34 protein-coding genes (2 of these 34 running past the window's edge) are annotated in these 57671 nt (G+C 70.3%); 17 read left to right on the forward strand and 17 right to left on the reverse strand.

All coding sequences use genetic code 11. The features are described from left to right. Positions 1-352 carry the 5' portion of a DUF3224 domain-containing protein gene (locus AN216_RS10400; RefSeq protein WP_070196360.1) on the reverse strand. 74 nt of this gene lie to the left of the window's left edge, so 352 of the gene's 426 nt are visible here — the first part of the coding sequence; it begins with the start codon at positions 350-352; its stop codon lies off the left edge, out of view. Positions 353-508: 156 nt separating this feature from the next. On the opposite strand from AN216_RS10400, the gene AN216_RS10405 reads away from it, so the two are divergent. Together AN216_RS10405 and hutH are read left to right on the forward strand one after the other, a co-directional pair. Beyond that, positions 509-1516 carry a helix-turn-helix transcriptional regulator gene (locus AN216_RS10405; RefSeq protein WP_070196361.1) on the forward strand — a complete coding sequence of 336 codons (1008 nt, stop codon included), beginning with the start codon at positions 509-511 and terminating at the stop codon, positions 1514-1516. 136 nt (positions 1517-1652) lie between these two features. After that, positions 1653-3197 carry a histidine ammonia-lyase gene (gene hutH / locus AN216_RS10410; protein WP_070196362.1) on the forward strand — a complete coding sequence of 515 codons (1545 nt, stop codon included), beginning with the start codon at positions 1653-1655 and terminating at the stop codon, positions 3195-3197. Between the two features lie 138 nt (positions 3198-3335). Here hutH and AN216_RS10415 read toward each other — a convergent pair whose 3' ends face one another. Further along, a complete protein-coding gene (locus AN216_RS10415) occupies positions 3336-3668 on the reverse strand; it encodes a hypothetical protein (RefSeq protein WP_070196363.1) in 333 nt (110 codons plus the stop codon). A 104-nt stretch (positions 3669-3772) separates the two neighbouring features. On the opposite strand from AN216_RS10415, the gene AN216_RS10420 reads away from it, so the two are divergent. After that, positions 3773-4108, forward strand: coding sequence for a hypothetical protein (locus tag AN216_RS10420; protein ID WP_244502403.1), 336 nt, complete (start codon positions 3773-3775; stop codon positions 4106-4108). A 358-nt stretch (positions 4109-4466) separates the two neighbouring features. Then, positions 4467-5738 (forward strand): L,D-transpeptidase, encoded by a 1272-nt coding sequence (locus tag AN216_RS10425; RefSeq protein ID WP_070196364.1) that lies wholly within the window; start codon positions 4467-4469, stop codon positions 5736-5738. Between the two features lie 263 nt (positions 5739-6001). On the opposite strand, the gene AN216_RS10430 is transcribed toward AN216_RS10425, so the two are convergent. The 5 genes from AN216_RS10430 to AN216_RS10450 all read right to left on the reverse strand — a co-directional run bounded on the left by AN216_RS10430 (position 6002) and on the right by AN216_RS10450 (position 9883). Further along, on the reverse strand, positions 6002-6559 hold the full coding sequence (locus AN216_RS10430) for a type 1 glutamine amidotransferase domain-containing protein (RefSeq protein WP_070196418.1): 558 nt from the start codon (positions 6557-6559) through the stop codon (positions 6002-6004). 85 nt (positions 6560-6644) lie between these two features. Then, a complete protein-coding gene (locus AN216_RS10435; RefSeq protein ID WP_070196365.1) occupies positions 6645-7412 on the reverse strand; it encodes an MBL fold metallo-hydrolase in 768 nt (255 codons plus the stop codon). 105 nt (positions 7413-7517) lie between these two features. Then, a complete protein-coding gene (locus AN216_RS10440) occupies positions 7518-8834 on the reverse strand; it encodes an MFS transporter (protein WP_079166453.1) in 1317 nt (438 codons plus the stop codon). Beyond that, entirely contained in the window at positions 8831-9451 is a 621-nt protein-coding gene (locus AN216_RS10445; protein ID WP_070196366.1) for a MarR family winged helix-turn-helix transcriptional regulator, read from the reverse strand. Before AN216_RS10445 ends, AN216_RS10440 begins: the two co-directional genes overlap by 4 nt. 63 nt (positions 9452-9514) lie before the next feature. Then, positions 9515-9883: a VOC family protein gene (locus tag AN216_RS10450; RefSeq protein WP_070196367.1), complete on the reverse strand. Its 369-nt coding sequence runs from the start codon at positions 9881-9883 to the stop codon at positions 9515-9517. 272 nt (positions 9884-10155) lie between these two features. Between AN216_RS10450 and AN216_RS10455 the strand changes: the two genes are divergently transcribed. Then, the gene (locus AN216_RS10455; RefSeq protein WP_139140892.1) at positions 10156-10734 is read left to right on the forward strand and encodes a hypothetical protein; all 579 of its coding nucleotides are present in this window, start codon (positions 10156-10158) and stop codon (positions 10732-10734) included. Positions 10735-10846: 112 nt separating this feature from the next. On the opposite strand, the gene AN216_RS10460 is transcribed toward AN216_RS10455, so the two are convergent. Further along, on the reverse strand, positions 10847-11293 hold the full coding sequence (locus tag AN216_RS10460) for a DoxX family protein (RefSeq protein ID WP_070196369.1): 447 nt from the start codon (positions 11291-11293) through the stop codon (positions 10847-10849). A 517-nt stretch (positions 11294-11810) separates the two neighbouring features. Between AN216_RS10460 and AN216_RS10465 the strand changes: the two genes are divergently transcribed. After that, complete coding sequence (locus tag AN216_RS10465; RefSeq protein ID WP_070196370.1) at positions 11811-13505, forward strand: glycoside hydrolase family 13 protein; 1695 nt, start codon at positions 11811-11813, stop codon at positions 13503-13505. A gap of 96 nt (positions 13506-13601) precedes the next feature. On the opposite strand, the gene AN216_RS10470 is transcribed toward AN216_RS10465, so the two are convergent. From AN216_RS10470 to mca, 5 genes are all read right to left on the reverse strand, one after another. After that, positions 13602-15014, reverse strand: a complete 1413-nt coding sequence (locus AN216_RS10470; protein ID WP_338059244.1) for a caspase, EACC1-associated type — start codon at positions 15012-15014, stop codon at positions 13602-13604. Beyond that, the gene (locus AN216_RS10475; protein ID WP_476755928.1) at positions 14989-15507 is read right to left on the reverse strand and encodes an effector-associated constant component EACC1; all 519 of its coding nucleotides are present in this window, start codon (positions 15505-15507) and stop codon (positions 14989-14991) included. Before AN216_RS10475 ends, AN216_RS10470 begins: the two co-directional genes overlap by 26 nt. A 56-nt stretch (positions 15508-15563) precedes the next feature. Then, a complete protein-coding gene (gene msrA, locus AN216_RS10480; RefSeq protein ID WP_070196373.1) occupies positions 15564-16229 on the reverse strand; it encodes a peptide-methionine (S)-S-oxide reductase MsrA in 666 nt (221 codons plus the stop codon). Between the two features lie 429 nt (positions 16230-16658). Beyond that, positions 16659-16928 carry a hypothetical protein gene (locus tag AN216_RS10485; RefSeq protein WP_070196374.1) on the reverse strand — a complete coding sequence of 90 codons (270 nt, stop codon included), beginning with the start codon at positions 16926-16928 and terminating at the stop codon, positions 16659-16661. Positions 16929-16931: 3 nt separating this feature from the next. Next, positions 16932-17804, reverse strand: a complete 873-nt coding sequence (mca, locus tag AN216_RS10490; protein WP_070196375.1) for a mycothiol conjugate amidase Mca — start codon at positions 17802-17804, stop codon at positions 16932-16934. A gap of 95 nt (positions 17805-17899) precedes the next feature. On the opposite strand from mca, the gene AN216_RS10495 reads away from it, so the two are divergent. After that, positions 17900-18304: a DUF4307 domain-containing protein gene (locus tag AN216_RS10495; RefSeq protein WP_070196376.1), complete on the forward strand. Its 405-nt coding sequence runs from the start codon at positions 17900-17902 to the stop codon at positions 18302-18304. 159 nt (positions 18305-18463) lie between these two features. After that, a complete protein-coding gene (greA, locus tag AN216_RS10500) occupies positions 18464-18961 on the forward strand; it encodes a transcription elongation factor GreA (RefSeq protein ID WP_070196377.1) in 498 nt (165 codons plus the stop codon). A gap of 139 nt (positions 18962-19100) precedes the next feature. Here greA and AN216_RS10505 read toward each other — a convergent pair whose 3' ends face one another. The 3 genes from AN216_RS10505 to ilvA form a co-directional block, all read right to left on the reverse strand. Continuing rightward, positions 19101-19961: an ABC transporter permease gene (locus AN216_RS10505; protein ID WP_070196378.1), complete on the reverse strand. Its 861-nt coding sequence runs from the start codon at positions 19959-19961 to the stop codon at positions 19101-19103. Next, positions 19958-20995, reverse strand: coding sequence for an ATP-binding cassette domain-containing protein (locus tag AN216_RS10510; RefSeq protein ID WP_070196379.1), 1038 nt, complete (start codon positions 20993-20995; stop codon positions 19958-19960). The genes AN216_RS10505 and AN216_RS10510 overlap by 4 nt, the downstream gene beginning before the upstream one ends. Before the next feature lie 376 nt (positions 20996-21371). After that, positions 21372-22625, reverse strand: a complete 1254-nt coding sequence (gene ilvA, locus AN216_RS10515) for a threonine ammonia-lyase (protein ID WP_070196380.1) — start codon at positions 22623-22625, stop codon at positions 21372-21374. Between the two features lie 207 nt (positions 22626-22832). Between ilvA and AN216_RS10520 the strand changes: the two genes are divergently transcribed. From AN216_RS10520 to AN216_RS10535, 4 genes are all read left to right on the forward strand, one after another. Next, the gene (locus tag AN216_RS10520) at positions 22833-23345 is read left to right on the forward strand and encodes a MarR family winged helix-turn-helix transcriptional regulator (protein ID WP_070196381.1); all 513 of its coding nucleotides are present in this window, start codon (positions 22833-22835) and stop codon (positions 23343-23345) included. A 95-nt stretch (positions 23346-23440) separates the two neighbouring features. Next, positions 23441-23914 carry a sigma factor-like helix-turn-helix DNA-binding protein gene (locus AN216_RS10525; RefSeq protein WP_070196382.1) on the forward strand — a complete coding sequence of 158 codons (474 nt, stop codon included), beginning with the start codon at positions 23441-23443 and terminating at the stop codon, positions 23912-23914. Further along, entirely contained in the window at positions 23911-24159 is a 249-nt protein-coding gene (locus AN216_RS28105) for a hypothetical protein (RefSeq protein ID WP_070196383.1), read from the forward strand. The genes AN216_RS10525 and AN216_RS28105 overlap by 4 nt, the downstream gene beginning before the upstream one ends. Positions 24160-24368: 209 nt before the next feature. Further along, entirely contained in the window at positions 24369-25145 is a 777-nt protein-coding gene (locus AN216_RS10535; RefSeq protein WP_070196384.1) for an FkbM family methyltransferase, read from the forward strand. 85 nt (positions 25146-25230) lie between these two features. Here the strand turns inward: AN216_RS10535 and AN216_RS10540 are convergent, their stop codons facing one another. Beyond that, the gene (locus tag AN216_RS10540) at positions 25231-26373 is read right to left on the reverse strand and encodes a cystathionine gamma-synthase (protein WP_070196385.1); all 1143 of its coding nucleotides are present in this window, start codon (positions 26371-26373) and stop codon (positions 25231-25233) included. A 108-nt stretch (positions 26374-26481) separates the two neighbouring features. Between AN216_RS10540 and AN216_RS10545 the strand changes: the two genes are divergently transcribed. The 5 genes from AN216_RS10545 to AN216_RS30665 all read left to right on the forward strand — a co-directional run. Beyond that, positions 26482-27657 carry a hypothetical protein gene (locus AN216_RS10545; protein WP_070196386.1) on the forward strand — a complete coding sequence of 392 codons (1176 nt, stop codon included), beginning with the start codon at positions 26482-26484 and terminating at the stop codon, positions 27655-27657. Positions 27658-28709: 1052 nt separating this feature from the next. Then, positions 28710-29300 carry a helix-turn-helix transcriptional regulator gene (locus AN216_RS10550; protein WP_070196387.1) on the forward strand — a complete coding sequence of 197 codons (591 nt, stop codon included), beginning with the start codon at positions 28710-28712 and terminating at the stop codon, positions 29298-29300. A gap of 520 nt (positions 29301-29820) precedes the next feature. After that, positions 29821-30594, forward strand: coding sequence for a VC0807 family protein (locus AN216_RS10555; RefSeq protein ID WP_107401955.1), 774 nt, complete (start codon positions 29821-29823; stop codon positions 30592-30594). A 407-nt stretch (positions 30595-31001) separates the two neighbouring features. Then, on the forward strand, positions 31002-43760 hold the full coding sequence (locus tag AN216_RS10560; protein ID WP_079166455.1) for a type I polyketide synthase: 12759 nt from the start codon (positions 31002-31004) through the stop codon (positions 43758-43760). A 48-nt stretch (positions 43761-43808) separates the two neighbouring features. After that, positions 43809-57671 carry the 5' portion of a type I polyketide synthase gene (locus AN216_RS30665; protein ID WP_070196388.1) on the forward strand. The gene runs 2850 nt beyond the window's last position, so only the first 13863 of its 16713 coding nucleotides appear in the window; the start codon lies at positions 43809-43811; its stop codon lies off the right edge, out of view.

Below are 57671 nucleotides of genomic sequence, written 5' to 3' on the forward strand. Positions count from 1 at the left end.
CGCTGCCGCGCACCCCCGTCAACTCCCCGGTGCCCGTCCCAGCCACCACCTCGAAGGTGCAGCGCACCGTGCCGTGCTCGTCGAACGAGCCGCGTTCCTCCAGGACGAGGCTGCCCGCCAGCCCGTCGAGCCGGCCGACCAACAGTTGCATGCCGGTGAACGTGCCGGTCGTACCGGTGCGGTAGACGATGGTGTACTCGCACGTCGTCTCGGCGGCCTCCAGACCGCCGGAGAAGGAGTTCGTGACCGAGGCGTGGGCCAGACTCGGGTTCGTCTCCCGCGACTCCCGGGGTCCGACCGGGTGTTCCCGCCAGTCGGCGTAGGTGAAGTGGCCGGTGATGCGCGTGGGCATGTGTGTTCCTTCCGTTCGGCGCGCCGGGCGTACGCCGGGCATGCGCTGGTTTCTCCCGCAGGGGTTACGGCGCCGGTGACCGCGTGCTTTTCGGGGCGCCGGTCAGCCTGATGGCCGTACCTGCCGCCTTCTGTCAGGTACGCGAAACTGTTCGTCATGCGTGCCGACCGGCTTCTCTCCCTGCTCCTGCTGCTCCAGAACCGCGGCCGGATGACCGCTCCGCAACTGGCCGCGGAGTTGGAGGTGTCGGTCCGTACGGTCTACCGGGACGTCGAGGCGCTCGGCGCGTCCGGAGTCCCCGTCCGTGCGGAGCGCGGGCCGGCCGGCGGCTACCGCCTGATGGCGGGCTACCGCACCCGGCTGACCGGCCTGACCGAGGACGAGGCCAGCTCGCTCTTCCTCGTCGGCGCCCCCGGCCCGGCACGGGACCTGGGGCTGGACGCGGTGCTGGCGACCGCTCAGCTGAAGCTGCGGGCCGCGTTGCCGGCGGAGTTGGGTGAGCAGGCCGCGCGGGTACGGGACCGGTTCCACCTGGACGCGCCGGCGTGGTTCCGGGACGCCGACCCGGTCCCGTATCTGGCGGAGGTCGCGCGGGCCGTGTGGGAGCAGCGGGTGTTGCGTACGCACTACCGGCGCTGGGGCGGCGAGGCGCGTCGGGAGTTGTGGCCACTGGGCATCGTGCTCAAGGGCGGCATCTGGTATCTGGTGGCGCGTAGGGCTGGAGCACAGCCGGCTGCGGGTACGACGGACACCGAGGCCGTGCGCACCTACCGGATGTCCCGCTTCCTGGAGGTGCTGACGACCGACGAGCGCTTCGAGCGGCCAGCGGCCTTCGACCTGGCCGGCTACTGGGAGGCGGCCTCGCGGCACCTGGAGTCCGTGCTGTACCAGGAGACCGCGTGGCTGCGCGTCTCGCCGCGGGCGCGACGGCTACTGCCCACGCAGTTCGGTGCGGCGGGCGAGCGGGCGCTGGAGAGCGCGGGGCCGCCGGACGACGCGGGCTGGGTGCGGGTGGAACTGCCCGTCGAGGCACGGGCTGTCGCGGTCGGCGACCTGCTCCGGCTCGGCACCGAGGCGGAGGTGCTCGGTCCGCCGGGGCTGCGGGCGGCCGTGGCCGAGGCGGTGACGGTTCTGGCGAGCCGTTACGAGATCGCCGGCCGGTGACCTCGTGGTGGATGTCCTCGGGGAGCGGCCGTCGACGTCGGCCGATACGTCGAACAGACGCGGGCCGGTCGGAGGGTGGCCGCGCGACCACTCGTGACAGATTGCGATTCACTCTCTAGGGTTACTGAATATGAATATGCACACCGTGGTGTTGGAGACCTCGGGCACCACAGCCGAGGAAGTCCTCGCCGTCGCCCGGGGCACGGCCCGGGTCGAACTCTCCCCGGCCGCCCTGGAGGCGGTCGCCGCCGCTCGTGGCTTCGTCGACGACCTCGCCGCCAAGCCGGAGCCGGTCTACGGCGTCTCCACCGGCTTCGGCGCCCTCGCCGTCCGGCACATCAGCCCCGAGCTGCGTGCCCAGTTGCAGCGCAACATCGTGCGCTCGCACGCCGCCGGCATGGGCCCGCGGGTGGAGCGGGAGGTCGTACGCGCCCTGCTGTTCCTGCGGCTGAAGACCGTCGCCTCCGGACGCACCGGCGTACGCCCCGAGGTCGCGCGCACCATGGCCGAGGTGCTGAACGCCGGCATCACCCCCGTGGTGCACGAGTACGGCTCGCTCGGTTGCTCCGGCGACCTCGCCCCGCTCTCGCACTGCGCGCTCACGCTGCTGGGTGAGGGGGAGGCCAGCGGCCCGGACGGCACCGTGCGGCCGGCCGCCGAACTGCTCGCCGAACACGCCATCACACCGGTCGAGCTGCGGGAGAAGGAAGGGCTCGCGCTGCTGAACGGCACGGACGGCATGCTCGGCATGCTCCTGATGGCCTGCGCCGACCTGGCGCGGCTGATCACCAGCGCGGACGTCGCCGCGGCCCTCACCCTTGAGGCGCTGCTCGGCACCGACTCGGTGCTCGCCGCCGAACTGCACGCCATCCGTCCACATCCGGGCCAGGCGGCCAGCGCGGCCAACATGCGCGCGGTGCTGGACGGTTCCGGTCTCACCGGGCACCACCAGGACGACGCCCCGCGGGTACAGGACGCCTACTCGGTGCGCTGTGCGCCACAGGTCGCGGGCGCCGTACGCGACACCCTGGACCACGCCCGCACGGTCGCGGACCGTGAGCTGGCCGCGGCGGTCGACAATCCGGTGGTGCTGCCGGACGGGCGGGTGGAGTCCAACGGTAACTTCCACGGGGCGCCCGTCGGCTACGTCCTGGACTTCCTGGCGATCGCCGCGGCCGATCTCGGCTCCATCGCGGAGCGCCGCACCGACCGGCTGCTGGACAAGAACCGGTCCCACGGGCTGCCGCCGTTCCTCGCCCGGGACGCGGGTGTCGACTCGGGGCTGATGATCGCTCAGTACACCCAGGCCGCGCTGGTCAGCGAGCTGAAGCGGCTGGCCGTGCCCGCCTCGGCGGACTCGATCCCCTCCTCGGCGATGCAGGAGGACCACGTGTCGATGGGCTGGTCGGCGGCACGCAAGCTGCGTACGGCGGTGGACAACCTGTCCCGGATCGTCGCGGTCGAGTCGTACGCCGCCCTGCGCGCCGTGGAGTTGCGCGCGGCGGAGGGGCCCGTGCCGGCGCCGGCGAGCCGCGCCGTGCTGGCCGCGGCCCGGGAAGCCGGCGTGGGTGGCGCGGGTGGAGACCGCTTCCTGTCGCCGGACCTGGCCGCGGCGGAGGCGTTCGTACGGGACGGGCGGCTGGTCGCCGCGGCGGAGTCAGTGACCGGTCCGCTGGCGTGAGCCGGCCCCCAGAGGGGCGCGGCTGAGCGGGGGGCGTACGGGTGCGCACCTGGGTGGTGCGGGCGTGGGGTGCGGTACAAAGACGGACGAATCGCACCTTTTCGTTTCAATGTGCCCCAATGCGCCCCTAATCTCCCGTCAGCTGAGCGCTTCGGGTGTCCCGGTGCTGCCGGTCGTGCCGAACTCGCAGCGCTGTGCGCGGGCGGTCAACAGGCCACCGAGGCCGGCGGCGCCGATCCCGCACAACACATAGGGCGTGCTGTCGAAGCTGTCGGATTCCCCGGCGGAGTTCTGCGACGCGGTTCCGCTTTCCATCCGGTGGCTGGCGGTGTGCGAGCTCGTACCGTCGCCGGCGTCGTTCGGAGTGGCGTTCGCCGAGGGGAGGAACCCGACGGCGAGCAGCGCGCCGGCGGCGACGGCGGCCGTGGCGAGCGGCCGGCGGTGCTTGGCGAGCGACGACTGGACGGGCACGGGGAGCCCCCTTGTGCTGCGAATTGGCAGTGCGCGACTTGATGTTACTTATTCGCGCGGGTCGCGGGGAAGTCACGGCGCTGATGCCGCATACCCTCTGCCGCATGAGCGCTGAGGGCACGCCGGCTGCGTCGGACGTATCGGACATCTCGCCCAGTCCGCCCGAACAGGTGCGGCTGCGGGTGGAGCTGGTGGTCGAGATCGCGGATTCCGCTTCGCTCGCCGAGCAAGCTCGGGAGCAGCTCGCTGCGGACTCCCGGCTGCCGGCGGGGGAGCGGGCGCACGCGGTGGCGGCGGTGTCGGAGGACCCGGCCGAGGCGCTGGCGTACCTCGTCGAGCCGTTCGATCTGGTCAAGGGCTTTCCCGGAGTTGAACTGGCGCAGGCCAGTTGGGGTGGTGAGCGGGTGGATCAGGATGAATCAGAGGAATGGGATGAATAGTCCCAATTCGACAATGAGGGAGGCGATGTGGATCAGGTGTAACGACGCGCCACCCGGGCAGAGGCATCAGGGAGAAGACGTCTCATTGGGCGGTTTGTCCCCTTCATCCCTTTAATGCCTTTCTGAGGTGTCATCGGGCGCAACTGGCCGCGTGAGTTCCGTCGGTCCGTCACCGACCCCGCACAGCCGGGCTGTCGAGGGGCACGATCGAGTGTCCTTGCGCACAGTCCGGGCGTGACCGGAACTGCTCGCCATGCCCGTACGTCTTGGTGGGTAGAACTGGGATATTCTTGCCCGGTTTTCGCCGGTACGGGCCTGCGCAGGCTTCCGGCGGGGGCGTCCCGGACACAGCAAGCAGATGGAGAAGCGTGTGATGACGGTGGGGAAGCGCCGCAAGGGCATGGTGGCCGCGGCTGTGCTCGTCAGTGGTGTGCTGACACTGACCGCGTGTGGCGGGGACGACGGCGGCGACAGCGGCAAGGATGGCAAGAAGTCCGGGGCGCAGGGCGAGGCCGACCAGGCCGCCGCCGAGCAGAAGTCCGCCGCTCGAATATCCATCAAGCCGAAGGACGGCGCGTCCAGCGCCAGTATCAACGACGGCGGCGAGGTCAGCGTCAAGGGCGGCAAGCTGACCGACGTGACGATGGTCGCCGAGCAGTCCGGGAGCGAGGTCGAGGGGTCGATCTCGAAGGACGGGAAGAGCTGGACCCCCGCTGAGGCACTGGAGCGGGCCACCAAGTACGAGGTCAAGGCGGTGGCCAAGGACGGTGACGGGCGCGAATCGCACGAGACGTCCAGTTTCACCACGGTTTCACCCGACAACAGCTTCATCGGTTACTTCAAGCCGGAGGAGGGCAAGACCGTCGGAGTGGGCATGCCGGTGTCGATCAACTTCGACAAGCCGGTCAGCAACAAGAAGGCCGTGCAGTCCGCGATCAAGGTGAGCAGCAGCAGCGGCCAGGAGGTCGTCGGCCACTGGTTCGACGACAGCCGGCTCGACTTCCGGCCGAAGGACTACTGGGAGGCCGGTTCCAAGGTCTCGGTGGACCTCAACCTCGACGGCGTGGAGGGGTCCGAGGGCGTGACCGGCGTGCAGGACAAGGAGTTCAGCTTCAACGTCGGCCGTTCCCAGGTCAGCACCGTGGACGTGAAGGCCAAGAAGATGACCATCGTGCGGGACGGCAAGACGGTCAAGACCTTCCCGATCTCCGCCGGCACTGCCGAGAACCCGACCTACAACGGCGAGATGGTGATCTCCGAGAAGTACAAGGAGACCCGGATGAACGGCGCCACGGTCGGCTTCACGGACGACGACGGCGAGGGGGAGTACGACATCCCGGACGTGCCGCACGCCATGCGGCTGTCCACCTCCGGCACCTTCATCCACGGCAACTACTGGGGCGCCGACTCGGTCTTCGGCTCCGCCAACACCAGTCACGGCTGCATAGGGCTGAACGACGTCAAGGGAGCCGGCGACGCCAAGCAGGACGGCGCGTGGTACTACAAGAACACGCTGGTCGGTGACCTCGTCATCGTCAAGAACTCCCCGGACAAGGAGATCCAGCCGGACAACGGCCTGAACGGTTGGAACATGTCCTGGGCCGACTGGAAGGCCGGCTCCGCCGTCTGACCGGCGCCGGACGAGCGCCCGGCCCGAGGGCGTACGACCAACCCTCTGAGACCGGAGAACCACCAAGGGAGGTGGGGCGCGGCAGCTGCCGCGCCCCACCTCCCTTGTCCGTAGGTCTGGGTCCGTGGGTCCGTTGGCGCGTCCGTCCTGACTGCGTCACGCCAGGTCCGGGGCCGACCCGCACGGGCCCGTCAGCGCCGTACGGTTCGTACGCCGGCAGGGATCGCCGTGTCGAGCCCCCGCTCGCGCCCCTCCGGCGCGCCTCAGTTCGCGGTCGCGGCCCCGGACGCGCGGGTGAACTCCCGGAGGAACGCCTCGTCGAAGGCTCGGAGGTCATCTGGCCGCCGGCTGGTCACCAGCACGTTCGGGCCGCCCCGACAGACGAAGACCGGTTCGTCGACCCAGTTGCCACCGGCGTTCCGGATGTCCGTCCGGAGGCTCGGATACGACGTGAGGGTGCGCCCGCGCAGCACGTCCGCCTCGATCAGGGTCCAGGCGGCATGGCAGATCGCGGCGACGGGCTTGCCCGCGTCGAAGAAGCCCTTCACGAAGCGCACGGCGGCCGGATCCTGACGCAGCGCGTCCGGGTTGGCGACCCCGCCCGGTAGTACCAGTCCGTCGTAGTCCGAGACCCGGGCGTTGTCCACGGTCTCGTCCACGGGGAAGCTGTCCGCCTTGTCCAGGTGGTGGAACGCCTGCACCCGACCCTCGGTGGTGGACACCAGCCGGGGCGTGCCTCCTTCGTCGATCACCGCTCGCCACGGATCGACCAGTTCGAGTTGTTCGGCGCCCGCGGGGGCGACCAGGAAAGCGGTCTGCACGACGGTCACATCCTCTCTGGCTGGCTGGCTGCGCGCGTCTGACACCGTCGAGTGCCCACCGCGGCACGGATCATGCGCCCCTCGTTCACAGGACCAGCCGCAGGTCCGGACGGGCCACCTCGACCGGTCCGTCGTACGTCGCCTGGGCCGCCGTGACCGCCTCCGCCGGCTCAGTCCCGGGCCACAGGTGCGTGAGTACGAGACGCCCCGCCGCGGCACCCGTGGCGTACTCCCCGGCGAGCCGCGCGCTGAGCAGGTAGGGCTCGTCCGCACGCGGCACCGACACCGGGTAGGTCGCCTCGGACAGCAACACGTCAGCTCCGCCGGCGAGCCGGGCGACGTCCGGACTCGGGCCCGTGTCCCCGGTGTACGCCAGCACTCCGCCGGACGATCCGTCCGAGCCGCTGTCCACGGTCAACCGGAAGCCGGCGTTCGGTACGAAGTGCGGCAGCAGCACGCTCTCCACGGTGAACGGCCCGATCCCGAACCGCCGGCCACGGCCCGTCTCTACCTCGTGCCAGGCGTACGCATGCGCCAGCATTCCCGGCCGATCCAGTCCCAGCACGGCGTCGAGCGCGCCCGGCGGTGCGTACAGCCGGAGCGGTGCCGCCGGCCGGTCCGCCAGGGCACGGGCCCGCAGCAGCGGATTGAGGTCGGCACAGTGATCGGGATGACCATGACTGACCAGTACGGCGTCGACATCCGCCGGCTCACAGTGCCGCAGCAGTCGAGGCAGCGTGGCGTACCCGGGGTCAAGCAGCAGTCGGAATCCGTCGTGCTCCAACAGATAGCCGCCGCACGCCTGGTCAGCGGTCGGCCATGCCCCGCAGCCGCCCAGCACGGTGAGTCTCATGGGCGAGAGGCTACGCGGCGCGCTCGGTCGCCCGATCGCCGGCGACAGGTCTCCCGGTGCCACTCGGATTTGTCGCCGTCAGCGGTGACCCCGTAGTCGCGCCGGTCACGTCCGGTCCGCCGTGTCCAGGGCGCGGTGCGCGGTGGACAGCAGCACGGCGCCGGCCGCCACGGTCACCGCTCCGAGCAGGAAGGGCACGTGCGGGTTGAAGTGCTCGACGAGTTTGCCGGCCGCGAACGGCGCGAGGCCGCCTCCGATGAACCGTACGAAGCCGTACGTCGCGGAGGCCACCGGCCGGGGAACCGGGGCGACGCTCATGACCGCGGTGGTCACCAGGGTGTTGTTGACGCCGATGAACGCGCCCGCCACGATCACCGCGCACATCACGACCGCCTGCTCGCCCGGGAAGAGGCCGATCACCGCGAGGTCGACCGCCATCAGCACCAGGTTGCCGTACAAGGTGCGTGGCGTGCCGAACCGTCGGCGCAGCGCCGGCGCGCCGAACACCGCGAACACGGCCACCAGCAGCCCCCAGCCGAAGAACACCCAGCCCAACTCGATGGCGGACAGGTGCATCAGGAACGGGGCGTAACCCAGCAGGGTGAAGAAGCCCCAGTTGTACAGCAGCCCGGTCACGCTGGTGATGGCGAGCGGCTTGTGTCGTAGCGCGGTGAGCGGCTCGCGGAGCGACTCGGCACGTTCCGGAGCGGGGGTCGAGGGCAGCAGCACCACCGTCGCCACTAGCGCGACCAGCATCAGAGCAGCGACCCCGAAGAACGGCCCACGCCAGCTGATGTCCCCGAGCAGTCCGCCGAGCAGCGGCCCGGTGGCGATGCCCACGCCGAGCGCGGTCTCGTAGAGGATGATCGCGCCCGCGAAACCGCCGCTGGCGGAGCCGACGATGACGGCCAGCGAGGTGGCAATGAACAGGGCGTTGCCCAAGCCCCAACCGGCACGGAAGCCGATGATGCCGTCGATGCTGCCACCGGCGCCGGCGAGTGCGGCGAAGGTGACGATCAGCGCCAGCCCGATAACGAGGGTGCGTTTGGCACCCAGTCGGCTGGAGATCCACCCGGTGACCAGCATCGCGACGGCGGTGACGACCAGGTAGCTGGTGAACAGCAGGGTGACCTGGCTGGGTGTGGCGTCGAGTTGACTGGAGAGGGCGGGCAGGATCGGGTCGACGAGTCCGATGCCCATGAACGAGATCACGCAGGCGAACGCCACGGCCCACACGGCCTTGGGCTGGCGCCAGGGGCTCGCGGCGGCCGGCTGGGGATCCGGGCCGGACCCTGGAGCGCCGGCAAGCCGCTTGTCTGCCGACCCTGGCGGCGTGGTCACGGTTGGCCGGGCGTCGTCCGTGCCCGGCTCGTCGGTTGGCCGCGGTCGTTTCGTCTCGCGGGCCTCACGGGGGCTCCTCATGTCGTGGGGTCCTTCGGTTCGTTCCGTTCGTTCGATCTGTTCGTTTCACCCGCTCGAGTGCGGTGTTCGGACTGAGATGCCGTGTACTCGGCGGGCTCCGAGTGCGAGGGGGGTGCCAGGTCCGTGGTGAGCGCGGTCAGAGCGGCCACCGCGTCGCGTAGTGCCTCCCGCTGCGCGTCGGGAAGTCGGCTCAACGGCGCGGTGAGCAGCTGGGCACGGACGGCATGCCGGTCCCGCAGGTGGGCCAGCCCGGCGTCGGTGACGGTGACGAGGGAGGCCCGGCCGTCGCTCGGGTCGGTACGGCGCTTCACGAGCCCGGCCTCGGCGAGCCGATTGACCAGGCCGGTCATGCCGGGCTGGCTGACCCGCTCGCGGGCGGCCAGGTCGGAGACCCGGCTGGGGCCCTCGGTGGCGATGGTGTCCAGGGTGGCCATCGACACCAGGTTGAACCGGCCGCGCGGCGTCACTCGGCGCACCCAGCTGGCCAGTCGCTCGAGCGTCACGCTGAGTTCCGCGATGCCCTGACCCGTGTCCGTGTCCGAATCCGTGTCCGCGGTGTGCTGCTCCTCATCGGGGGAGGTCGGGGCGGGCGCCGAACTATTCGATGTACTCACCATGAAAATGTATCGCCTGGTTATATAACCTGGCAATGCTTTTCGTTTTCCCCGGCCGCCGGTGATTCAGTGCAGGAACAGGCAGAAGGGGTGCCCCGCCGGGTCGCGGAGGACGCGTACGTCCTCCTGTGGCTGGATGTCGTACGGCGCCGCTCCGGCCGCGACGGCGCGGGCAGAGGACGCCGCCAGGTCGGTCACCTGGAAGTCCAGGTGCAGCATCTTCTGCTGGGCGCCCGGTCGCTCCGGCCATGCCGGCGGCACATAGCCCGCCTCCGCCTGACAGGCGAGGCCCGTGCCGCCGTGCGGGTCCCGGAGCAGCACCCAGTCCGGCTCCCGCGCGGTGATCGGCCAGCCGAGCAACTCCGCGTAGAAGGCGGCGAGTTCGTGTGCGTCCGAGCAGTCGAGGACGACGGTGGCGAGGGCGGGGGTGGCCATGGCGAGCCTCCTGGTGCTGTGCGGGGTGTTGTCTGTGCCACAGTCCGCCGGTGCTGTATCACCCAACTGGCGTGCTCACCAGGGCGGGTGTCGACGTGGTGGGAGAGGCTGCCGGTGTGGCCGGTTTGGGGAGTTATTGACGCGCACCTGACATGTGGCTACCGTCCGGCGGAACTTCGGTTGCTTGCGCGCCCCACAACGCCAAGTGGCCGAGGACACCAGCGGGGTGGCTCCGTAGAGCTTCCCCGACCCCCACCTGGAAGGGAACACCTATGTCGCACCGCAAGACCGGAAGCGGCCTCAGACGAGGGATGGTCGGACTGGCCGGCGGACTGCTGGTCCTGGGCACGCTGTCGGTGACGGCGTACGCCGGCGGCTCGGACCCCCAGCCGTCCCCGAGCGGCTCCGCGCAGCACAAGGCGAACGCGGAACTCGAGGCCAACTGCGCCGTACCGCCCAACCACGACCCGGCCATCATCAACACCGTGCACGACGTGGCCGTGGACATGGGAGCCAACGAGAAGGTCATGTTGGCGGCCTTCGAGGCCGGTTGGGTCGAGTCGCACATGAACAACCTCAACTGCGGCGACCGCGACTCGCTCGGCGTGTTCCAGCAGCGTCCCAGCCAGGGCTGGGGCACTCCGGAACAGTGCATGGACCCGGTGCACGCCACCACGAAGTTCCTCGAGCAGGCCATCCCCAACGACCAGGCGAACCCGGGCTACACGGCGGGCCAGCTGGCGCAGAGCGTGCAGCGTTCCGCCTACCCGGAGCGCTACGACCAGTCGGAGGGCAAGGCTCGTGAGCTGATCGCCGAAGCCGAGGCGACGCTGCAGTCCGCCGACAAGTAACACCGTCACGCGGACGGGTGACGCGCGTAGTTCCCAAACCTCCGTCCTTTCGGGGCGGGTGCTAAGCGCGTCACCTGCGTGGACCCGGGCTGTGCGCCTGGCTGCGCCGCGGTCAGCCTCGTGCGGCGTCGACCGTACGGAGCCGCTTCCCCGACACGGGCCGCAGCAGCCGTTCCAATGACAGCGCTCCCGGCCCGGTGCAGACCAGCAACAGGAAGGCCCAACAGTAGAACGCCGCGCTCTCCCCGCCGTTGTCCAACGGCACCAGGCCCTGCGGCGCGTGTACGTCGAAGTACGCGTACGCCATCGAACCGGAGCTGATCAGCGCGGCGGTGCGGGAACCGTAACCGAGCAGGAGGAGGCCGCCGCCCACGAGCTGGATGACGGCGGCGTATCCGTGCGGCCAGGACAGCGGATCGACGGTGGTGGCCTGGGGGCCGGCGGCCGGGCCGATGACGCCGAAGAGCGCGCCGAAGCCGTGGCAGGCGAAGAGCAGGCCGACGACGACCCGGAAGAGCGAGAGGACGTACGGGCCGGCTGCCTCGAGGCGGCTCCGCACGGCAGCGGCGTCAACCGCGCGGGTCGGCGTGGTGGTCCATGGAGCGCTCGGGCCGGACGAGCCTGACGGGTCTGGCGGGGTCGGTGGACGCTGCGGACTACGCGGACTACGTGAACTACGCCGACCGCGCTGGCTCGACGGATTCGGTGGACTCTGCGGGCTCGACATGGCCGGGCTCCTTCGGATGGAGGGTGCCGACCCCGGACTGCGTACGTACCGGTCCACACCGGTCAGGTCGGCTGAACCCAGACTCCAGTGGGGCCCGCGGTCACGCGTCCCGCGGCGGGAGGCAGCCGTCGTACTCTCCGGGCGGTAGCGGCGGGCGGCCGCCGTAGCGGCCGCGGCTGTTTCCCGACACGGGACGCGGGAAACCGGCGGGCCACGCGCGCGACGCGTTTACCCGGTGGTTGCTTGGAGGGTTCGCGGGGCAACGTGTTCTCCGAGTTCACCGGGGCCACCAGTTTCCAGACCCCGTTCGGCAACGAACCACGCCCGCCGCCTGCTGAAGGGAACGACCTTGTCCAGCGACACCGCACCCGACCGCGAGCACTCCCCCTGGTGGCGTACGGCGGTCATCTACCAGGTCTACATCCGCAGTTTCGCGGACGGGAACGGCGACGGCGTCGGCGACCTCGCCGGTCTGCGCAACCGACTGCCCCATCTACGCGACCTGGGCGTGGACGCGTTGTGGATCAACCCCTGGTATCCCTCGGGGATGGCCGACGGAGGCTACGACGTCGCCGACTACCGGGACATCGACCCCTGCTTCGGGACCCTCGCCGAGGCCGAGGAACTGCTCGCGGAGGCGCACGAGCTGGGGTTGCGGGTGCTCCTCGACATCGTCCCGAACCACACCTCCGAACAGCACGCGCTGTTCGCCGAGGCGCTGGCCGCCGGACCTGGCTCCGCCGCCCGCGAGCGCTACCTCTTCCGGGACGGCAAGGGGCCGGACGGCGCACTGCCGCCGAACGACTGGCGCAGCATGTTCGGCGGCCGGGCGTGGACCCGGATCACCGAACCGGACGGCAGCCCCGGACAGTGGTACCTCCATCTCTTCGCACCCGAGCAGCCGGACCTCAACTGGGACAACCCGGATGTGCGGGCGGAGTTCGAGACGACCCTGCGCTTCTGGTTCGACCGGGGTGTCGACGGCTTCCGTATCGATGTCGCACACGGCCTGGCCAAACACCCGGACCTGCCCGACCTCGGCATCGAGGAGCACCACGTCTTCGCACCCGAACGAGACGAGGAGGGGCACCCCTTCTGGGACCTGGACAGCGTCCACGAGATCTACCGTGACTGGCGGCGGATCGCCGACACGTACGCCGGGGATCGCGCGTACGTCGCCGAGGCACATGCCCGACACCACCGACTGCCGCAGTACCTGCGTCCGGACGAGCTGCACACCGCCTTCAACTTCGACTACCTCCGGGCCCCGTGGGACGCGCGTGCCCTGCGGGAGGTCATCGATCGCAGCATCTCGGCCCACGCGACCGTCGGCGCCCCCGCCACCTGGGTGCTCTCCAACCACGACGTGGTCCGGCACGTCACACGCTACGGTCGCGCGGACACCACCGAGCGGGGCAACCGCCCGGGCCCGCCCCCCGACACCGATCTGGAGCTCGGCACCCGGCGGGCCCGCGCCGCCACGCTGCTGACGCTCGGGCTGCCCGGCGGCGCGTACGTCTACCAGGGCGAGGAGCTGGGGCTGTGGGAGGTGGAGGACATCCCGGCCGAGCGTCTGCAGGACCCCACCTGGGAACGCTCCGGCCATACCGTACGCGGCCGGGACGGCTGCCGCGTGCCGATCCCGTGGTCGGGTGGCGCGCCACCGTTCGGTTTCGGGCCCGCCGGCTGCGTGCCGTGGCTGCCGCAGCCGGACGCGTGGAAGGCGTACACCGTCGCGGCCGAGACGGGGGTGGAGGGCAGCATGCTGGAGCTGTACCGGGACGCGTTGCGGCAGCGCCGCGCCCATCCGGACCTGGGGGAGACACCGCTGACCTGGTTGGACGCGCGCGAGGGCGTGCTGTATTTCGCACGCGGCGCCCGCTGGCGGTGTGCGGTGAACCTCTCCGCAGCGCCCTGGCCGCTGCCCGAGGACTGCCGGGTGCTGCTCGCGAGCGGGCCTCCGCCGGACGGTCAGTTGCCGGACGGTCAACTTCCGGTTGACACGGCGGTCTGGCTCGAGGCGGACGTGCCGTCCGGAGCGTAGCGGCACTGGCCCGGGACGGGGCGTACGAGGCACCAGCGTGACCATGCGTGCTGCCCCGTGCCTACGGCGCGGGACACCTCCGGGAGGTTGGCCCGTTCACTCCGGCGGCTCCGAGTGCAGCCCGGTCAGCTTGTCGATGTCGGCGCGCAGCTGCTCCACCCGCGCGCGGTAGGCGTCCACGGTCGCCATGGTCAGCACGTACGTGGGCCGGGAGGAGATGCCCGCGGTTGCCGCGTACGGGTCGACGGAGCCGCCGGGCGAGTAGGGCTGCAGGTTGAGACTCAGGGCCTTGACGGAATCGGCGATCACGGTCCATCGGGGGTCTCCGGTGGACCGGTGCAGCCATGTCGCGACGCTCGTCGGGGAGCGCACGTGGGGTGGCACGTACAGCCGGCGACGGACCATCCGGAACTTCCGCTTCAGGTCCGCCGAGGCCCGCTTCATCAGTTCACGGCGCTCCCGCTGCTGGTGGAAGAGGTCGTCCGAGCCCTCCTGGGGATAGGGGGGTTGGTCCTCAGGTCGCCACCGGCCCACGGGGGCGGGCTGCCAGTCGTGTGCGTCAGCGGGGGCCGGACGGGCCGACGACATGCTCTCGGTCCCGTTTCGTGCCTGACCCGTCCCGGCGCGCACGAGATCCGACCCGGTGTCGCCGCGTGTGCCGCCCGCACCCGGGACGCTCGTACCCGGGATGACCGTGTGCGGGAGATCCGCAACCGTCGCGCCGGCGGCGCGGTTCGGGAAACCGAGATGGTGGGCCGCGGTGTTCTGCGCGAACAGCTGCGGTTCCGGGCTGCCTCGGGACACGAGCTGCTTACGCACCCGCTGCCACAGCTCGTGCACGCTCAACTCGGCACCCAGGCCGGGCACACCATGCGCGAGGATTCCGAGCAGCTCGCCGGTGGTCTCCGGATAGACGGCCCCCGGCAGCACGAAGGACTCCCGGTCGTGCGGTGCGGACGTGAACACCACGTCCCCGTAGTCCTCCACCGGCTCACTGGTCGGGCTTGGCACCTCGTCCAGGGCCTTGGCCAGTTGGATGCGTGTGGCCACGCCGGGAGGACCCATCGTGCCGGCCATGCCGCTGAAGCAGCAGTCCAGCACGGTCAGCCGGTAGCGTGCCGTCACTCCGGCTCTCCGTACGACATCGCGCAGGTCGCGATAGGCCACCGTGCCGATCTGTGGACAGTCGGGGTCGGCGGCTGCCAGGCACAGGTAGAACTTCTCCCCGGCGAAGTCGCGAATACCGTGCCCGGCGAAGTACACGAGCAGGGTGTCCCTCGCGGCCTGCGCGGCATCCCGCACGGCGCCGAGTACATCCTCAGCGGACGCTCGGGAGTCGAGCACGGTGACATGGCTCTGCGGCAGTCCCCACAGGTGCCGCAGCAGGGTGGACAACTCCTGGGTGCCGGTGGCGACGGCGGAGAACGAGGTCATTCTGGTGTTGGTCTCCACACCGATGAGCACCGCTCGACTCGCCCGTGGGTCAGGAAACACTGCCGTCTCCGCCACTTGGAGAGCCGGTCTGCCCGGTGTCCTGCCCTGACCGGACGCTGAGCAGACCGGAGTTCGTGATCAGGTTCGCCAGCTGGGCCGCCTCCTCGGCCGAACCTGCCTCCACGACCACCTGGGAATCGCCGTGTTCGACGACGAGGCGTACCGCCGACCGCTCAGCTGGCGGCAGCGAGGCTCGGAACGCCAGGTGCGAGTACACCAGCGATGCCGTGGAGAACCCGCTGCTCAGCGCCAGGGCGAGCCATTCGGTAAGCCCTCCGGACATCGCGCCCGCATGGCGCGCGCTCGAGCGAACCCGATCGATCTCGACGTACGGGCCCACTGTGCGGTCCTGGGCGAGCCACTGAGCGAACGCTTCGGTCAACCGAGGCGCGCTATCGCTCTGTGAGCTGCCAACTAACTCCATGCGAACGCGCACAGATCCCCCTCGTCCGGCCCCAGCCAAGCGGATGTCGCTCGCAGCGTACTGGCTGTGCTGCGCACGCTCCATGGTCGCCGCTCAAGCCTGGCCGGACGCCCCGCTCGGCCGTGGCTCACGGTCGCGACTCAGTCCTGTGCGGCGGTCACCCCGACGGGGCAGCTGACGCCCGTGCCGCCGATGCCGCAGTAACCGGCTGGGTTCTTGTCCAGATACTGCTGGTGGTAGTCCTCGGCGGGGTAGAACGGACGGTCGGCGGCGGTCAGGATCTCGGTGGTGATCTGACCGTGCCCCGAACCGGTGAGCACCTGCTGGTAGGCGTCCCGGGAGCTTTCGGCGGCGGACTGCTGGGCCGGGGAGTGGGTGTAGATCGCCGAACGGTACTGGGTGCCGAGGTCGTTCCCCTGACGGAAGCCCTGGGTGGGGTCGTGGGTCTCCCAGAACAGCTTCAACAGCGTGGCGTACGACACCCGGGCCGGGTCGAATACCACGCGCACCGCCTCGGTGTGGCCGGTACGGCCGGAGCAGACCTCCTCGTAGGTGGGGTGTTCGGTGTGTCCGCCCTGGTAGCCGACGAGCGTGGTCCACACGCCCTCGGCACGCCAGAAGGCACGCTCGGCACCCCAGAAGCAGCCCAGCCCGAAGTCGGCGGTCTCCAGGCCGTCCGGGTACGGGCCGAGTAGCGCGTTCCCCAGGACGGTGTGCCGCTCCGGTACGGCGTACGGCCGCTCCGGACGTCCGGGCAGGGCCTCCTCGGCGGTGGGGAGTTCACTCTGGCGGCGGCTGAACAGCATCGGGGCTCCAGGCAGACAAGGCGGCTACGGGCACGAGCACCTTCGGACACGAACGGGCGGGACGACTACGGGCAGGGGCGACCGGACGACGACCCGGCGCCCGACACCCGTGAAACGAATGACGTCGGCGGGGAATTCCCCGGAGGGCGCGTGAAGGGGGCACGTCGAGGAGGGCCGTGGGGGTCGGGGGCTGCCCGGGCATGTGGGCGCGCCCGGGCCGTACGCGCCCCGGCGCGCATAGACGTGGCGGCTGCTCGGGCGCTCCAGGGCAGCACCAGCCGCGTCCGCCCCTGACCCGCGCGCCTCGGCTCGTACGGGCATGTCGCGCCGTCCCGGCACACCAGGGATCGCTGGTGTGCCGGGCCGCTCAGGCGGCGCCCCGCTCGGGCGGGGAACCGCCCCGGCATACGCCGCAGGTGATCAGTACACCTAGCGGGCGTCGGAACCGGAGTCGGAATCCGCCGGCGAGGTGTCGGACCGCGCGACCCCGGACGGACCTGAGGCGGTCGCGGCACCCGGCTTCGGTGCCTCGGTGAAGTTGACCTTGCCCATCTCCTTGGTCATCGACTTCATCAGCATCCACACCGCCAGGCCGAGCACGGCGAAGACGAGAAAGCCGAGCACGCCCGGCGTCACCTTGGACTCGTCCAGTTCCTTCGCCAACGGGAGGAGCTGGACGGTGCTGTCTGTCACGCTCATACGTCAATTCTCGCGGATGCCCGCGAAGAGGTCGTCCTCGGGGATCGAAGTGTCGACGAGCGACTTCGCCAGCTCGTACTCCTCGGTGGGCCAGATCTCCTTCTGCACCTCGAGCGGCACCCGGAACCAGCCTCCGTCCGGATCGATCTGGGTGGCGTGCGCGATCAGCGCCTTGTCCCGGATCTCGAAGAACTCCGCGCAGGGCACATGCGTCGTGAGCGTGCGGTCTTCGCGTTGTATCTCCTTCCAGCGCTCCAGCCACTCGCCGTATGGCGAGTCCATGCCGCGTGCCAGCAGGCCCTCGTGGAGGGCCTGCGTGCGCGGCCGGTTGAAGCCCTGGTTGTAGTAGAGCTTCTGCGGCTGCCAGGCAGGCCCGGAGTCCTTGTACTGCTCGGGGTCTCCGGCGGCGTCGAAGGCGAGGGCGGAGATCTTGTAGGTCATGATGTGGTCCGGGTGCGGATAGCCGCCGTTCTCGTCGTAGGTCGTGATGACCTGCGGCTTGAACTCGCGGATCAGTCGCACCAGTGGCTCCGCCGCCTCCGCCACCTCGCGCAGCGCGAAGCAGCCCTCGGGCAGTGGCGGCAGCGGGTCTCCCTCGGGCAGCCCGGAGTCGACGAAGCCGAGCCATGCCTGCTTGACGCCCAGAATCTCGCGGGCCTCGTCCATCTCCTTCTTGCGGACCTCGTGGATGTGCTCCTCGACATAGGCGTCGCCCTGGAGCTTGGGGTTGAGGATGGAGCCGCGCTCGCCTCCCGTGCAGGTCGCGACCAGCACGTCCACCCCCTCGGACACGTACTTCGCCATGGTCGCGGCACCCTTGCTCGACTCGTCGTCGGGGTGCGCGTGCACGGCCATCAGTCGCAGCTGTTCAGTCAAGACTCGATCCTCGTCATCTCGTCACTTCAGACGGCTTCTATAGTGACCGGACGGGACCCCGGTCTTATTCCCCTCCACCGCCGACAGAACAGGACATGTATCCCGTGCAGCAGAGCCCGCCCGAGGGTCGGTACGGTCGCTCCGCCGACGCGCGTACGGATCGCAGGTTGAAGACCCTCGGCCTCGTGCTGGGCGCCGGACTGCTGGCGATGGTTGGTTGGTTCGGATTCTCCTATGTCTCGGGCACGGATGTCAGCGGCGAACTGATCAAGTTCCAGGTGGTCTCCGAGGAACGTGTCGAAGCCCACCTCGAGGTGCGCAAGGACGCGGACGTGGAGGGCGTGTGCACGTTGCGGGCGATGGCCGAGGATGACGCTGAGGTCGCTCGGAAGGACGTCCGGCTGGACAACGGTCGGGAGCGGATCGATAGGGTGATCTCGATGCGTACGACGGGGCCCGCGGTGAACGTCGAGCTGGTGAGTTGCGCGACGGCCAACTGAGCTGGTTGCTACGTGGCGTGCGCGGAGTGCGACGCTGTGTTCGCCCGCCTTCCCTTTTCTGTCGTAATTGTTAGGCTCGTAGTTTCCGCCCACCCACCGAGGCGCAGCCTGTTGGGTAGGGCGTTGCTTTTGTATCCCAGCACCGACGAGGAGCGACCTGTGACCCAGACCAGCGACAACGTCACCTGGCTCACCCAGGAGGCGTATGACCAGCTCAAGGCCGAGCTGGAGCACCTGTCGGGTCCTGCACGCACCGAGATCGCCAAGAAGATCGAGGCGGCTCGGGAGGAGGGCGACCTCCGGGAGAACGGCGGGTACCACGCGGCCAAGGAAGAGCAGGGCAAGCAGGAGCTGCGAGTACGACAGCTGCAACAGCTGCTTGAGACCGCCAAGGTCGGTGAGTCTCCAGCTGATGACGGTGTGGTCGAACCAGGCATGGTGGTGACGGTCGCCTTCGACGGGGACGAGGACGACTCCTTGACCTTCCTACTGGCCTCGCGGGAGTACGCGAGTTCCGACATCGAGACGTACTCTCCGCAGTCCCCCCTGGGGACCGGAGTGAACGGCAAGAAGGTCGGGATGGACGCGGAGTACGAACTGCCGAACGGCAAGATGGCTTCGGTGCGGATCATGGAAGCCAAGCCCTACAAGAACTGACCCGCCGTGCTGTGCGGGGTCGGGGCAGGTGGCCCCGGCCCCGCACACGTACACGGGGCAGCGCCTGCCCCGCGGACCCGCCGGCGTGTGGACTCGTGTCGCGTCGCACGGGTGTCGCGGATCAGGACGTCCCCGGGCATCAGGCGGTCGCGGACTTGTACTTGCGTACGGCGAGGGTTCGGAACACCGCGATGATCACGATCGACCAGAGCACCGAGGCCAGCACAGGGTGCTGCATGGGCCATGCGTCCGGCACCGGATAGCCGGGTGGGATGTTGCCGAACAGCTCTCTGGCCGCCTGCACGGTCGCGCTGAACGGATTCCACTCCGCGATGTGCTGGAGCACCGCGGGCATGTTCTGGGAGGGCACGAAGGCGGTCGAGATGAACGTCAGCGGAAACAGCCAGACCAGACCGCCGGAGGTAGCCGCCTCCGGAGTCCGCACGGACAGGCCGATGAGCGCGCCGATCCAGGTGAAGGCGTATCCGAGGAAGAGCAGCAGGGCGAAACCGGCGAGCACCTTGAGGAAGTTCTCGTGTGTGCGCCAGCCGACCAGCAGCGCGACGATCGCCAGCACCACGAGGGTCAGCGCGGTCTGCACCATGTCCGCGAAGGTGCGTCCGGTCAGCACCGCGCCCCGTGCCATCGGCAGCGAGCGGAAGCGATCCACCAGCCCCTTGAGGTTGTCGTCCGCGATGCCCGCGCTGGCACCGGCGGTGGCGAAGGTGACGGTCTGCGCGAAGATCCCGCCCATCAGGAACTCCCGGTAGGTGGCGGCGTCCAGGCCCGCGCCGGGGATGTTGATGGAACCCCCGAAGACATAGCTGAACAGCACCACGAACATGATGGGTTGGATTAGCCCGAAGATGACCACCTCGGGGATGCGGAGCATCCGGATGAGGTTGCGCTTCCCCATGACCAGGGAGTCGGAGAACGACTGCCGGAAGCCACCGCGGGCTCGGGGAGCGATCGGCTCGGCTGGTTTCTCTGTGACCGTCACTTGACAGGCTCCTTCTCGTCGTCGCCCTCCGCGCCCTCGTCGCCCTCACCCGTGCTGGTCGCGCTCGCTCCGGCGGGTCGGTCGCCATCCGCCCCCTCGGCCGCGTGGCCGGTCAGCGAGAGGAAGACGTCGTCGAGGGTGGGTCGGCGCAAGCCGATGTCATCGATCTCCAGGCCACGGGAGTCCAGCTCCCGAATGATCTCGGCGAGGAGTTTCGCACCTCCGGTCACCGGAATCGTGATCTTGCGAGTGTGCTGTTCGACCTGTGCCTCGCCCCTGCCGAACTGCCGCAGCAGCTCCCGCGCGGTGCTGATCTGTTCCCGGTCGTGCAGCACGACCTCCACCCGCTCGCCGCCGGTCTGGGCCTTGAGCTGGTCCGAGGTGCCACGTGCGATGACGGTGCCGTGATCGACGACCGCGATGTCGTGCGCGAGTCGGTCCGCCTCCTCGAGGTACTGGGTGGTGAGCAGGAGTGTGGTGCCGCCGGAGACCAGGTCCTCGATGACGCCCCACAGTTCCTGTCGGTTGCGCGGATCGAGCCCGGTGGTGGGCTCGTCCATGAACATCACCGGAGGGCTGACCACCAGCGCCGCCGCCAGGTCGAGTCGTCGGCGCATGCCACCGGAGTACGTCCTGGCGGTACGGTCGCCGGCGTCGCTGAGGTGGAAGCGATCCAGGAGGGTCCGGGCACGGGCCTTCGCGTCGCGGGCGGAGAGCTGGTAGAGCTGCCCGACCATCTGGAGGTTCTCGCGGCCGGTGAGGTATTCGTCAACGGCGGCGAACTGGCCGGACAGGCCGATGGAACGACGCACCTCGTTGGGGTGTCTGAGGACGTCGATCCCGGCGACGACGGCTGATCCGCTGTCCGGCTGGAGCAGGGTGGTGAGCACCCGGACGGCTGTGGTCTTGCCGGCGCCGTTCGGCCCGAGAAGCCCGAGGACCGTGCCCTCGGGGACATCGAGATCGACGCCGTCCAGCGCCCTCACCGTGCCGAAGGTCTTGACCAACCCCTCGGCGTAAATGGCGCCTGGCATGTGGGCTCCTGTCGACAGAGTGGTGTGATGAATGTAGAGCAATCTGGAAATGCACGGTATGCCTGGTCTAGGGGTGGGCTCGCCCCAGCGCGCGGATGACCGATGCTCGGATCGCGAGCACGGAGAGTGACAACCCACGATACTCACTATGGCGGACGCGATATATCGCGTCAAGTGATTTTCTCTTCTGCCCGTATGCCCGGCCACGCGCCGTTCGTCCACCGTCCGCGCTCGGACATGGGGCGTCCCACCTCGTGTCGCCGCGCATCCGCCCGTCGAGAGGCCAACGCGTCATATCGCGAACACAGCCGGCCTGTCCGTCCGCCTTCCCCGTCCGCTCGGCCGGCCCGCTCGTCCAGCCGGCTGCCCGAGCGGGTCAGTCCAAGCCGCCGTACCCCGCCCGCCGCAGTGTCTCCGCGACCTCCCGGCAGTGCCGCGGACCCTTCGTCTCCAGGTGGAGTTCCACCTCGACCTCGTCGACTCCGAGCCGCGGGTCCGTACGCACGTGTCGTACGTCCAGCACGTTGGCGTCCACCGTCGACAACCGTTCCAACAGCGCCGCCAGAGCTCCCGGTCGGTCCGTCAGGCGCAGCCGCAGCGAGAGGTACCGACCGGCCGCCGCCATCCCGTGCCGCAGGGTCCGCTCCAGCACCAGCGGATCGACGTTTCCCCCGGACAGTACCGCCACCACCGGGCCCTCGAAGTGCTCCGGTTCCGCCAGCAGCGCGGCCACCGGGCTCGCCCCGGCCGGCTCGACGACCAGCTTGGCCCGCTCCAGGCACAACAGCAGGGCGCTGGACAAGGCATCCTCGGAGACCGTACGAATCTCCTCCACCAACTCCCGTACGATCCCGAACGGCACCTCCCCCGGCCTGCCCACCTTGATTCCGTCCGCCATCGTCGACGCCCGCTCCAGCGTCACCGGCGCGCCCGCCAACAGCGACGGCGGGTACGCCGCCGCGCCCTCGGCCTGTACCCCCACGACGCGCACGTCCGGCCGCAACTCGCGGACGGCCACCGCCACGCCGGCCGCCAGGCCGCCACCTCCCAGGCCGACGACGATCGTGCGCACCTGCGGACACTGTTCCAGGATCTCTAGCCCGACGGTGCCCTGCCCGGCCACCACGTCGGGATGGTCGAAGGGATGGACCAGCACCGCGCCGGTCTCCCGCGCGTGTTCCCGTGCCGCCGCCAGCGACTCGTCGACGCTCTCGCCCCGCAACCGCACGCGGGCGCCGTACTCCCGGGTCGCCGCCACCTTGGGCAGCGGCGCGGCTTCCGGCATGTAGACGGTGGAGCGCACCCCGAGGAGCGCGGCGGCGAGCGCCACGCCCTGCGCGTGGTTGCCGGCGCTGGCGGTTACCACGCCCCGGGCCCGCTCCTCGGCGGACAGCCGCGCGATCCGCAGATAGCCGCCGCGCAGCTTGAACGAGCCGGTGCGCTGCAGGTTCTCGCACTTGAGGTGGACCGGGGTGCCGAGCAGCGCGGTCAGGTGACTGCTGCCGCGCAGCGTGGTCGTCCTGGTCACCCCGGAAAGCGTCGCGCGCGCGGCGCGTACGTCCGCCAGCGACACGGCCCGGGACACGGCCCGGGACACGGTGGCGTAGCCGGGGTGCGGGCTGTCGACCATGCGGCCAGTCTCCCGTACGGTACGGCGCCCCGCGCGTCCACGCCGCGCCGTGCCGCCCGCCCGGCTCCGCCCCGGCCGCGTCCCGCGTTCGGTGCGGATGCCCGGTTCTCGCAAGCAGGTACGCACCGGCGTCCGGGACGCGTACCCTGTGGCGCACACTTCGGTCGAACGAATCTGGACCTTCCCAAAGAAGCGAGCATCCCGGTCATGCCCACGCACCCGGACCTGACGACACATCACACCGAACTCCCGTCCGCCGGCGGGTCGCAGGACGAACCCCCTCTCCTCGAGGCATTGCAGCACCAGGTCGCCGTCTTCGCGCGACGTGCCGAGCAGACCCGGCTCGGCGGTGTCGGGCTGGCCCGCAACTCCATGGACCGCGCGGCGTACCTGCTGCTGACCCGGCTGGACCAGGAGGGTCCGATGGGAGTCAAGGGACTGGCCGCCGGCATGGGCATCGACTCCTCCACGGTCACCCGGCAGGTCGCACCGTTGGTGGAATCCGGACTGGTCACCCGGTCCACACATCCCGAGGACGGCCGTGCGGTGGTCCTCCAGCTCTCCCCGCGGGGCAAGGTGCGGCTGGACGAGGTGCGCTCCTCCCGTCGAGAGCTGATGGAACTGCTGACGGAGGAGTGGAGTGAGGAGGAGCGCGGTGTCTTCTGTGCTCTGCTCACCCGCTTCAACATCGCGCTGCACGACGCGCAGACCAGCGGCTGAGCGGGCGGCTGGGTGCGCTGGCCGCCGGATCGCCCGGACCGCCTCTTGAGTCGATCACCCCGCCTGACGTCCCATGGGACGAGGAGGCATGTACCGTGCGAGAGCGACAGATCGAACGGCACCCCCGCCACCCCCGGGACTTCGAGGCGTTCGTCGCCGGAGCCGGCGGGCGGCTCCTGCACGTCGCGACACTGCTCACCGCCGAGCACCCCGGGCACGCCCCGGCCGCGGAGGACGTGCTCGTGACTGCGCTCTCCCGGACGTACGCGCGCTGGGACCGGATGCGTGGCGAGGACCCGTACGACCACACCCGCCGGGAGCTGGCGGAGCACATCGCCCGCCACGTGTGGCGTTTCCGCCGCCCGCGTGGCGGGCTGCTCGGCCGGTTGCCGCCGCAGGAGCGGTTGGTGTTGGTGCTGCGGTCGTACGAGGGCGTGGCCGTGGAGCAGGTCGCCGCGGTGCTGGGGCTCACCGGGGAGCGCGTGGAGACCCTGTACAGCCACGCGGTGGCGACGATGCGCAGCCGGCCAGCCGTGGCGGCGGGAAGGCGCTTGGAGGGCGCGCGGTGAGCCGGGACCGCAGGGAGGAAGAGGTGCGCCGGATGCTGGACGCCGGCCTGGGGCCGCTGCCGGCGGACCTGGCGGACCGGGCCGTCGAACGGGGTGGCCGCCGACTGCGCCGGCAGCGGCAGCTGCGGATGGTGTGCTGGACGCTCGTGTTGGCGGCGGCTGTCAGCTTCGCCGTCTGGGCCGCGCTGGTGGAACCGTGGCAGGTGCCGCCCACGGAGACCACTCCGGACATCTACGGTTGGTGATCTCCGTTGGCCGGTTGTGCGGGGTGTCCCGGTTGTGAGGGGTCGGCCGGGATGGCGACTGTCACGCGTGTGAGTGGCCGCCAGTTGTAACTTGGTTGAAATTTGAGGGGAATGCTCAATCTCCGTGGTGCACCCTGATCAATGCGGGCGCGGACGGCCCGCTGGACGCACACGTAGCGCAGTCGGACACGCACGCAGGGGAAGAACGCATGAGTGAGATCAGCTCGTCCGTACAGATCGCGGATGGTGTTTCGTTCTTCGTGCCGCAGCCCACGTCCAGACAGAGCGCCGAACTCGGCTTCAGCTACAACGAGATCTTCGAGGACTGCCGCTACGTGCGCTACGGCATCCAGCTCACCGACTGCGCCCGCATCGTCGACGCGGGAGCGAACGTCGGGCTGTTCACCATCTTCGCCAAGCAACAGTCTCCGGCGGCCGAGGTGTTGGCCGTCGAGCCCATCCCCGCGATCCATCGTGCGCTGCGAGCCAACCTCGAGGCGTACGCTATCAAGGGCGTGGACACCCCGCGTACGGCCCTGGGGGCGGAGCACGAACGGGAGGTGCCGTTCACCTTCTACCCCGAGACCCCCGGTGAGTCGACCCGCTACCCGGAGCAGAAGCGCGCGGGCCAGGACCTGACCGAACAGCAGCTGGGCCACACGGAGATGGCGGCGGTGCCGCGCGAGGTGGCCGTCGCGGCCGAGGTCAATCGGCTGTCCGCGCTTTTGCGTGACTGGGCGCCGCGGGAGCCCGTCGACCTGTTGAAGATCGATGTGGAGGGTGCCGAGCTGGACGTCATGGAGGGGCTCGATCCGGCCGACTGGCAGCGGACCAGACAGGTCGTCGTCGAGGTCCAGGACGTTTGCGGGCGGCTTGACCGGATCATCGACGAGTTGGACAGCCGGGACTTCTCGGTGATGGTGGAACGTTCCAGGCTCTCCGAGGTCTACCGCAGCTTCATGGTGTACGCGACGCGTCGTCCCTGACCGCGTCGGCCGCGGACGGTGCTGCTGCGTGGTGTCGGTGGCGTGCCGGTGGCCACCGACACCACGCACCAGCCCGCCCGGGCCGTCAGCTCAGCGCCTCCGTGAGGTCAGTGAGTAGGTCGTCCACGGACTCGATGCCCACCGACAGCCGGACCAGGTCCGCCGGCACCTGGAGCGCCGAACCGGCGGCCGAGGCGTGCGTCATCCGGCCCGGGTGCTCGATCAGCGACTCCACCCCGCCCAGCGACTCGCCCAGTGTGAAGAGCCGCGCCCGGTCACAGACCCGGACAGCCGCCTCCTCGCCTCCAGTGACCCGGAAGGACACCATGCCGCCGAACGCCCGCATCTGCTTCGCGGCCGTCTCGTGCCCGGCGTGTCCGGGCAGCCCCGGGTAGTAGACCTCGGTGACCGACTGGTGCCCGGTGAGGAGCTCGGCGATCCGGGCGGCGTTCGCGCAGTGCCGGTCCATCCGTACGGCCAGGGTCTTGATGCCGCGCAGCACCAGCCAGGCGTCGAACGGGCCGGCGACCGCGCCCATCGCGTTCTGGTGGTAGGCGAGTTCCTCGCCCAGTTCGTCGTCCCCGGTCACCAACGCGCCACCCACCACGTCCGAGTGGCCGCCCATGTACTTGGTGGTCGAGTGCACGACCACGTCGGCGCCGAGCGCGAGGGGCTGCTGTAGGTAGGGGCTGGCGAAGGTGTTGTCCACGACCAGCCGCGCCCCAGCCGTACGCGCCACGTCCGCGACGGCCTCGATGTCGGTGATGCCCAGCAGCGGGTTGGACGGGGTCTCCACCCAGATCGCCTTCGTACGGTCCCGCAGCGCGGCCCGCACGGCGGCCGGGTCGGAGGTGTCGGCGACCGACCACTCGACGCCCCACCGCTCCACGACCCTGGAGAAGAGCCGGAAGGTGCCGCCGTAGGCGTCGTTCGGGATCACCACGTGGTCCCCCGGGCGCAGCAGCGTGCGCAGCAGGCAGTCCTCCGCCGCCATGCCGGAGGCGAACGCGAGGCCGCGGCGGCCGTGTTCCAGCGCGGCGAGGTTCTCCTCAAGGGCGGTACGCGTCGGGTTCGCCGAGCGGCTGTACTCGTAGCCGCCGCGCAGTCCGCCGACGTGGTCCTGCTTGTACGTGGAGACCTGGTGGATCGGCGGCACCACCGCGCCGGTGGCGGGGTCCGCCGCCTGCCCGGCGTGGATGGCGAGGGTTTCGAAGCTCTGATCGGTCATGCCGCCACCGTAATGGGCCGTACGGTTGAGGTGGGAACGTGTACGGCCCGCCAGGCCGGTGGTGTCCCGCCGCCGGCCCTCGAGTTTCCTGCCTCGGAGAGACCGCCCATGGAAGCCCTGCTCCTGCTGATCGCCCTCACCGCCATCTTCGGTGTCCTGGTCGCCCCCGCGTTGCGCCGCCGGCGGTTGCGTCAGCAGTCGGCCGACGGCCTGAACCGTGCCGTGTCGTCCGGGGGCCACGGTTTCGTCCCGGTCGACGAACTCGACGTACGGCTGCCCGGTCCGGACGAGCGGCTGGTCGACGCGCTGGAGGAGGCCCAGCGCGACCAGGAGTGGCAGCCGGTCGCCCAACTGCTCGCGCTGACCGGGGACGAGTGGGAGCTGCGCTGGCAGCGCGTGCAGTCGATCGCGGGCGCGGCGGCGATGGAGCTCGCCGCGCATCGCGAGCGGACGGCCGGCGAGGACGAGGGGGGCGGGAAGGGGCCGGCGAGCGGTGCCGGTCCCTCGCTGACCAAGGGGGCGCCGGTGCGGGACGCGCGCTGGCTGCGGGCCTGGCGGACGGAGCGGCCCGGCGACCCCGGCGGGGCGCAGGTCTACGCGCAGTTCCTGGTCTGGCAGGCGATGGCGGAGCCGGACTCGGCGGATCACCGGATCATCCTGGAGGAGGCTCGTACGGTGTGCGGAGACGCCGCCGAGCTCTCCTCGGTCGATCCGACCCCGCATCTGGTCGAGTTGCACATCGCCCGCGCGCTCGGCTACCGCAAGGCGGACTTCGAGGCTTTGTGGTCCGAGGTGTGCCGCCGGGCCCCGCATCACATGGGCGCGCACCTGGCCGCGTTGCCGTACTGGTCGGCGCGCTGGAGCGGCTCCAAGGAGGAGGCGGACGCCTTCGCCCGTACGGCCGCGGCGCACGCGCCCGAGGGCACGCTGCTCCCGGCGCTGCCGCTGTTCGCGGTGCTGGAGCACCTGCCGGAGGTGCAGGTGGTGCGGGGGCTGTACCAGAGCGCGGAGATCGAGAGGGCGATCGAGGCCGCCGAGTTCGCGGTGGACCAGGTGGAGGACGACCATCCGGTACGCCCCCATGTACTGCACCTGCTGGTCTGCTTCCTGGTGCGCGCCGAGCGGTACGCGGAGGCCATGGAGGCGCTTCGGGTCATCGACGGCTACGTGGGCGCCATGCCGTGGGCGCAGAGTGGTGACCCGGCCGCCGAGTACGCCGCCTATCGGGCCTCCGCGGTCGCCGGCTGGGAGTCCTCCGGCGGTACCGCGACGCTCCCCAACTGAAGCGGCTGGACCGGCTGGACCGGTTGTTCGTACGGGCCGGGGAGGACGCGACAGGGGAGTGACACGGACCCGCGCGGCTGGCCGTCGCCCGCTGACCCGGACACGGCGCGGACCGACCGAGCAGTCCGTACACAAGTGGAAGCGGAACGTCAGGGACAATCCTGGCGCGGAATCACCGTTCTGTCTTGGAAGGTGCTCTCCGCGGTGGTCAACGACAATGAACATCTTGCTTTAACTGGGGAATTCCCAGTTCACGCGGTCTTATAGTCAAGCTGTGACAGCTCTGCCTTGACTCTCACTCCAGTCATGTGACAAGTTTCCATCGCGGCTGTTCGGGAGGCAACCGGAGGGGGAGGGTTGATGAGTCAGTGCGCAGAACTCCGATTTGTCGGGATGACGCACGGCGCGATCCCCCCAACTGCTTGCCCGACTGTCGAGTCCCGGTGCTCGTCGCCTGCGCTTCGTGAGGGAGCGCGCGGTACGAGCACCCGTTTTCGGTTCACGTCAGGCGATCCGGCCCCGAGGTCCACCGCTCGGACCTCGGCAGCGAAGCCGGGCCGCTCAATCGCCGGTGTGCCCGCCTGGGCGGGTGCTGCCGACGGTTCCCGTACGGGCGTCGGCCGGTCTGACCCGCAACCGCAGTCACATTGCAGCACGGGGGTAAGGGGATAGCTGAGTAGAACTTACGGGCTGCGCATTATCGCTGACCATGTGTAGTTGCCGGGTAATTCGCCGTTCGGCCCAGGTGAAACCCGTCTCGACCACCGCATTGCTCTTCCGGAAAGCCACTGGAACGGGACGCGCTCAATCCCGACACGTTTTTCCGCTGGATTTTCGCGATCGGCACCCGTGGGTGCCGCGTAAGGGCACGAGGGCCGAATGACATGAGCCGTCCCTCTCGGGACTACGGAGAGCGATGGCGTGAACACGTGCGGAATCGGGACATTTCCGTGCGTGCTGTCTGAGAGAGGCACTGATTCCCCTTGACGCTCCAACGCACCAAAGAGCCGGTTACTCAGCCCCGTCGGCCCGCCGGCCAGCATCGGTCCTGCATGGCGAGTCTGGACTCCGACCTGACGATAGTCGCGGCGGACGCCGCCTTCCTGCGGCAGTTCGGAGGCTCCTCCGCGGATCTCTTCGGTCGTAAGCTCTACGACCTGCTGCACCCCAGCGCCCCGCAGCTGCTCGAGCGGCAGTTCGCCCGGCTCGCCGACGGTCGCCGCTCGCACTTCGTCGAACGCGTAGTGGGCCTGCGCGAGGGCGACCAGGTCTTCTCCGCGGAGATGACCGGAGTCGCGGTGCAGAGCATGGGCAACGCCCTCTCCTGCGTGACGATCCTCCGCCCGGACGACGCCCCCGTCGAGCCGACCGAGAGCGTACCGGCGCGGCGGAACAAGGCGATCTTCTCGCACCTGGACGCGCGCATCCTCGAGGGCGTCGCCAGCGGCTCCTCCACGGTGCAGCTCGCGGCTCGGCTGTACCTCAGCCGACAGGGAGTGGAATACCACGTCGGGCTGATGCTGCGTCGCATGAAGGTGCCCAACCGGGCCGCACTCGTCGCCCGCGCGCACTCGATGGGGATGTTCACGGTCGGCAGTTGGCCTCCCCGGGTGCTGCCGGAGTTCGTGAAGGACGGCAAGTAGCGCCGCTCCGCACGTCGGTCGGCCGCCTGCTCGCGAACGACACGACGCAGACCGGGAACAGCACACCGGGAGAGGACACGGGCAACGGGGCCAGGGACGAGGCCGAAGGCGGGCCGGGATGACCGCGGCATGGTGGTACTCCCCGGCCCAGGCCCAGCCCACGAAGCCCGTGCGGGGCGGGCACGCCCGCGCCCGGCGCCCCCACGGGGCGACGCCTCGGCGGCCACCGCGTGCGCGTGTCCCGGGCCCTACGGCCAAGGCGGATNAACAGCACACCGGGAGAGGACACGGGCAACGGGGCCAGGGACGAGGCCGAAGGCGGGCCGGGATGACCGCGGCATGGTGGTACTCCCCGGCCCAGGCCCAGCCCACGAAGCCCGTGCGGGGCGGGCACGCCCGCGCCCGGCGCCCCCACGGGGCGACGCCTCGGCGGCCACCGCGTGCGCGTGTCCCGGGCCCGCCCGACAGCCGTACAACTCTGGTCCCGCTCAGGCTGGATCGCTGAGCGAAGGAGCAACTGATGTCCGTACCCACCCGACACACCGACGAGCCGGAGCAGCCGGCGCCCCAGCTGGGCCATACGGCTCAGCAGCGGGGTCCGGCGGCGCAGAACGCCGGCCGCGGCGAGTTCGCCATGACGCTGCTGTGCGACCTCGTGCTGCCGCTCGGCCTCTTCTACGTGTTCCGGGCCGCCGGCCTGAGCCAACTCGTGGCGCTGCTGCTCAGCGCCACGCCGCCGGCGCTGCACACCCTCTACACGATGGTCAGGCACCGGCGCGTCGAGACCATCGGGGTGTTCGTCCTCGGCATCGTCATCCTCAGCTCCGCCGTGTCCGTGATCTCCGGGGACCCGCGCGCCGTGCTCGTCCGGGGCGCCGTTCTGACCGGCCTCATCGCCCTGTGGATTCTGTCCACCGTCCTCCTCGCTCGTCCGTTCGTCTTCCGGGCGTTGGAGGCGCTGCTCCCCGGCAAGCGGCAGGTGCTCGACCAACTGTGGCGGGAGGACCCGGACTTCCGGTCCGTGTGGCAGCGCATCACGGTCCTGTGGGGGCTGGGGCTGCTGGCCGACGCGGTGATCCGGGTGATCATGGCGTACACCCTCCCGGTGGACAGCGTCCCCGCCATCGAGGGCGTCCTCTACATCGTCACCTGGATCGCGCTTCAGGTGGTCACCCAGCTGTGGTTGAGCCGTACGGGCACCCTGCGCAAAATCTTCGGCCCCGACTTCCGGATGTTCGGCCGGAAGCGGAAGTGCGCCAAGGACTCCGCCGGGGTGGAGGCCACGGGGCAGTGAGGCCGCGCCGTTCGGCGCACGGCGTCACGCGGCTCGGTCCGCCAGCACGGCGACACGTGGTGGGGGCCGGGTCGCGGCGGTGCGTACGGGCGGCGGCGCGGCTGATCCCGGCCGCACGGGCGCGTCTGGCGGACCCGGCGGCCGGCTCTGTTGCGCCGAACCGGTCGAGGAACAGCCGCGTGCCGCCCGCTTGGTGGCGCACCCCGTCGCTGAGCCGCACGTCGCCCGGTCGACAGGTGTCGGCCGGGCGCCGGGTCCCACCGCTCCGGAGGGACGCGGGGCGCCTGGGAGGCTAGAAGTTCCCCCAGTGCTGGGCCTTCGTATCAGGTGCGGGGCAGTCCGCTGTGGAAACGTGGTTGAGGCTGTGTGCTTGGCTACGGGTCATTTGAGTGTTTGGAGTGCGACAGATGAACACGTCGGGTGCTGTGGGATCCGGGACCTCCTTCGCGCGGACCGAGCCCATCGCGATCGTCGGCCTCGCTTGCCGACTGCCCGGCGCTGACACTCCCGAGGCACTGTGGGAACTGCTGGAGAGCGGCCGCAGCGCCATCACCGACGTACCGGCCGACAGGTGGGACGCCGAGCTGTACGCGGAGGCGGCCATCGCCCCGGACGGTTCGGCCATTCCGGCCCGCGGCGGCTTCCTCGCGGGGGTCGCCGACTTCGACGCGGCGTTCTTCGGGATCTCGCCGCGTGAGGCGTTGGCGATGGACCCGCAGCAGCGGCTGGCGCTCGAACTGGGCTGGGAGGCCGTCGAGAGCGCCCAGTTGCCTCCGGAGCGTCTGCGGGACGTACGCGGCGGGGTGTTCGTCGGTGCCACCGTGCAGGACTACGCCGCTCTGGCACACCAGCACGGCGAGACCGCCATCGACCACCACACCATGACCGGCCTGAACCGCGGCATCATCGCCAACCGGCTCTCGTACGCCCTCGGGCTGAGTGGCCCCAGCATGACCGTGGACACCGCGCAGTCCTCCTCCCTGGTCGCCGTGCAGAACGCCTGCGACAGCCTGCGCGCGGGTGACTGCGACCTCGCCCTGGCCGGCGGCGTCCACCTGAACCTGATCCCGGAAAGCACCATCGCCGCCGCCCGGTTCGGCGCGCTCAGCCCCGACGCGCTCTGCTACACCTTCGACGAGCGCGCCAACGGTTTCGTACGGGGCGAGGGCGGCGGTCTGATCGTCCTGAAGCCGCTGTCCCGGGCGCGAGCCGACGGTGACCGTATCCGAGGCGTCATCCGGGGCGGCGCGGTGAACAACGACGGCACCGGTGACAGCCTCGTCAACCCGAACCCGGCCGCGCAGGAGGAAGTGCTGCGGCTCGCCTGTGCCCGTGCGGACGTCGACCCGGCCAGCGTGGCGTACGTCGAACTGCACGGCCCCGGCACCCCCGCCGGTGACCCGGTGGAGGCGGCGGCCCTGGGGGCCGCGCTGGGGCGGGCGGAGGGGCGGCAGGAGCCGCTGCGGGTCGGCTCGATCAAGACCAACCTGGGGCACCTGGAGGGCGCTTCGGGCATCGCCGGGTTGTTGAAGGCCGTGCTGTGCGTGGAGCGCGGCCGGCTCGTGCCAAGCCTGAACTACGTGCGTCCCAACCCGGCAATCGAGCTGGACGAACTGAACCTGCGGGTGCAGCAGGAGACCGTGGCGTGGCAGCCGGGGGGTGCGGAGCAGGTCCGGCGGGCGGGTGTCTCGTCCTTCGGCATGGGCGGTACGAACGCGCATGTGGTGTTGGAGGAGGCACCTGGGTCTGGGTCTGGGTCTGTGGAGTTTGCCGGTGTTGAGGCTGGGTCTGTGGAGTCGGCTGGGGCAGGGGAGTCTGTGGGGTGGGGTGGTGTGGTGCCGTGGGTGGTGTCGGCGCGTAGTGCGGAGGCGTTGAGGGGGCAGGCTGCTGCGTTGGTGGAGTTTGTGGGGTCGCGGGGTGTGGGGGTGCGGAGTGTGGATGTGGGTCGCACGTTGTTGAGTGGGCGTGCGGCGATGGATTACCGGGCGGTGGTGGCGGGTGCGTCGCGGGAGGAGTTGGTGTCGGGTTTGGGTGAGGTGGTTTCGGGTGTGGTGTCGGGTGGGGTGGTTGATGAGGAGGTGACTGCTTTGGGTCCGGTGTTTGTGTTTCCGGGGCAGGGGTCGCAGTGGGTGGGGATGGCGCGGGAGTTGTTGGGTGAGTCGGTGGTGTTTGCGGAGGCGATGGGTGAGTGTGAGCGGGCGTTGGAGCCGTTTGTTGGGTGGTCGTTGGTGGGGGTGTTGGGGGATGAGGAGATGTTGGGTCGGGTGGATGTGGTGCAGCCGGTGTTGTGGGCGGTGATGGTGTCGTTGTCGCGGGTGTGGGAGTGGTTTGGTGTGGTGCCGGCTGCGGTGGTGGGGCATTCGCAGGGGGAGATTGCGGCGGCGGTGGTGTCGGGTGCGTTGTCGTTGGAGGAGGGTGCGCGGGTGGTGGCGGTGCGTTCGGGGTTGATTGGTGGGCGGCTTGCGGGTGGTGGGGGGATGGTGTCGGTGGGGTTGTCGCGGTTGGGGGTGGAGGAGTTGTTGGTGGAGTGTGGGGTGGTGGGTGTGTCGGTGGCGGCGGTGAATGGTCCGTCGTCTGTGGTGGTGTCGGGGTCGGTGGAGGGTTTGGATGTGGTGGTGGAGGCGTGTGAGGGGCGTGGTGTGTGGGTGCGGCGGGTGGAGGTGGATTACGCCTCGCATTCGGTGCAGGTGGAGGGGATTGAGGGGGAGTTGGTGGAGGCGTTGGCGGGGTTGGAGCCGAAGGAGCCGGAGGTGCCGTTTTTCTCGACGGTTTCGGGTGGGTGGCTTGATGGTGGGCGGTTGGTGGATGGTGGGTATTGGTATGAGAATTTGCGGTGTTCGGTGGAGTTTGTGGGTGCGGTGGAGGGGTTGTTGGGTGAGGGGTTTGGGGTGTTTGTGGAGCCGAGTGCGCATCCGGTGTTGGTGGTGCCGGTGGGGGAGTCGGCTGAGGTGTGTGGTGTGGATGTGGTGGTGGTGGGGTCGTTGCGGCGTGGTGAGGGTGGTTTGGGGCGGTTGTATGCGTCGTTGGGTCAGGTGTGGTCGCGGGGTGTGGAGGTGGATTGGTCCAAGGCTTTCCCGCAGGGTGGCCCGTTGGTGGATCTGCCCACGTATGCCTTCCAACGCAAGCGCTACTGGCTGGGAGCCGCCAGTCCCGAGTCGTACCGCGCCCTTTCCTCCGTGGCGGCGGATGGCGTCAACCAGCCGCCAACAGCGGACGTACCCGCGCTGGAGGCCGTACGAGCCGGCGCCGCCGCCGTACTCGGTCACGCCGGTGCGGACGAGGTCGAGAGCACCCGCACCTTCAAGGATCTGGGCTTCACCTCGGTCACCGCTGTCGAACTCCGTGACCAGCTCAACGCGCGGTTCGGGGTTCGCCTGCCGTCCAGCGTGCTCTTCGACCACCCGACGCCCCAGCGCCTCGCCCGCCAGATCGACGCGGAACGTGGCCTCGTTGACCTGTCCGCCGACACCCGGCAGCCGCACGTCGCGACCGCTGCCCCGGACGAGCCGATCGCGGTCGTCTCGATGGGCTGCCGTTTTCCCGGCGGTGTTGAGACGCCCGAGGGCCTGTGGCGGGTGGTACGGGACGGGCTGGACGTCATCTCCGACTTCCCGACCAACCGCGAATGGAACCTCGCCGAGCTGTGGGACCCCAACGGGGAGCAGTCCGGCACCAGTTATGTGAGCAAGGGCGGTTTCCTGCACGACGCCCCGGACTTCGACGCGGCGTTCTTCGGGATCTCGCCGCGTGAGGCGTTGGCGATGGATCCGCAGCAGCGGCTGTTGCTGGAGAGCTCCTGGGAAACCCTCGAACGCGCGGGCCTCGACCCCGCCATACTGCGAGGCAGCCACACCGGAGTGTTCGTCGGCGCCATGGCGCAGGAGTACGGGCCTCGGCTGCACGAGGGCGACGAACAAGTCGACGGGCACGTCCTGACCGGTTCCACGACCAGCGTCGCCTCCGGTCGCATCGCGTACACCCTGGGCTTGGAGGGCCCTGCCGTGACGGTCGACACGGCCTGCTCGTCCTCCCTGGTGGCGCTGCACATGGCGGCCCAGTCGCTGCGTGCCGGCGAGTGTTCGATGGCGTTGGCCGGCGGGGCGACGGTGATGTCCAGCCCGGGCATCTTCGTGGAGTTCAGTCGGCAGCGTGGGTTGTCGCCGGATGGTCGGTGCAAGCCGTTCGCGGCGGGTGCGGATGGTACGGGTTGGGGTGAGGGTGTCGGCGTACTGCTGTTGGAGCGGTTGTCGGACGCGCGGGCGAACGGGCACCAGGTGTTGGCGGTGCTTCGGGGCAGTGCGATTAATCAGGATGGTGCGTCGAATGGTCTGACGGCGCCGAACGGTCCTTCTCAGCAGCGGGTGATTCGGGCGGCGTTGGCGAACGCGCGGTTGGAGCCGGGCGATGTGGACGTGGTCGAGGCGCATGGCACGGGTACGACCCTGGGTGACCCGATCGAGGCGCAGGCGCTGTTGGCGACGTACGGGGAAGGACGCGATCCTCAGCGGCCGTTGTGGTTGGGCTCGGTGAAGTCGAACATCGGACACGCCCAGGCCGCTGCCGGAGTTGGCGGCGTGATCAAGATGGTGCAGGCGCTACGGCACGGCGTACTCCCCAAGTCCTTGCATGCCGAGGCGCCTTCGCCAGAGGTGGACTGGTCTCCGGGCACGGTCCGGCTGCTTGACGAGTCCGTGGCATGGGAACCGACCGACCGCCCCCGCCGGGCCGGGGTGTCCTCGTTCGGTATCAGTGGGACGAACGCGCATGTGGTGTTGGAGGAGGCACCTGGGTCTGGGTCTGTGGAGTTTGCTGGTGTTGAGGTTGGGTCTGAGGGGTCTGTGGAGTCGGCTGGGGCAGGGGAGTCTGTGGGGTGGGGTGGTGTGGTGCCGTGGGTGGTGTCGGCGCGTAGTGCGGAGGCGTTGAGGGCGCAGGCTGCTGCGTTGGTGGAGTTTGTGGGGTCGCGGGGTGCGGGGCTGCGGAGTGTGGATGTGGGGCGCACGTTGTTGAGTGGGCGTGCGGGGTTTGAGCATCGTGCGGTGGTGGCGGGTGCGTCGCGGGAGGAGTTGGTGTCGGGTTTGGGTGAGGTGGCGGCTGGTCGGGTGGATGGTGTGGTTGCTGAGCAGGGCCGTGGTCCGGTGTTTGTGTTTCCGGGGCAGGGGTCGCAGTGGGTGGGGATGGCGCGGGAGTTGTTGGGTGAGTCGGTGGTGTTTGCGGAGGCGATGGGTGAGTGTGAGCGGGCGTTGGAGCCGTTTGTTGGGTGGTCGTTGGTGGGGGTGTTGGGGGATGAGGAGATGTTGGGTCGGGTGGATGTGGTGCAGCCGGTGTTGTGGGCGGTGATGGTGTCGTTGTCGCGGGTGTGGGAGTGGTTTGGTGTGGTGCCGGCTGCGGTGGTGGGGCATTCGCAGGGGGAGATTGCGGCGGCGGTGGTGTCGGGTGCGTTGTCGTTGGAGGAGGGTGCGCGGGTGGTGGCGGTGCGTTCGGGGTTGATTGGTGGGCGGCTTGCGGGTGGTGGGGGGATGGTGTCGGTGGGGTTGTCGCGGTTGGGGGTGGAGGAGTTGTTGGTGGAGTGTGGGGTGGTGGGTGTGTCGGTGGCGGCGGTGAATGGTCCGTCGTCTGTGGTGGTGTCGGGGTCGGTGGAGGGTTTGGATGTGGTGGTGGAGGCGTGTGAGGGGCGTGGTGTGTGGGTGCGGCGGGTGGAGGTGGATTATGCGTCGCATTCGGTGCAGGTGGAGGGGATTGAGGGGGAGTTGGTGGAGGCGTTGGCGGGGTTGGAGCCTCGGGTGCCTCGGGTGCCGTTTTTCTCGACGGTTTCGGGTGGGTGGTTGGATTGTGCGTTGGGTGCGGAGTATTGGTATCGGAATTTGCGGGAGTCGGTGCGGTTTGCGGAGGCGTGTGAGGGGTTGTTGGGTGAGGGGTTTGGGGTGTTTGTGGAGCCGAGTGCGCATCCGGTGTTGGTGGTGCCGGTGGGGGAGTCGGCTGAGGTGTGTGGTGTGGATGTGGTGGTGGTGGGGTCGTTGCGGCGTGGTGAGGGTGGTTTGGGGCGGTTGTATGCGTCGTTGGGTCAGGTGTGGTCGCGGGGTGTGGAGGTGGATTGGTCCAAGGCTCTCCCGCGGTCTGGGGGCGAGCCTGAGGTGTTGGTGGATCTGCCCACGTATGCCTTCCAACGCCAGCGCTACTGGCTCGCCCCGGGCCCCGCAGCGCAACCGCAGTCCACGACGGACCCGGTGGACGCGGAGTTCTGGGAGACCGTCGACCGCGAGGACCTGGAGGCCCTGGCGGACACGCTCGGCATAGCCGATGCCTCGGCGCTCGCTGAGGTGGTTCCGGCCCTGTCCTCCTGGCGCCGCGAGCGCCAGCAGCGCAGCATCGTCGATGACTGGCGTTACGAGATCGTATGGCGCGAGCGCCCGGTCTCCGACCCCGCTCCCGCCGAAAAGCTCTCCGAGACGAGCCGCCTCGAAGGCACCTGGCTGCTTCTCGTACCCGCTGAGTACGAGGCCACGGAAGCCGTGACCGAGTTGACGGAGGCGCTGCTGGCCGCCGGAGCCGAGCCGCATCCGATGCTGGTCACCGCCGCCGACGCGGAGCGCGAGTCGTTGGCCGAACGGCTGCGTGCGGAGAAGCAGGCGCTTGAGACCGTGTCCGGCGTGCTGTCCCTCGTCGCGCTCGACGAGTCGCCGCTGCCGGGCCAGCCGGCCGTCAGCACCGGTCTGGCGGCCACCCTCGCGCTCGTCCAGGCGCTGGGCGACGTCGCTCTCGAGGCACCGCTCTGGTGCCTCACCCGAGGTGCGGTGGCCGTCGGGGAGGAGCCTGCGCCGTACGCGCCGGCGCAGGCCGCCGTCTGGGGCCTCGGCCGGGTCGCCGCGCTCGAACACCCGGGCCGGTGGGGCGGGTTGATCGACCTGCCGGTGTACCCCGTGGACTCCGTCGGCTCCGCGCACTCCACCGACGTGCAGGTCCCCTCCCGACTGGTGGCCCTGCTCGCCGGGCACGACGACGAGGATCAGCTCGCGCTCCGCGCCGACCGCACGTACGTACGCCGCCTCGTGTCCGTCCCTGCCGCCGCGTCCCGCTCGACCACCTCAGGGGACTGGCGTCCGCGCGGCACAGTCCTGGTCACCGGTGGTACGGGCGCGCTCGGCGCCCGGGTCGCCCGCTGGCTCGTCGACGGCGGCGCCGAGCACCTCGTGCTCACCGGGCGCCGTGGTGACGCGGCCCCCGGCGTGGCCGAGCTGCGCGCCGAACTGGCCGCCCGCGGAGTGCCGGTGACCGTCGCCGCCTGCGACATGGCGGACCGGGACGCCGTACGCGACCTGGCGACGCGGTTGGCGGACGAGGGACACGCCGTGCGCTGTGTCGTACACGCCGCCGGGGTCAGCCAACTGGGCACCCTGGCCGAGGCGGACAACACCGATCTGGACGCCGCGCTGGCCGGCAAGGTGCTCGGCGCGGAACACCTGGCCGAGGCGCTGGCTGGTCCCCTGGACGCAGGTCAGCTGGACGCCGTCGTGTACTTCTCGTCCATCTCCGGCACCTGGGGCGTCGCCGAACACGGCGTGTACGCCGCCGCGAACGCCGCGCTGGACGCGTACGCCCAGCGTCGGCGCGCCGACGGCCATCCAGTGCTGTCCGTGGCCTGGGGTCCGTGGGCGGGCGGCGGCATGATCGCCGAGTCCCTGCAGGATGTCCTGCGGCAGCGCGGCGTACCGGTGATCGACCCGGACACGGCACTGGCCGGCCTCCAGCAGGCGCTGGAACTGGACGACACGGTGGTCGCGCTCGCCGATGTCGACTGGCGGCGGTTCGCCGGTGTCTTCACCTCCGTACGGCCCAGCCGGCTGCTGGACGAGATACCGGCGGCCCAGCCCGTAACGGAACAGCGCCAGGACGGGGAGGCCGCACCCACGCTGGCACTGGCGGGCGAGCTGGCGGAGCTCGACGAACGCCAGCGCACGGCCCGGCTGGTGACGCTGGTACGGGAATGGGTCGCGGCGGTGTTGGGGCACGCGGAGGCCGGAGCCGTCGACACCCGGGAGTCCTTCAAGGAGCAGGGCTTCGACTCGCTGACCGCGGTGGAACTGCGTAACCGGCTGAACGCCGCCACCGGGCTACGGCTCGCCTCGACCGTGGTCTTCGACTACCCGAACATCACCGCGCTGGCTGGACATCTGGCCAGCCGTCTCCTCGGTGACCCGGCCGCCACGGGCGCTGACCGCACCGGCGGCTCGCCCGGCTCCGTGGCTCAGCCGGGTCCGTCGACCGTCGACGAGCCGATCGCGATCGTGTCGATGAGCTGCCGTTTCCCTGGCGGTGTGGAGACGCCCGAGGACCTGTGGCGGGTGGTACGGGACGGGCTGGACGTCATCTCCGACTTCCCGACCAACCGTGGCTGGGACCTGGAGGCGCTGTACGACCCGGACCCGGACAGCACCGGCAAGAGCTACGTACGCCGTAGCGGGTTCCTGCACGACGCGGCGGACTTCGACGCGGCGTTCTTCGGGATCTCGCCGCGTGAGGCGTTGGCGATGGATCCGCAGCAGCGGCTGTTGCTGGAGACCTCCTGGGAGGCGCTGGAGCGGGCCGGCATCGACCCGTACAGCCTGCGTGGCAGTCAGACCGGCGTCTACGTCGGGATGACCGACCAGGAGTACGGCAGCCGACTGCGCGCGGCGTCCGGCGAGGCCGAGGGCTACCTCGCGACGGGCGCGGCGGGCAGCGTGGCCTCCGGCCGTATCTCGTACACCCTGGGGCTGGAGGGGCCCGCCGTGACGGTCGACACGGCATGCTCCTCGGCCTTGGTGGCGACGCATCAGGCGGTGCAGGCGCTGCGTGCCGGCGAGTGCTCGATGGCGTTGGCGGGCGCGGTGATGGTGATGTCCGACCCCTCGCAGTTCATCGCGTTCAGCCGGCAGCGTGGGCTGGCTCCGGACGGGGTGTCGAAGCCCTTCGCGGCGGCGGCGGACGGATTCGCGCTGTCCGAGGGTGCGGGGATGATCGTGTTGGAGCGGTTGTCGGACGCGCGGGCGAACGGGCACCAGGTGTTGGCGGTGCTTCGGGGCAGTGCGATTAATCAGGATGGTGCGTCGAATGGTCTGACGGCGCCGAACGGTCCTTCTCAGCAGCGGGTGATTCGGGCGGCGTTGGCGAACGCGCGGTTGGAGCCGGGCGATGTGGACGTGGTCGAGGCGCATGGTACGGGTACGACGCTGGGTGACCCGATCGAGGCGCAGGCGCTGTTGGCGACGTATGGGGAGGGACGCGATCCTCAGCGTCCGTTGTGGCTGGGCTCGGTGAAGTCGAACATCGGACACGCGCAGACCGCCTCGGGTATGGCCGGGCTGATGAAGATGGTGCAGGCGTTCCAGCATGATCTGTTGCCGCGGTCGTTGCACGCGGAGGAGCCGTCGCCGCATGTGGACTGGTCGTTGGGTGGGGTGGAGTTGTTGGCGCAGGCGCGGGAGTGGGAGCGCGGTGATCGTCCGCGGCGGGCGGGTGTGTCCTCGTTCGGGGTGAGCGGTACGAACGCGCATGTGGTGTTGGAGGAGGCGCCTGGGTCTGAGGGGTCTGTGGAGTCGGTTGGGTCTGGGGAGTCTGGGGAGTCGGTTGGGTCTGAGGGGTTTGTGGGGTGGGGTGGTGTGGTGCCGTGGGTGGTGTCGGCGCGTAGTGCGGAGGCGTTGAGGGGGCAGGCTGAGCGTTTGGTGGGGTTTGTGGAGGGTGTGGGTGTTGGGGTGTCGGTGGGGGCTGTGGGGCGGTCGTTGGTGGTGGGGCGTGCGGGGTTTGAGCATCGTGCGGTGGTGGCGGGTGCGTCGCGGGAGGAGTTGGTGTCGGGTTTGGGTGAGGTGGCGGCTGGTCGGGTGGATGGTGTGGTTGCTGAGCAGGGCCGTGGTCCGGTGTTTGTGTTTCCGGGGCAGGGGTCGCAGTGGGTGGGGATGGCGCGGGAGTTGTTGGGTGAGTCGGTGGTGTTTGCGGAGGCGATGGGTGAGTGTGAGCGGGCGTTGGAGCCGTTTGTTGGGTGGTCGTTGGTGGGGGTGTTGGGGGATGAGGAGATGTTGGGTCGGGTGGATGTGGTGCAGCCGGTGTTGTGGGCGGTGATGGTGTCGTTGTCGCGGGTGTGGGAGTGGTTTGGTGTGGTGCCGGCTGCGGTGGTGGGGCATTCGCAGGGGGAGATTGCGGCGGCGGTGGTGTCGGGTGCGTTGTCGTTGGAGGAGGGTGCGCGGGTGGTGGCGGTGCGTTCGGGGTTGATTGGTGGGCGGCTTGCGGGTGGTGGGGGGATGGTGTCGGTGGGGTTGTCGCGGTTGGGGGTGGAGGAGTTGTTGGTGGAGTGTGGGGTGGTGGGTGTGTCGGTGGCGGCGGTGAATGGTCCGTCGTCTGTGGTGGTGTCGGGGTCGGTGGAGGGTTTGGATGTGGTGGTGGAGTGGTGTGTGGGGCGTGGTGTGTGGGTGCGGCGGGTGGAGGTGGATTATGCGTCGCATTCGGTGCAGGTGGAGGGGATTGAGGGGGAGTTGGTGGAGGCGTTGGCGGGGTTGGAGCCTCGGGTGCCTCGGGTGCCGTTTTTCTCGACGGTTTCGGGTGGGTGGTTGGATTGTGCGTTGGGTGCGGAGTATTGGTATCGGAATTTGCGGGAGTCGGTGCGGTTTGCGGAGGCGTGTGAGGGGTTGTTGGGTGAGGGGTTTGGGGTGTTTGTGGAGCCGAGTGCGCATCCGGTGTTGGTGGTGCCGGTGGGGGAGTCGGCTGAGGTGTGTGGTGTGGATGTGGTGGTGGTGGGGTCGTTGCGGCGTGGTGAGGGTGGTTTGGGGCGGTTGTATGCGTCGTTGGGTCAGGTGTGGTCGCGGGGTGTGGAGGTGGATTGGTCCAAGGCTCTCCCGCGGTCTGGGGGTGAGCCCGAGGTGTTGGTGGATCTGCCGACGTATGCCTTCCAACGCCAGCGCTACTGGCTGGAGGCGCCTTCGGGTGGGCGGCTTTCGGGGGTGGTTGATCCGGTGGATGCGGAGTTTTGGGAGACCGTTGAGCGTGAGGATGTGGAGGGTTTGGCGGACACGCTGGGTATAGCGGATGCTTCGGCGCTTGCTGAGGTGGTTCCGGCGTTGTCGTCGTGGCGGCGGGAGCGGCAGCAGCGGAATGTGGTGGAGGGTTGGCGTTATCGGGTGGTGTGGCGGCAGGCGGAAGCGGTGAGTGGTGCGGGTGGTGTGTTGTCGGGTCGGTGGTTGTTGGTGGTGCCGGCTTCGGGTGAGTGTGGGCAGTGGGTGGAGCGGGTTCGTGCGTGGGTGGAGGCTGCTGGTGCTGAGGTGGTTGTGGTGTCGTTGGCGGCGGATGAGGTGGAGCAGGCAGTTGTCGCTGAGCGGTTGACCGACGCGCTGCCCGAGGGCGACACCCCCGCGGGCGTCCTCTCCCTCCTCGCACTCGACGAGGTGGAAAGCGACCACGGCCCCGGTGTGACACGTGGCCTGCTGGCCACCGTGGCCCTCGCCCAGGTGCTGGAGACCGGCAAGGTCGGCCTCGCCGCCCCGCTGTGGATCGTCACCCGTGGCGCCGTCACAACCGCACCGGCCGATCCCGTCGTACGTCCCGCGCAGGCGGCCGTACGCGGCCTGGGTCGGGTGTTCGGGCTGGACACCCCGGACGGCTTCGGCGGTCTCATCGATCTCCCCGAAACGGTCGACGAACCGGCCCTCGCCCGGCTCAGCAGCCTGCTCGCCGATCCCGCCGGGGAGGAGGATCTCGCCGTACGGGCCTCCGGCACCTTCGTACGCCGCATGGTGCGGGTGCCCGCCGAGGCGAGCCGACCGGCGCGAGAGCCGTGGCAGCCTAGCGGCACCGTCCTGATCACCGGTGGTACGGGTGCCCTCGGCGGCCACGTCGCCCGGGAGCTGGCGGGTGCTGGGGCCGAACATCTGCTGCTGGTCAGCCGACGCGGCCCCGACGCGCCCGGCGCCACCGAACTCCGCGCGGAGCTGCAGGCGTTGGGCCCGCGCGTCACCATCGCCGCCTGCGACGTGGCGGAGCGGGCGGCGCTGGCCGCGCTGCTGGCCGACATCCCTGAGGACCTCCCGCTGACCGGCGTCGTGCACACCGCCGGGGTCGTCGGGGAGGCCCGCTCGCTGGCCGAGATCCCGGTGCCGGAGGTCGCCGCGATCGTACGGGGCAAGGTGGCCGGCGCGCTGCACCTGGACGAACTGCTGGCGGAAACCGAACTCGACGCCTTCGTCCTGTTCTCCTCGGGCGCGGGCGTCTGGGGCAACGGCGGCCAGGGCCCGTACGCCGCGGCCAACGCCCAGCTCGACGCCCTCGCCGAGCACCGCCACGCTCACGGGCGTACGGCGACCGCCATCGCCTGGGGAGCCTGGGCGGACGGCGGCATGGTCGACGAGGAGGTCGCCGAGCAACTACGCCGTCGTGGGGTGCCGGAGATGGCGCCCGAGCTGGCGGTACGCGCCGTGCGCGCGGCCGTGACAGGTGCGGAGCCGACCCTCGTGGTGGCCGACATCCGCTGGGACCGCTTCCTGCCCGCCTACACCAGCCGGGGCCATCGTCCGCTGCTGGACGAGGTGCCCGAGGTCGCCGAACTGCTCGCCGCACAGCGGCAGGAGGCGCAGGCGGCGGAGCGGTCCGGTGCGGCCGAGGACCCGACCGCCCAGCTGGTGGCGCGGCTTACCCCGCTCGACGCGGAGCAGCGCGGGCGGGCGCTGGTCGATCTCGTACGCGAGCACGCCGGCGCGGTGCTCGGGCACGCGACGGGCCAGCAGGTGAAGGCGGACCGGCCGTTCCGGAATCTCGGCTTCGACTCGCTGACGGCGGTCGAGCTGCGCAACCGGCTGACCGCGGCGACCGGGCTGCGGCTTCCCGCCGCGCTGATCTTCGACTACCCGACCCCCGCCGTGCTCGCCGATCACCTGGGCACGGAGCTGTTGCCGCCGGAGCCCGCCAGCGCGGGCGCGCGTCCCGGCGAGTCCGCCGACCTGCCCGTGGAACTACGGCAGTTGGAGGCGGCGTACCAGGAAGCGCCGGACGCGGAATCCCGTCAGGCCCTGGCAGACGGCCTGCGGAAACTCCTGACCACCTGGGACGGAGACGGACCAGCGGGCGACGGCGGTATCGACGAGGACGTGGCCGCCGCGTCCGATGAGGACATGTTCGACCTGATCGACAAAGAACTCGGGATCTCCTGAGCCAGCACGACGCCGACATCCCGATTCTTGAAGGGCTGACAGCACACGATGGACAACAACGAGGCAAAGCTCCGCGATTACCTTAAGCGGGTCACCACCGACCTGCGGCAGGTCCGTGGCCAGTTGCACGAGGTGGAGTCACGGCAGCACGAACCCATCGCTGTTGTCTCGATGGCCGGGCGTTGGCCCGGCGGCGCCCACAGCCCCGAAGAGCTGTGGCAGTTGGTGACCGACGGCACGGACGCCATATCCGGGCTGCCCACGGACCGTGGCTGGGACCTGGACGCGCTGTACGACCCGGACCCGGACGAGCCCGGCACCAGCTACGTCCGGGAGGGCGGCTTCCTCTACGACGCGGCGCAGTTCGACGCGTCCTTCTTCGAGATCTCGCCGCGTGAGGCGTTGGCGATGGACCCGCAGCAGCGGCTGCTGCTGGAGACCTCCTGGGAGGTCTTCGAACGGGCCGGCATCGACCCCGCGACGATGCGCGGCAGCCAGTCCGGTGTCTTCGTCGGTTCCAGCAACCAGGGTTACGCCGTCGACGGCTCCATGGCTCCGGACGAGGTCGAGGGGCACCTGCTCACCGGCGGCTCGGCGGCCGTACTCTCGGGACGGGTCGCGTACCACTTCGGGCTCGAGGGGCCTACCGTCACCCTGGACACGATGTGTTCCTCGTCGCTGGTGGCGACGCATCTGGCGATGCAGTCGCTGCGTGCCGGCGAGTGCTCGATGGCGCTGGTGGGCGGGGTCACCGTGATGTCGTCCACCAGGAACTTCGTGGAGTTCAGTCGGCAGCGTGGGTTGTCGCCGGATGGTCGGTGCAAGCCGTTCGCGGCGGGTGCGGATGGTACGGGTTGGGGTGAGGGTGTCGGCGTACTGCTGTTGGAGCGGTTGTCGGACGCCCAGGCGAACGGGCACCAGGTGTTGGCGGTGCTTCGGGGCAGTGCGATCAATCAGGATGGTGCGTCGAATGGTCTGACGGCGCCGAACGGTCCTTCTCAGCAGCGGGTGATTCGGGCGGCGTTGGCGAACGCGCGGTTGGAGCCGGGCGATGTGGACGTGGTCGAGGCGCATGGCACGGGTACGACGCTGGGTGACCCGATCGAGGCCGACGCGCTGAGCGCCACGTACGGGCGGGCGCACGACGCGGAGCGGCCGTTGTGGCTGGGCTCGGTGAAGTCGAACATCGGGCACACCCAGGCCGCTTCCGGTGTCGCCGGGATCATGAAGATGGTGCACGCCCTACGGGACGGCGTACTGCCAAAGTCGTTGTACTCCGAGGACCCGACGCCGCACGTCGACTGGAGCGACGGCAGCCTGCGACTGCTGACCGAGGCCCGTGCCTGGCCGGAGAGGGACGCCCCGCGGCGGGCGGGTGTCTCGTCGTTCGGTGGCAGCGGTACGAACGCGCATGTGGTGTTGGAGGAGGCGCCTGGGTTTGGGTCTGTGGAGTTTGCTGGTGTTGAGGTTGGGTCTGGGGAGTCTGGGGAGTCGGTTGGGTCTGAGGAGTTTGTGGGGTGGGGTGGTGTGGTGCCGTGGGTGGTGTCGGCGCGTAGTGCGGAGGCGTTGAGGGGGCAGGCTGAGCGTTTGGTGGGGTTTGTGGAGGGTGTGGGTGTTGGGGTGTCGGTGGGGGCTGTGGGGCGGTCGTTGGTGGTGGGGCGTGCGGGGTTTGAGCATCGTGCGGTGGTGGCGGGTGCGTCGCGGGAGGAGTTGGTGTCGGGTTTGGGTGAGGTGGCGGCTGGTCGGGTGGATGGTGTGGTGGATGAGGGTGTGGTGGAGCGTGGTCCGGTGTTTGTGTTTCCGGGGCAGGGGTCGCAGTGGGTGGGGATGGCGCGGGAGTTGTTGGGTGAGTCGGTGGTGTTTGCGGAGGCGATGGGTGAGTGTGAGCGGGCGTTGGAGCCGTTTGTTGGGTGGTCGTTGGTGGGGGTGTTGGGGGATGAGGAGATGTTGGGTCGGGTGGATGTGGTGCAGCCGGTGTTGTGGGCGGTGATGGTGTCGTTGTCGCGGGTGTGGGAGTGGTTTGGTGTGGTGCCGGCTGCGGTGGTGGGGCATTCGCAGGGGGAGATTGCGGCGGCGGTGGTGTCGGGTGCGTTGTCGTTGGAGGAGGGTGCGCGGGTGGTGGCGGTGCGTTCGGGGTTGATTGGTGGGCGGCTTGCGGGTGGTGGGGGGATGGTGTCGGTGGGGTTGTCGCGGTTGGGGGTGGAGGAGTTGTTGGTGGAGTGTGGGGTGGTGGGTGTGTCGGTGGCGGCGGTGAATGGTCCGTCGTCTGTGGTGGTGTCGGGGTCGGTGGAGGGTTTGGATGTGGTGGTGGAGTGGTGTGTGGGGCGTGGTGTGTGGGTGCGGCGGGTGGAGGTGGATTATGCGTCGCATTCGGTGCAGGTGGAGGGGATTGAGGGGGAGTTGGTGGAGGCGTTGGCGGGGTTGGAGCCTCGGGTGCCTCGGGTGCCGTTTTTCTCGACGGTTTCGGGTGGGTGGCTTGATGGTGGGCGGTTGGTGGATGGTGGGTATTGGTATGAGAATTTGCGGTGTTCGGTGGAGTTTGTGGGTGCGGTGGAGGGGTTGTTGGGTGAGGGGTTTGGGGTGTTTGTGGAGCCGAGTGCGCATCCGGTGTTGGTGGTGCCGGTGGGGGAGTCGGCTGAGGTGTGTGGTGTGGATGTGGTGGTGGTGGGGTCGTTGCGGCGTGGTGAGGGTGGTTTGGGGCGGTTGTATGCGTCGTTGGGTCAGGTGTGGTCGCGGGGTGTGGAGGTGGATTGGTCCAAGGCTCTCCCGCGGTCTGGGGGTGAGCCCGAGGTGTTGGTGGATCTGCCGACGTATGCCTTCCAACGCCAGCGCTACTGGCTGGAGGCGCCTTCGGGTGGGCGGCTTTCGGGGGTGGTTGATCCGGTGGATGCGGAGTTTTGGGAGACCGTTGAGCGTGAGGATGTGGAGGGTTTGGCGGACACGCTGGGTATAGCGGATGCTTCGGCGCTTGCTGAGGTGGTTCCGGCGTTGTCGTCGTGGCGGCGGGAGCGGCAGCAGCGGAATGTGGTGGAGGGTTGGCGTTATCGGGTGGTGTGGCGGCAGGCGGAAGCGGTGAGTGGTGCGGGTGGTGTGTTGTCGGGTCGGTGGTTGTTGGTGGTGCCGGCTTCGGGTGAGTGTGGGCAGTGGGTGGAGCGGGTTCGTGCGTGGGTGGAGGCTGCTGGTGCTGAGGTGGTTGTGGTGTCGTTGGCGGCGGATGAGGTGGAGCAGGCGGTTGTCGCTGAGCGGTTGACCGACGCGCTGCCCGAGGGCGACACCCCCGCGGGCGTCCTCTCCCTCCTCGCACTCGACGAGCGTCCCCAACCGGGCCACGAGGGTGTCACCGTGGGGCTGGCGCTCTCCCTGGCACTCGTCCAGGGGCTGCTCACGGCCGGCACCCGGGCTCCCGTATGGATGCTCACTTCGCAGTCGCACACCACAGGTACACAGCAGGACCCGGTACGGAACCCGATGCAGGCCGCGATCTGGGGCTTCGGCCGTGTGGTCGCGCTCGAACAACCCGCTCTCTGGGGCGGCCTCATCGACCTCCCCGAGACGGTCGACGACACCATCGGCACCCTGCTGACCCAGAAGCTCGCGGAGGGCGGGGACGAGGACCAGGTCGCCCTGCGGGCCGCCGGTGCCTTCAATCGCCGTCTGATCCGTACGCCCCGTGGCAGCCGCAAGCCCGCCGAGGAGTGGCGTACCAGCGGCAGCGCGCTCGTCACCGGTGGCACGGGTGGACTCGGCGCGCACACCGCCCGCCTGCTGGCGCAGCGTGGCGCGGAACACCTCGTCCTCACCAGCCGGCGTGGCATGGACGCGCCGGGCGCCGCCGAACTCCAGGCCGAACTGGAGGCGTTGGGTCCGCGGGTCACCATCGCCGCCTGCGACGTGACCGACCGTGAGCAGGTGCGTGACCTGGTGGCGGAGGTGGAGGCGGACGGCCCGGCCTTCCGTACGGTGGTGCACACCGCCGGCTACGGCCTGCTGGTGCCCGTCGCCGACACCAGCATGGACGACTTCGACGAGGGCGCTCGCGCGAAGCTGCTGGGCGCGCAGCACCTGGACGCCGTTTTCGATCGCGAAGACATGGACGCGTTCGTGCTCTACTCGTCGGTCGCCGGCGTCTGGGGCAGCGGGGACCACGGCGCGTACGCCGCCTCCAACGCGTACGTCGACGCCCTCGCCGACCACCGCCGCGCGCGCGGCCTCACCGGCCTGACGATCCCCTGGGGCATCTGGAGCCCGGAGGGCGGCGGCATGGCCGTCGAGGTGGTGAAGGAGCAGCTCAAGTGGCGCGGCATCCCCTTCATGGACGCCGAACTCGCCGTCAGCGGTCTGGAACAGGCCCTGGACGACGACGAGACCTTCCTGGCCGTCGCGGACATCGACTGGCCGCGCTTCGTGCCCGTCTTCACAGCCGCGCACTCCCGCCCGCTGCTGCACGAGGTGCCGGAGGTCGCCGAGCTGCTGACGGCCGACGCGGCCGAGGCGGAGAGCGCGCAGGGCACCTCGTCCGCGCTGCAGGCGCAGCTACGCGGTCTGGTCGTCGCTGAGCGCGAGCGGATGATCGCTGATCTGGTACGTACCCACGTGGCCGGCACGCTCGGCTTCAGTGACAGCTCCGACGTGGCGTCCAACCGTCCGTTCAAGGAGCTGGGCTTCGACTCGCTGACGGCGGTCGAGTTGCGGAACCGGCTGAACACGGCGGCGGGCGTCAAGCTGTCCTCGACGGTCGTCTTCGACTACCCGAACGTCCGGGAGCTGGCCGTCCACCTGCTCGGCAAACTGCTGGGAGACCTGCCGGAGCTGGACGCCCCGGCCGACACCGGGCGGCAGCCGGCGGCCGGACCAGGCCCGGACGACGAGCCGATCGCGATCGTGTCGATGAGCTGCCGTTTCCCTGGTGGTGTGGAGACGCCCGAGGACCTGTGGCGGGTGGTACGCGACGGGCTGGATGTCGTGTCACCGCTGCCCACCGACCGTGGTTGGGACCTTGACCGGCTCTATGACCCGAATCCGGACCGTACGGGCACCACGTACGCGCGCGACGGCGGATTCCTGGACGCCGCCGGCGACTTCGACCCGGCGTTCTTCGGGATCTCGCCGCGTGAGGCGTTGGCGATGGATCCGCAGCAGCGGCTGTTGCTGGAGACCTCCTGGGAGGCGCTGGAGCGGGCCGGCATCGACCCGTACAGCCTGCGTGGCAGTCAAACCGGCGTCTACGTCGGCGCCGCCTACCAGGGCTACGGCAGCGCCGCCGAGGCGCCGGAGGGTCTGGAGGGGCATCTGATCACCGGCACGGTGACCAGCATCGCCTCCGGCCGTATCTCGTACACCCTGGGGCTGGAGGGGCCTGCCGTCACCCTGGACACCGGATGCTCGTCGGCGTTGGTGGCGACGCATCAGGCGGTGCAGGCGCTGCGTAGTGGCGAGTGCTCGATGGCGCTGGCGGGCGCGGCTGCCGTCATGGGCGAGCCGATCGGGCTGATCGGCTTCAGCCGGCAGCGCGGTCTGGCCACCGACGGCCGGTGCAAGGCGTTCGGTGCCTCCGCCGACGGCATGGGAATGGCCGAGGGTGCGGGGATGATCGTGTTGGAGCGGTTGTCGGACGCGCGGGCGAACGGGCATCGGGTGTTGGGTGTGGTGCGTGGTTCGGCGATTAATCAGGATGGTGCGTCGAATGGTCTGACGGCGCCGAACGGTCCTTCTCAGCAGCGGGTGATTCGGGCGGCGTTGGCGAACGCGCGGTTGGAGCCGGGCGATGTGGACGTGGTCGAGGCGCATGGCACGGGTACGACGCTGGGTGACCCGATCGAGGCGCAGGCGCTGTTGGCGACGTACGGTGAGGGACGCGATCCTCAGCGGCCGTTGTGGTTGGGCTCGGTGAAGTCGAACATCGGACACGCCCAGGCGGCTTCCGGCCTCGCTGGGCTGATGAAGATGGTGCAGGCGTTCCAGCATGATCTGTTGCCGCGGTCGTTGCACGCGGAGGAGCCGTCGCCGCATGTGGACTGGTCGTTGGGTGGGGTGGAGTTGTTGGCGCAGGCGCGGGAGTGGGAGCGCGGTGATCGTCCGCGGCGGGCGGGTGTGTCCTCGTTCGGGGTGAGCGGTACGAACGCGCATGTGGTGTTGGAGGAGGCACCTGGGTCTGTGGAGTTTGCTGGTGTTGAGGCTGGGTCTGGGGAGTCTGTGGAGTCGGTTGGGTCTGAGGGGTTTGTGGGGTGGGGTGGTGTGGTGCCGTGGGTGGTGTCGGCGCGTAGTGCGGAGGCGTTGAGGGGGCAGGCTGAGCGTTTGGTGGGGTTTGTGGAGGGTGTGGGTGTTGGGGTGTCGGTGGGGGCTGTGGGGCGGTCGTTGGTGGTGGGGCGTGCGGGGTTTGAGCATCGTGCGGTGGTGGCGGGTGCGTCGCGGGAGGAGTTGGTGTCGGGTTTGGGTGAGGTGGCGGCTGGTCGGGTGGATGGTGTGGTGGATGAGGGTGTGGTGGAGCGTGGTCCGGTGTTTGTGTTTCCGGGGCAGGGGTCGCAGTGGGTGGGGATGGCGCGGGAGTTGTTGGGTGAGTCGGTGGTGTTTGCGGAGGCGATGGGTGAGTGTGAGCGGGCGTTGGAGCCGTTTGTTGGGTGGTCGTTGGTGGGGGTGTTGGGGGATGAGGAGATGTTGGGTCGGGTGGATGTGGTGCAGCCGGTGTTGTGGGCGGTGATGGTGTCGTTGTCGCGGGTGTGGGAGTGGTTTGGTGTGGTGCCGGCTGCGGTGGTGGGGCATTCGCAGGGGGAGATTGCGGCGGCGGTGGTGTCGGGTGCGTTGTCGTTGGAGGAGGGTGCGCGGGTGGTGGCGGTGCGTTCGGGGTTGATTGGTGGGCGGCTTGCGGGTGGTGGGGGGATGGTGTCGGTGGGGTTGTCGCGGTTGGGGGTGGAGGAGTTGTTGGTGGAGTGTGGGGTGGTGGGTGTGTCGGTGGCGGCGGTGAATGGTCCGTCGTCTGTGGTGGTGTCGGGGTCGGTGGAGGGTTTGGATGTGGTGGTGGAGGCGTGTGAGGGGCGTGGTGTGTGGGTGCGGCGGGTGGAGGTGGATTACGCCTCGCATTCGGTGCAGGTGGAGGGGATTGAGGGGGAGTTGGTGGAGGCGTTGGCGGGGTTGGAGCCGAAGGAGCCGGAGGTGCCGTTTTTCTCGACGGTTTCGGGTGGGTGGCTTGATGGTGGGCGGTTGGTGGATGGTGGGTATTGGTATGAGAATTTGCGGTGTTCGGTGGAGTTTGTCGGTGCGGTGGAGGGGTTGTTGGGTGAGGGGTTTGGGGTGTTTGTGGAGCCGAGTGCGCATCCGGTGTTGGTGGTGCCGGTGGGGGAGTCGGCTGAGGTGTGTGGTGTGGATGTGGTGGTGGTGGGGTCGTTGCGGCGTGGTGAGGGTGGTTTGGGGCGGTTGTATGCGTCGTTGGGTCAGGTGTGGTCGCGGGGTGTGGAGGTGGATTGGTCCAAGGCTCTCCCGCAGGGTGGCCCGTTGGTGGATCTGCCCACGTATGCCTTCCAACGCCAGCGCTACTGGCTGGAGTCCACCCGTACCGTCACCGGCGGCGACGGCGCCCAGGACCCGGTGGACGCGAAGTTCTGGGAGACCGTCGACCGCGAGGACGTGGACACCCTCTCCGGCGAACTGGGCGTCCCCCACGAGGACCGCGACGCGTTGCACGGAGTGCTGCGGGCCCTGTCGTCCTGGCGCCGTGACCGCCAACAACGCAGCATCGTGGATGGTTGGCGGTACCGGATCGCCTGGCGCCCCCAGTCGCCGCCGGCCGCCACGACTCCGTCCTCGCTCACCCTGGACGGCACGTGGCTGCTGGTCGTCACCGAGGGCCAGCAGGACGACGCCGCCGTACGGGAGGCGCGCGACGCGCTGCACAACCTCGGCGCGCAGACCCGGACGCTGGTCGTCACCTACGACGACGCGGACCGCAACTGGCTCGCGGACCGGCTGCGTTCGGAGGTACCCGAGGCACCGTCCGGCATCTTCTCGATGCTGGCCATGGACGAGCGGCGGTGGAGCGCGGACGAGGCGATGACCGGCAGCCTCGTGCTGACCACCATCCTGCTCCAGGCGCTCGGCGACGCCGGGATCGACGCCCGGCTCTGGTGCGTCACCCGGGGCGCGGTGTCCGTCACCCGTCCCGATCCCGTGGAACGTCCGACCCAGGCGATGGTCTGGGGGCTGGGCCGGATCGCCGCGCTGGAGTACCCACGGCGCTGGGGTGGTCTCATCGACCTGCCGAGGACGCTGGACGAGCGGGCCACCCGCCGGCTCGCCCGAGTACTCACCGGCGAACTGGACGAGGACCAGGTCGCCGTACGCCCCTCCGGGGTGTTCGCTCGCCGGCTGCTGCGGGCCGTGAGCCCCGGGGAGTCGGAGCGCGAGACCTGGCGGCCGCACGGCACCGTGTTGGTGACCGGTGGCAGCGGGAGCATCGCCGCGCACACCGCGCGCTGGCTCGCCCAGGGAGGCGCCGAGCACCTCGTACTGGCCAGCCGGCGGGGCCCCGACGCGCCCGGCACGGACGAACTGCTCGCCGAACTCGCCGCCCTGGGCACCTCGGCCACTCCCGTCCGCTGTGACGTCGCGGACCGTGCGGCGGTGGATCGGATGCTGGCGGAGCTGCCCGAGGATCAGCCGTTGACCGCCGTGGTGCACACCGCCGGCGTGATCGACGACGGGATGATCGACAGCCTGACGCCCGAGCGCGCGGCCGGTGTGCTGCGTCCCAAGGTGGACGCGGCGGACGTGCTGCACGAGGCGACGCGGCACCTCGAACTGTCCGCGTTCGTGCTGTTCTCCTCCATGGCCGGCACCCTCGGCGGTCCCGGCCAGGCGAGTTACGCCGCCGCCAACGCGTACCTCGACGCGCTCGCCGAGCGGCGCCGCGCCGACGGACTGCCCGCCACCTCGATGGCCTGGGGCGCCTGGGCCGGCGGTGGTCTGGTGGACGAGCGACTGGCCGCGAGCCTGCGGGACATCGGAGTGCCCCCGATGGACCCGGGTCTCGCCATCTCCGCCCTCCAGACCGCGCTGGACCTGGACGAGACGTACGTGGTCGTCGCCGACGTGGACTGGAGAGTCGCCAACGAGCGGGTCGCCGCGGCTCTGCGCGAACTGCCCGAGGCACAGCGCGAGGAGACCGTGTCCCACAAGGACAACTCGCTGGACGGTGCCGCCCCGCTGGTGCGCCGGCTCGCCGCCGGCGCCGCCGGTGAGCGGCGCGGCGGCCTGCTGGAGGCCGTACGCGCGCAGGCCGCCGCGGTGCTCGGATACGAGGCGGCGGAAGCGGTTCCGGCCAACCGGGCCTTCCGCGACCTGGGCTTCGACTCGCTGACCGCGGTGGAGCTGCGTAACCGGCTCGGCGAGGCCACCGGCCTGCGGCTGCCAGTCACCATGGCCTTCGACCACCCGACGGCGAACGTGCTGTCCGACTTCCTGCACGACGAGCTGTTCACCGGCGGTGACCAGTCCGGCGCGCTGGCGCCGCCGAGCGCTGCCGTGGATCAGGACCCGATCGTCATCGTGGGGATGGGCTGCCGTTTCCCCGGCGACGTACGCTCACCGGAGGACCTCTGGCGGCTCGTCGCGGACGGCGCGGACGCGATCGGGCCGTTCCCGGACAACCGTGGCTGGGACATCGACGGGTTGTACGACCCGGACCCGGACCGGCCCGGCACCTTCTACGCCCGGGATGGCGGCTTCCTCTACGACGCCGACCACTTCGACCCGGCGTTCTTCGGCATCTCCCCACGGGAGGCGCTGGCCATCGACCCGCAGCACCGGTTGCTGCTGGAGACCGCCTGGGAGGCGTTCGAGCGGGCGGGTGTCGACCCGTCCTCCGTACGCGGCACCCAGGCGGGCGTGTTCGTCGGCTCGAACTACAACGACTACGGCTCCCGCGTCCGGCAGGCACCGGAGGGCATGGAGGGCTACCTGGCCACCGGCAGCGCCAGCAGCGTCGCCTCCGGTCGGATCGCGTACACCTTCGGGCTGGAGGGGCCGGCGGTCACCGTCGACACCGCGTGCTCCTCCTCGCTGGTCGCGCTGCACCAGGCCGCGCAGGCGCTGCGCGCCGGGGAGTGCTCCATGGCGCTGGCCGGCGGCGTGACGGTGATCTCCACCCCGGACACCTTCATCGAGTTCAGCCGCCAGCGCGCGCTGGCGCCGGACGGGCGCTGCAAGGCGTTCGCGGCGGACGCTGACGGCGCGGGCTGGGCCGAAGGCGCCGGGTTGGTGCTGCTCGAGCGGCTGTCCGACGCACAGGCCGCCGGGCACCGGGTGCTGGCAGTGGTGAAGGGCAGCGCCGTCAACCAGGACGGCGCCAGCAACGGGCTGACCGCGCCCAACGGCCCCTCCCAGCAGCGGGTCATCCGGGCCGCGCTCGGCCAGGCCGGGCTCGCCCCGGAGCAGGTCGACGCGGTGGAGGCGCACGGCACCGGCACCCCGCTGGGCGACCCGATCGAGGCGCAGGCGCTGATGGCGGTGTACGGCGCGGAGCGGGCCGCCGACCGGCCGCTGTGGCTGGGCGCGGTGAAGTCCAACATCGGGCACACCCAGGCCGCTTCCGGTATCGCCGGCGTGATCAAGACGGTGCAGGCGATGCGCGCCGGCACCCTGCCGCGTACGTTGCACGCCGACGAGGAGTCGCCGCACATCGACTGGGCCGCCGGCAGCGTACGACTGCTGCAGGAGGCCCGGGACTGGCCGCGCGGCGAGGAGCCGCGCCGGGCCGGGGTGTCGGCCTTCGGGATCAGCGGCACGAACGCGCACGTACTCCTGGAGGAGCCCACGGGGGACGCGCCGGACGACGACCCNGCCGCCGCGGTGCTCGGATACGAGGCGGCGGAAGCGGTTCCGGCCAACCGGGCCTTCCGCGACCTGGGCTTCGACTCGCTGACCGCGGTGGAGCTGCGTAACCGGCTCGGCGAGGCCACCGGCCTGCGGCTGCCAGTCACCATGGCCTTCGACCACCCGACGGCGAACGTGCTGTCCGACTTCCTGCACGACGAGCTGTTCACCGGCGGTGACCAGTCCGGCGCGCTGGCGCCGCCGAGCGCTGCCGTGGATCAGGACCCGATCGTCATCGTGGGGATGGGCTGCCGTTTCCCCGGCGACGTACGCTCACCGGAGGACCTCTGGCGGCTCGTCGCGGACGGCGCGGACGCGATCGGGCCGTTCCCGGACAACCGTGGCTGGGACATCGACGGGTTGTACGACCCGGACCCGGACCGGCCCGGCACCTTCTACGCCCGGGATGGCGGCTTCCTCTACGACGCCGACCACTTCGACCCGGCGTTCTTCGGCATCTCCCCACGGGAGGCGCTGGCCATCGACCCGCAGCACCGGTTGCTGCTGGAGACCGCCTGGGAGGCGTTCGAGCGGGCGGGTGTCGACCCGTCCTCCGTACGCGGCACCCAGGCGGGCGTGTTCGTCGGCTCGAACTACAACGACTACGGCTCCCGCGTCCGGCAGGCACCGGAGGGCATGGAGGGCTACCTGGCCACCGGCAGCGCCAGCAGCGTCGCCTCCGGTCGGATCGCGTACACCTTCGGGCTGGAGGGGCCGGCGGTCACCGTCGACACCGCGTGCTCCTCCTCGCTGGTCGCGCTGCACCAGGCCGCGCAGGCGCTGCGCGCCGGGGAGTGCTCCATGGCGCTGGCCGGCGGCGTGACGGTGATCTCCACCCCGGACACCTTCATCGAGTTCAGCCGCCAGCGCGCGCTGGCGCCGGACGGGCGCTGCAAGGCGTTCGCGGCGGACGCTGACGGCGCGGGCTGGGCCGAAGGCGCCGGGTTGGTGCTGCTCGAGCGGCTGTCCGACGCACAGGCCGCCGGGCACCGGGTGCTGGCAGTGGTGAAGGGCAGCGCCGTCAACCAGGACGGCGCCAGCAACGGGCTGACCGCGCCCAACGGCCCCTCCCAGCAGCGGGTCATCCGGGCCGCGCTCGGCCAGGCCGGGCTCGCCCCGGAGCAGGTCGACGCGGTGGAGGCGCACGGCACCGGCACCCCGCTGGGCGACCCGATCGAGGCGCAGGCGCTGATGGCGGTGTACGGCGCGGAGCGGGCCGCCGACCGGCCGCTGTGGCTGGGCGCGGTGAAGTCCAACATCGGGCACACCCAGGCCGCTTCCGGTATCGCCGGCGTGATCAAGACGGTGCAGGCGATGCGCGCCGGCACCCTGCCGCGTACGTTGCACGCCGACGAGGAGTCGCCGCACATCGACTGGGCCGCCGGCAGCGTACGACTGCTGCAGGAGGCCCGGGACTGGCCGCGCGGCGAGGAGCCGCGCCGGGCCGGGGTGTCGGCCTTCGGGATCAGCGGCACGAACGCGCACGTACTCCTGGAGGAGCCCACGGGGGACGCGCCGGACGACGACCCGCTGGCGGCGGCACCGGCTGACCCACGGACGGAGGAAACGGCGCCCGCACCCCTCCCGGCGCCCGCCCCCGTGCCGTGGCTGCTGTCCGCGCGCGGCACTGAGGCGCTACGCCAGCAGGCCGCCCGGCTGTCCGCGCACCTCGCCGGCGGTACGGCCGTCGGCGAGGCCGGTCCGCCGCCCGGCGTGCCCGATGTGGCACTGTCGCTGGCGACCACCCGTGCCGGCTTCGAGGACCGGGCCGCCGTGCTCGGCACCGACCAGGAGCAGATGACCGAGGCGCTGGCGGCGCTGGCCGCCGGCCGCGAACACCCGCGGCTGGTCACCGGCCGGGCACGGGGCGGCAAGACAGCCTTCCTGTTCACCGGGCAGGGGGCGCAGCGCGCCGCCGCCGGGCGCGAACTGTACGAGCTGTCCCGCCCGTTCGCGGACGCCCTGGACGAGGCGTGCGCGCATCTGGACGCGCACCTGGAACGGCCGCTGCGCGAGGTGCTGTTCGCCGAGCCGGGCACGCCCGAGGCCGCGCTGCTGGACCAGACCTGCTACACCCAGGTCGGCCTGTTCGCGCTGGAGGTGGCGCTGTTCCGGCTGCTGGAGGCGTACGGCCTGCGCCCGGACTACCTCCTCGGCCACTCGGTCGGCGAACTCGCCGCCGCGCACGCCGCCGAGGTCCTGTCGCTGCCGGACGCCTGCGCGCTGGTCGCCGCCCGCGGCCGGCTCATGCAGGAACTGCCCGGCGGCGGCGCGATGGTGTCCGTACAGGCCAGTGAGGAGGAACTGCTGCCGCGCCTCGAGGAGTACGCCGGCCGCGCCACCCTCGCCGGGCTGAACGGACCGCGCTCGACGGTGCTCTCCGGCGACGAGGACGCGGTCACCGCGATCGCCGAGAGCCTCGCCGCCGAGGGTCGCAAGACCAAGCGGCTGACGGTCAGTCACGCCTTCCACTCGCCGCACATGGACGGCATGTTGGAGGAGTTCGAGCGGCTGGCCGCCCAGCTCACCTACCACGAGCCGCGGCTGCCGGTGCTCTCCAACGTCACCGGCCGGCTGGCCACCGGCGACGACCTGCGCACCGCCGACTACTGGACGCGGCACGTCCGGCAGGCCGTGCGGTTCCACGACGGCGTACGCCTGTTGGCCGACGAGGGCGTCACCGCGCTGGTCGAGCTGGGCCCGGACGGCGTGCTCACCGCGATGGCCGACGACTGCCTCAGCGGCACGGGCGGATCGGGCGGTACGGACGCCACGGACGGCGCCGACGTCCCGGAGCAGGAGCCCAGCGGGGCCGAACAGGCCCCCGGTGCCGCCGACTCCCGTACGGCCACCGCCCGCACCCTGGTGCCGCTGCTGCGCCGGGACACCGAGGACACCACCGCGCTCGCGCACGCCCTCGCCCGGCTGCACACCGCCGGGCACGGGCTGAACTGGGCCACGGTCCTCGCCCCGTACGCCCCCCGGGTGGTGGACCTGCCCACCTACCCCTTCCAGCAGCAGCGGTACTGGCTGGAGGCCAGCGGCGAG

The organism is Streptomyces oceani (assembly GCF_001751245.1).
Lineage (GTDB): Bacteria > Actinomycetota > Actinomycetes > Streptomycetales > Streptomycetaceae > Streptomyces > Streptomyces oceani.

Excerpts from the sequence above, each read along its gene's own strand:
- AN216_RS10535 (WP_070196384.1), top strand. The coding sequence starts at position 24,369 with ATGAGTGAGATCAGCTCGTCCGTACAGATCGCGGATGGTGTTTCGTTC.
- AN216_RS10555 (WP_107401955.1), top strand. The coding sequence starts at position 29,821 with ATGTCCGTACCCACCCGACACACCGACGAGCCGGAGCAGCCGGCGCCC.
- AN216_RS10540 (WP_070196385.1), bottom strand. The coding sequence starts at position 26,373 with ATGACCGATCAGAGCTTCGAAACCCTCGCCATCCACGCCGGGCAGGCG.
- msrA (WP_070196373.1), bottom strand. The coding sequence starts at position 16,229 with ATGCTGTTCAGCCGCCGCCAGAGTGAACTCCCCACCGCCGAGGAGGCC.
- AN216_RS10445 (WP_070196366.1), bottom strand. The coding sequence starts at position 9,451 with ATGGTGAGTACATCGAATAGTTCGGCGCCCGCCCCGACCTCCCCCGAT.
- AN216_RS10450 (WP_070196367.1), bottom strand. The coding sequence starts at position 9,883 with ATGGCCACCCCCGCCCTCGCCACCGTCGTCCTCGACTGCTCGGACGCA.
- AN216_RS10550 (WP_070196387.1), top strand. The coding sequence starts at position 28,710 with ATGGCGAGTCTGGACTCCGACCTGACGATAGTCGCGGCGGACGCCGCC.
- AN216_RS10440 (WP_079166453.1), bottom strand. The coding sequence starts at position 8,834 with ATGAGGAGCCCCCGTGAGGCCCGCGAGACGAAACGACCGCGGCCAACC.
- AN216_RS10545 (WP_070196386.1), top strand. The coding sequence starts at position 26,482 with ATGGAAGCCCTGCTCCTGCTGATCGCCCTCACCGCCATCTTCGGTGTC.
- AN216_RS10425 (WP_070196364.1), top strand. The coding sequence starts at position 4,467 with ATGGAGAAGCGTGTGATGACGGTGGGGAAGCGCCGCAAGGGCATGGTG.
- AN216_RS10420 (WP_244502403.1), top strand. The coding sequence starts at position 3,773 with ATGAGCGCTGAGGGCACGCCGGCTGCGTCGGACGTATCGGACATCTCG.
- AN216_RS10510 (WP_070196379.1), bottom strand. The coding sequence starts at position 20,995 with ATGCCAGGCGCCATTTACGCCGAGGGGTTGGTCAAGACCTTCGGCACG.
- AN216_RS10455 (WP_139140892.1), top strand. The coding sequence starts at position 10,156 with ATGTCGCACCGCAAGACCGGAAGCGGCCTCAGACGAGGGATGGTCGGA.
- AN216_RS10475 (WP_476755928.1), bottom strand. The coding sequence starts at position 15,507 with ATGGAGCGTGCGCAGCACAGCCAGTACGCTGCGAGCGACATCCGCTTG.
- AN216_RS10495 (WP_070196376.1), top strand. The coding sequence starts at position 17,900 with ATGTATCCCGTGCAGCAGAGCCCGCCCGAGGGTCGGTACGGTCGCTCC.
- AN216_RS10435 (WP_070196365.1), bottom strand. The coding sequence starts at position 7,412 with ATGAGACTCACCGTGCTGGGCGGCTGCGGGGCATGGCCGACCGCTGAC.
- AN216_RS10520 (WP_070196381.1), top strand. The coding sequence starts at position 22,833 with ATGCCCACGCACCCGGACCTGACGACACATCACACCGAACTCCCGTCC.
- hutH (WP_070196362.1), top strand. The coding sequence starts at position 1,653 with ATGCACACCGTGGTGTTGGAGACCTCGGGCACCACAGCCGAGGAAGTC.
- AN216_RS10485 (WP_070196374.1), bottom strand. The coding sequence starts at position 16,928 with ATGAGCGTGACAGACAGCACCGTCCAGCTCCTCCCGTTGGCGAAGGAA.
- ilvA (WP_070196380.1), bottom strand. The coding sequence starts at position 22,625 with ATGGTCGACAGCCCGCACCCCGGCTACGCCACCGTGTCCCGGGCCGTG.
- AN216_RS10405 (WP_070196361.1), top strand. The coding sequence starts at position 509 with ATGCGTGCCGACCGGCTTCTCTCCCTGCTCCTGCTGCTCCAGAACCGC.
- AN216_RS10560 (WP_079166455.1), top strand. The coding sequence starts at position 31,002 with ATGAACACGTCGGGTGCTGTGGGATCCGGGACCTCCTTCGCGCGGACC.